This window comes from Blastococcus sp. SYSU D00922, from assembly GCF_054050495.1.
Window position 1 is genome coordinate 228,891 of the sequence record NZ_JBJGZL010000005.1, and the last position, 43,924, is coordinate 272,814.

Annotated in this window: 46 protein-coding genes and 2 pseudogenes (1 of these 48 running past the window's edge); 35 read left to right on the forward strand and 13 right to left on the reverse strand. The window is 74.0% G+C overall.

Going from position 1 to position 43,924, the window contains the following annotated elements; translation table 11 throughout:
* Positions 1 to 252 (reverse strand): annotated as a pseudogene (locus ACI78T_RS10055) (M23 family metallopeptidase) (its annotated part extends 174 nt beyond the left edge of the window); the annotation flags it as partial.
* Positions 253 to 578: 326 nt separating this feature from the next.
* Here ACI78T_RS10055 and rpsB point away from each other — a divergent pair.
* The 5 genes from rpsB to ACI78T_RS10080 all read left to right on the forward strand — a co-directional run bounded on the left by rpsB (position 579) and on the right by ACI78T_RS10080 (position 5,024).
* A complete protein-coding gene (gene rpsB, locus ACI78T_RS10060) occupies positions 579 to 1,499 on the forward strand; it encodes a 30S ribosomal protein S2 (RefSeq protein ID WP_456557949.1) in 921 nt (306 codons plus the stop codon).
* A gap of 78 nt (positions 1,500 to 1,577) precedes the next feature.
* Positions 1,578 to 2,393 carry a translation elongation factor Ts gene (gene tsf / locus ACI78T_RS10065; RefSeq protein WP_456557950.1) on the forward strand — a complete coding sequence of 272 codons (816 nt, stop codon included), beginning with the start codon at positions 1,578 to 1,580 and terminating at the stop codon, positions 2,391 to 2,393.
* A 96-nt stretch (positions 2,394 to 2,489) separates the two neighbouring features.
* A complete protein-coding gene (gene pyrH, locus ACI78T_RS10070; RefSeq protein WP_456557951.1) occupies positions 2,490 to 3,260 on the forward strand; it encodes a UMP kinase in 771 nt (256 codons plus the stop codon).
* Positions 3,261 to 3,323: 63 nt separating this feature from the next.
* Positions 3,324 to 3,881: a ribosome recycling factor gene (gene frr, locus ACI78T_RS10075; protein WP_456557952.1), complete on the forward strand. Its 558-nt coding sequence runs from the start codon at positions 3,324 to 3,326 to the stop codon at positions 3,879 to 3,881.
* 24 nt (positions 3,882 to 3,905) lie between these two features.
* Positions 3,906 to 5,024, forward strand: a complete 1,119-nt coding sequence (locus tag ACI78T_RS10080) for a phosphatidate cytidylyltransferase (protein ID WP_456557953.1) — start codon at positions 3,906 to 3,908, stop codon at positions 5,022 to 5,024.
* A gap of 3 nt (positions 5,025 to 5,027) precedes the next feature.
* On the opposite strand, the gene ACI78T_RS10085 is transcribed toward ACI78T_RS10080, so the two are convergent.
* From ACI78T_RS10085 to ACI78T_RS10100, 4 genes are read right to left on the reverse strand one after another with little or no spacing between them, the layout of a single operon-like run.
* Positions 5,028 to 6,140: a GNAT family N-acetyltransferase gene (locus tag ACI78T_RS10085; protein WP_456557992.1), complete on the reverse strand. Its 1,113-nt coding sequence runs from the start codon at positions 6,138 to 6,140 to the stop codon at positions 5,028 to 5,030.
* Positions 6,137 to 6,901: a polyphosphate kinase 2 family protein gene (locus ACI78T_RS10090; RefSeq protein WP_456557954.1), complete on the reverse strand. Its 765-nt coding sequence runs from the start codon at positions 6,899 to 6,901 to the stop codon at positions 6,137 to 6,139. Before ACI78T_RS10090 ends, ACI78T_RS10085 begins: the two co-directional genes overlap by 4 nt.
* 51 nt (positions 6,902 to 6,952) lie before the next feature.
* Entirely contained in the window at positions 6,953 to 7,603 is a 651-nt protein-coding gene (locus tag ACI78T_RS10095; protein WP_456557955.1) for a response regulator, read from the reverse strand.
* Positions 7,600 to 8,742 carry a sensor histidine kinase gene (locus ACI78T_RS10100; RefSeq protein WP_456557956.1) on the reverse strand — a complete coding sequence of 381 codons (1,143 nt, stop codon included), beginning with the start codon at positions 8,740 to 8,742 and terminating at the stop codon, positions 7,600 to 7,602. The genes ACI78T_RS10095 and ACI78T_RS10100 overlap by 4 nt, the downstream gene beginning before the upstream one ends.
* A 142-nt stretch (positions 8,743 to 8,884) precedes the next feature.
* Here ACI78T_RS10100 and ACI78T_RS10105 point away from each other — a divergent pair, with 142 nt between their 5' ends.
* The gene (locus tag ACI78T_RS10105) at positions 8,885 to 9,292 is read left to right on the forward strand and encodes a hypothetical protein (protein WP_456557957.1); all 408 of its coding nucleotides are present in this window, start codon (positions 8,885 to 8,887) and stop codon (positions 9,290 to 9,292) included.
* Here the strand turns inward: ACI78T_RS10105 and ACI78T_RS10110 are convergent.
* Positions 9,252 to 9,914 (reverse strand): TrmH family RNA methyltransferase, encoded by a 663-nt coding sequence (locus ACI78T_RS10110; protein ID WP_456557958.1) that lies wholly within the window; start codon positions 9,912 to 9,914, stop codon positions 9,252 to 9,254. The two genes, ACI78T_RS10105 and ACI78T_RS10110, sit on opposite strands and share 41 nt — an antisense overlap.
* Before the next feature lie 33 nt (positions 9,915 to 9,947).
* Here ACI78T_RS10110 and rlmN point away from each other — a divergent pair, with 33 nt between their 5' ends.
* Positions 9,948 to 11,123: a 23S rRNA (adenine(2503)-C(2))-methyltransferase RlmN gene (rlmN, locus tag ACI78T_RS10115; RefSeq protein WP_456557959.1), complete on the forward strand. Its 1,176-nt coding sequence runs from the start codon at positions 9,948 to 9,950 to the stop codon at positions 11,121 to 11,123.
* Positions 11,120 to 11,836 (forward strand): VIT1/CCC1 transporter family protein, encoded by a 717-nt coding sequence (locus tag ACI78T_RS10120; RefSeq protein WP_456557960.1) that lies wholly within the window; start codon positions 11,120 to 11,122, stop codon positions 11,834 to 11,836. The genes rlmN and ACI78T_RS10120 overlap by 4 nt, the downstream gene beginning before the upstream one ends.
* Positions 11,837 to 11,842: 6 nt before the next feature.
* Here ACI78T_RS10120 and ACI78T_RS10125 read toward each other — a convergent pair whose 3' ends face one another.
* The 3 genes from ACI78T_RS10125 to ACI78T_RS10135 form a co-directional block, all read right to left on the reverse strand.
* Positions 11,843 to 12,712, reverse strand: a complete 870-nt coding sequence (locus tag ACI78T_RS10125; RefSeq protein ID WP_456557961.1) for an LCP family protein — start codon at positions 12,710 to 12,712, stop codon at positions 11,843 to 11,845.
* Between the two features lie 95 nt (positions 12,713 to 12,807).
* Positions 12,808 to 13,647: a hypothetical protein gene (locus ACI78T_RS10130; RefSeq protein WP_456557962.1), complete on the reverse strand. Its 840-nt coding sequence runs from the start codon at positions 13,645 to 13,647 to the stop codon at positions 12,808 to 12,810.
* A 164-nt stretch (positions 13,648 to 13,811) separates the two neighbouring features.
* Complete coding sequence (locus tag ACI78T_RS10135) at positions 13,812 to 14,099, reverse strand: DUF2631 domain-containing protein (protein ID WP_456557963.1); 288 nt, start codon at positions 14,097 to 14,099, stop codon at positions 13,812 to 13,814.
* 130 nt (positions 14,100 to 14,229) lie between these two features.
* Here ACI78T_RS10135 and dxr point away from each other — a divergent pair, with 130 nt between their 5' ends.
* Together dxr and ACI78T_RS10145 are read left to right on the forward strand one after the other, a co-directional pair.
* Complete coding sequence (dxr, locus tag ACI78T_RS10140; RefSeq protein ID WP_456557964.1) at positions 14,230 to 15,435, forward strand: 1-deoxy-D-xylulose-5-phosphate reductoisomerase; 1,206 nt, start codon at positions 14,230 to 14,232, stop codon at positions 15,433 to 15,435.
* A 46-nt stretch (positions 15,436 to 15,481) separates the two neighbouring features.
* Positions 15,482 to 16,804 carry a M50 family metallopeptidase gene (locus ACI78T_RS10145; RefSeq protein ID WP_456557993.1) on the forward strand — a complete coding sequence of 441 codons (1,323 nt, stop codon included), beginning with the start codon at positions 15,482 to 15,484 and terminating at the stop codon, positions 16,802 to 16,804.
* Here ACI78T_RS10145 and ACI78T_RS10150 read toward each other — a convergent pair.
* Complete coding sequence (locus ACI78T_RS10150; protein WP_456557965.1) at positions 16,723 to 17,664, reverse strand: EamA family transporter; 942 nt, start codon at positions 17,662 to 17,664, stop codon at positions 16,723 to 16,725. The genes ACI78T_RS10145 and ACI78T_RS10150 overlap by 82 nt on opposite strands.
* A 72-nt stretch (positions 17,665 to 17,736) precedes the next feature.
* Here ACI78T_RS10150 and ACI78T_RS10155 point away from each other — a divergent pair, with 72 nt between their 5' ends.
* The 4 genes from ACI78T_RS10155 (at position 17,737) to ACI78T_RS10170 (ending at position 22,712) form a co-directional block, all read left to right on the forward strand.
* Positions 17,737 to 18,699: a LysR family transcriptional regulator gene (locus tag ACI78T_RS10155; RefSeq protein WP_456557966.1), complete on the forward strand. Its 963-nt coding sequence runs from the start codon at positions 17,737 to 17,739 to the stop codon at positions 18,697 to 18,699.
* Between the two features lie 74 nt (positions 18,700 to 18,773).
* On the forward strand, positions 18,774 to 19,934 hold the full coding sequence (gene ispG, locus ACI78T_RS10160) for a flavodoxin-dependent (E)-4-hydroxy-3-methylbut-2-enyl-diphosphate synthase (RefSeq protein WP_456557967.1): 1,161 nt from the start codon (positions 18,774 to 18,776) through the stop codon (positions 19,932 to 19,934).
* Positions 19,935 to 19,939: 5 nt separating this feature from the next.
* On the forward strand, positions 19,940 to 20,791 hold the full coding sequence (locus ACI78T_RS10165; RefSeq protein WP_456557968.1) for a GNAT family N-acetyltransferase: 852 nt from the start codon (positions 19,940 to 19,942) through the stop codon (positions 20,789 to 20,791).
* A 31-nt stretch (positions 20,792 to 20,822) separates the two neighbouring features.
* On the forward strand, positions 20,823 to 22,712 hold the full coding sequence (locus tag ACI78T_RS10170) for a penicillin-binding transpeptidase domain-containing protein (protein ID WP_456557969.1): 1,890 nt from the start codon (positions 20,823 to 20,825) through the stop codon (positions 22,710 to 22,712).
* A 13-nt stretch (positions 22,713 to 22,725) separates the two neighbouring features.
* On the opposite strand, the gene ACI78T_RS10175 is transcribed toward ACI78T_RS10170, so the two are convergent.
* Complete coding sequence (locus ACI78T_RS10175) at positions 22,726 to 23,196, reverse strand: ferritin-like domain-containing protein (RefSeq protein ID WP_456557970.1); 471 nt, start codon at positions 23,194 to 23,196, stop codon at positions 22,726 to 22,728.
* Between the two features lie 12 nt (positions 23,197 to 23,208).
* Positions 23,209 to 23,697 carry a hypothetical protein gene (locus ACI78T_RS10180; RefSeq protein WP_456557971.1) on the reverse strand — a complete coding sequence of 163 codons (489 nt, stop codon included), beginning with the start codon at positions 23,695 to 23,697 and terminating at the stop codon, positions 23,209 to 23,211.
* A gap of 259 nt (positions 23,698 to 23,956) precedes the next feature.
* Between ACI78T_RS10180 and rimP the strand changes: the two genes are divergently transcribed.
* The 13 genes and pseudogenes from rimP to ACI78T_RS10245 all read left to right on the forward strand — a co-directional run bounded on the left by rimP (position 23,957) and on the right by ACI78T_RS10245 (position 34,662).
* Positions 23,957 to 24,601, forward strand: coding sequence for a ribosome maturation factor RimP (rimP, locus tag ACI78T_RS10185; protein WP_456557972.1), 645 nt, complete (start codon positions 23,957 to 23,959; stop codon positions 24,599 to 24,601).
* Positions 24,598 to 25,710, forward strand: a complete 1,113-nt coding sequence (gene nusA / locus ACI78T_RS10190; RefSeq protein WP_456557973.1) for a transcription termination factor NusA — start codon at positions 24,598 to 24,600, stop codon at positions 25,708 to 25,710. The genes rimP and nusA overlap by 4 nt, the downstream gene beginning before the upstream one ends.
* A gap of 41 nt (positions 25,711 to 25,751) precedes the next feature.
* The gene (locus tag ACI78T_RS10195; protein WP_456557994.1) at positions 25,752 to 25,997 is read left to right on the forward strand and encodes a YlxR family protein; all 246 of its coding nucleotides are present in this window, start codon (positions 25,752 to 25,754) and stop codon (positions 25,995 to 25,997) included.
* Positions 25,998 to 26,174: 177 nt separating this feature from the next.
* Positions 26,175 to 26,321: pseudogene (locus ACI78T_RS10200) on the forward strand (translation initiation factor IF-2 N-terminal domain-containing protein); the annotation flags it as partial.
* An 873-nt stretch (positions 26,322 to 27,194) separates the two neighbouring features.
* Positions 27,195 to 29,030, forward strand: a complete 1,836-nt coding sequence (gene infB / locus ACI78T_RS10205) for a translation initiation factor IF-2 (RefSeq protein WP_456557995.1) — start codon at positions 27,195 to 27,197, stop codon at positions 29,028 to 29,030.
* A gap of 24 nt (positions 29,031 to 29,054) precedes the next feature.
* Positions 29,055 to 29,357, forward strand: a complete 303-nt coding sequence (locus ACI78T_RS10210; protein WP_456557974.1) for a DUF503 domain-containing protein — start codon at positions 29,055 to 29,057, stop codon at positions 29,355 to 29,357.
* A gap of 61 nt (positions 29,358 to 29,418) precedes the next feature.
* Complete coding sequence (gene rbfA, locus ACI78T_RS10215) at positions 29,419 to 29,928, forward strand: 30S ribosome-binding factor RbfA (protein WP_456557975.1); 510 nt, start codon at positions 29,419 to 29,421, stop codon at positions 29,926 to 29,928.
* Complete coding sequence (locus ACI78T_RS10220) at positions 29,925 to 30,167, forward strand: hypothetical protein (protein WP_456557976.1); 243 nt, start codon at positions 29,925 to 29,927, stop codon at positions 30,165 to 30,167. The genes rbfA and ACI78T_RS10220 overlap by 4 nt, the downstream gene beginning before the upstream one ends.
* Positions 30,168 to 30,196: 29 nt before the next feature.
* The gene (locus tag ACI78T_RS10225; protein WP_456557977.1) at positions 30,197 to 31,180 is read left to right on the forward strand and encodes a DHH family phosphoesterase; all 984 of its coding nucleotides are present in this window, start codon (positions 30,197 to 30,199) and stop codon (positions 31,178 to 31,180) included.
* Positions 31,177 to 32,478, forward strand: coding sequence for an MATE family efflux transporter (locus tag ACI78T_RS10230; protein WP_456557978.1), 1,302 nt, complete (start codon positions 31,177 to 31,179; stop codon positions 32,476 to 32,478). Before ACI78T_RS10225 ends, ACI78T_RS10230 begins: the two co-directional genes overlap by 4 nt.
* Positions 32,475 to 33,392: a tRNA pseudouridine(55) synthase TruB gene (gene truB, locus ACI78T_RS10235; RefSeq protein ID WP_456557979.1), complete on the forward strand. Its 918-nt coding sequence runs from the start codon at positions 32,475 to 32,477 to the stop codon at positions 33,390 to 33,392. The genes ACI78T_RS10230 and truB overlap by 4 nt, the downstream gene beginning before the upstream one ends.
* Positions 33,393 to 33,405: 13 nt before the next feature.
* Positions 33,406 to 34,245 carry an ATP-dependent sacrificial sulfur transferase LarE gene (gene larE, locus ACI78T_RS10240; RefSeq protein ID WP_456557980.1) on the forward strand — a complete coding sequence of 280 codons (840 nt, stop codon included), beginning with the start codon at positions 33,406 to 33,408 and terminating at the stop codon, positions 34,243 to 34,245.
* 96 nt (positions 34,246 to 34,341) lie between these two features.
* Complete coding sequence (locus tag ACI78T_RS10245) at positions 34,342 to 34,662, forward strand: hypothetical protein (protein ID WP_456557981.1); 321 nt, start codon at positions 34,342 to 34,344, stop codon at positions 34,660 to 34,662.
* On the opposite strand, the gene larB is transcribed toward ACI78T_RS10245, so the two are convergent.
* The gene (gene larB, locus ACI78T_RS10250; protein ID WP_456557996.1) at positions 34,641 to 35,321 is read right to left on the reverse strand and encodes a nickel pincer cofactor biosynthesis protein LarB; all 681 of its coding nucleotides are present in this window, start codon (positions 35,319 to 35,321) and stop codon (positions 34,641 to 34,643) included. The two genes, ACI78T_RS10245 and larB, sit on opposite strands and share 22 nt — an antisense overlap.
* Before the next feature lie 56 nt (positions 35,322 to 35,377).
* On the opposite strand from larB, the gene ACI78T_RS10255 reads away from it, so the two are divergent.
* The 8 genes from ACI78T_RS10255 to dapB all read left to right on the forward strand — a co-directional run bounded on the left by ACI78T_RS10255 (position 35,378) and on the right by dapB (position 43,532).
* Complete coding sequence (locus tag ACI78T_RS10255) at positions 35,378 to 35,716, forward strand: antibiotic biosynthesis monooxygenase family protein (protein WP_456557982.1); 339 nt, start codon at positions 35,378 to 35,380, stop codon at positions 35,714 to 35,716.
* 81 nt (positions 35,717 to 35,797) lie between these two features.
* The gene (locus tag ACI78T_RS10260; protein WP_456557983.1) at positions 35,798 to 36,937 is read left to right on the forward strand and encodes a branched-chain amino acid aminotransferase; all 1,140 of its coding nucleotides are present in this window, start codon (positions 35,798 to 35,800) and stop codon (positions 36,935 to 36,937) included.
* 17 nt (positions 36,938 to 36,954) lie between these two features.
* Positions 36,955 to 37,932 carry a bifunctional riboflavin kinase/FAD synthetase gene (locus ACI78T_RS10265; RefSeq protein WP_456557984.1) on the forward strand — a complete coding sequence of 326 codons (978 nt, stop codon included), beginning with the start codon at positions 36,955 to 36,957 and terminating at the stop codon, positions 37,930 to 37,932.
* Positions 37,933 to 38,083: 151 nt separating this feature from the next.
* The gene (gene rpsO, locus ACI78T_RS10270) at positions 38,084 to 38,353 is read left to right on the forward strand and encodes a 30S ribosomal protein S15 (RefSeq protein ID WP_456557985.1); all 270 of its coding nucleotides are present in this window, start codon (positions 38,084 to 38,086) and stop codon (positions 38,351 to 38,353) included.
* A gap of 274 nt (positions 38,354 to 38,627) precedes the next feature.
* On the forward strand, positions 38,628 to 40,871 hold the full coding sequence (locus ACI78T_RS10275; protein WP_456557986.1) for a polyribonucleotide nucleotidyltransferase: 2,244 nt from the start codon (positions 38,628 to 38,630) through the stop codon (positions 40,869 to 40,871).
* A 140-nt stretch (positions 40,872 to 41,011) separates the two neighbouring features.
* Positions 41,012 to 42,307, forward strand: coding sequence for a M16 family metallopeptidase (locus ACI78T_RS10280; protein WP_456557987.1), 1,296 nt, complete (start codon positions 41,012 to 41,014; stop codon positions 42,305 to 42,307).
* An 8-nt stretch (positions 42,308 to 42,315) separates the two neighbouring features.
* Entirely contained in the window at positions 42,316 to 42,681 is a 366-nt protein-coding gene (locus ACI78T_RS10285) for a VanZ family protein (RefSeq protein ID WP_456557988.1), read from the forward strand.
* 44 nt (positions 42,682 to 42,725) lie between these two features.
* Positions 42,726 to 43,532 carry a 4-hydroxy-tetrahydrodipicolinate reductase gene (dapB, locus tag ACI78T_RS10290; protein ID WP_456557989.1) on the forward strand — a complete coding sequence of 269 codons (807 nt, stop codon included), beginning with the start codon at positions 42,726 to 42,728 and terminating at the stop codon, positions 43,530 to 43,532.
* Positions 43,533 to 43,924 lie beyond the last annotated feature (392 nt).

The following is a 43,924-nucleotide window of genomic DNA, read 5'->3' on the forward strand; positions in this document are numbered from 1 at the left end:
GGGACGGCCCGCCACCATCCCGGCGAACACGACGACCCCGTCACCTGCCACCAGCACCCGGTCGGCCGGCGCCCCCAGCAGGTCGACGCCGCGGTGCCCGGCCGCGTACGGGTGCGGCAGCCGGTCGAAGGGTCGGGTCACCGACAGCGGCCCGTCCAGGGGCGGGCCCCACAGCGTCCCGGCAGGAACCGGGTCGGCCGGCGGTACGGGGGCGGCGGTGGCCGATGCCGGCAGCGCCACGAGAGCGGCCATCAGCAGCAGCAGGAGGCGTGGACGCACGGGACGACCGTCGTCCACGGAGGACAGCGGTGGGCCGGCTGGACGGGGTCTGTGGATGGCCCATCCCGCTGGGGAACTGGTCGCCGATCCTCGCGTATGCTGTCCGGTGCGGCCCGAGCAGTCGGGTCGACTTCGCGCGTCCTCTTCCCGCCGGATCAGGCGGGGCAGTCGCCACCTCGGTCCCGACGGGCAACCGCCGGGGGTGTGGCGCGGCCGGACGCCAGGGCGGTGCACCACCCGGTGCGCAGCGACAACCGAGAAGCGCGGCCCCTGGCCGCGTGCGAACGAGAGAGGCTGCAATGGCAGTCGTCAGCATGAAGCAGCTGCTCGACAGCGGCGTGCACTTCGGTCACCAGACCCGCCGCTGGAACCCGAAGATGAAGCGGTTCATCTTCACCGAGCGCAACGGCATCTACATCATCGACCTGCAGCAGACGCTGGGGTACATCGACAACGCCTACGAGTTCGTCAAGCAGACGGTCGCCCACGGCGGCTCGATCCTGTTCGTCGGCACCAAGCGCCAGGCGCAGGAGGTCGTGGCCGAGCAGGCCACCCGCGTCGGCATGCCCTACGTCAACCAGCGCTGGCTGGGCGGCATGCTCACCAACTTCTCCACCGTGCACAAGCGGCTGCAGCGCCTCAAGGAGCTCGAGGACCTCGAGCAGACCGGCGCCCTGGTCAGCCTCTCCAAGAAGGAGCAGCTGGTCCTCAGCCGCGAGAAGGCCAAGCTCGAGCGCAGCCTCGGCGGTATCCGCGACATGCAGAAGGTGCCCAGCGCCATCTGGATCGTGGACACCAAGAAGGAGCACATCGCCGTCGGCGAGGCGCGCAAGCTGAACATCCCGGTGGTGGCGATCCTCGACACCAACTGCGACCCCGACGAGGTCGACTACAAGATCCCGGGCAACGACGACGCGATCCGCAGCATCACCGTGCTGACCCGGGTCATCGCCGACGCCGTCGCCGAGGGCCTCATGGCCCGCTCCGCCGCGCAGGCCGACGCCGGTCGCGGCGAGGCGGCCGAGCCGGTCATCGGTGGCGACGAGCCCCTGGCCGACTGGGAGCGCGAGCTCCTGACCGGTGGGGACGCCGCCGCGACCCCGCTGCCGGAGACGCCGGCCCAGCCGGCCGAGGTCACCGCGAACGAGGTCGCCCCGGTCGAGGGCGTGCCCGCCACCGGCGACACCAGCACCGGCACCCAGGGCGCGCAGAACGGCTGATCGCACGGCGCCGTCCCCCTGAGCGGGGGACGGCGCCGCGGCGCGCCCGCACCACCCACGGACCACAGAGGAAGAGACATGGCTGACTTCACCGCCGCCGACGTCAAGCGTCTCCGCGACGCCACCGGCGCCGGCATGATGGACTGCAAGAAGGCGCTCACCGAGGCCGACGGCGACTTCGACAAGGCCGTCGAGCTCCTGCGCGTCAAGGGCGCCAAGGACGTCGGCAAGCGCCTCGAGCGCTCCACGACCAACGGCATCGTCGTCAGCAAGGACGGCGCGCTGCTCGAGCTCGACTGCGAGACCGACTTCGTCGCCAAGAACGCGGACTTCATCGCGCTGGCCGAGCGCCTGCTCGAGATCGGCCTGACGAACAAGGCCACCGACGCCGGGTCCCTCCTGAGCAGCGACGTCGACGGCCAGACCGTCGCCGCGCTGGTCGAGGGCGAGTCGGCCCGCATCGGCGAGAAGCTCGTCCTCAGCCGGTTCGCCGCGTTCGAGGGCAGCACCGCCACCTACCTGCACAAGCGGGCCACCGACCTGCCCCCGGCCATCGGTGTCGCGGTGCAGTACTCCGGCGGCAGCGAGGACGCCGCGCGCAGCCTGGCGATGCACATCGCCGCGGCCCGCCCGCGCTACCTCACCCGCGACGAGGTCCCGGCCGAGGCCGTCGAGACCGAGCGCCGCGTGGCCGAGCAGACCGCGAAGGAGGAGGGCAAGCCGGAGCAGGCGATCAGCAAGATCGTCGAGGGCCGCGTCAACGCCTTCTACAAGGACTTCGTCCTGCTCGAGCAGCCGTCGATCACCGAGCCGAAGCGCACGGTCAAGCAGATCGTCGACGAGGCAGGCCTGACCGTGGAGCGGTTCGCCCGCTTCGAGGTCGGCCAGGCCTGACAGGCACGTGAACGGCCCCGCCCCCGTGATCCGGGAGCGGGGCCGTTCGCATGTGCGGCAGGATCAACCAACTGACGTCGAACGAGGGATGACGCGTTGACCGACACCACACCTCCGCTGTCCGCCCCCACCGCCTTCCAGCCCGCCGACGGCAGCGGCTACCAGCGGGTGCTGCTCAAGCTCTCCGGTGAGACCTTCGGTGGCGGCAAGGTCGGCGTCGACGCCGGCATCGTCCGCAACATCGCCGAGCAGCTGGCCGAGGTCGTCGCCAAGGGCACCCAGGTCGCGGTGGTCATGGGCGGCGGCAACTTCTTCCGCGGTGCCGAGCTCAGCCAGGCCGGCATGGACCGCACCAAGGCCGACTACATGGGCATGCTCGGCACGGTCATGAACTGCCTGGCCCTCCAGGACTTCTGCGAGAAGGCCGGTCTCGAGACCCGCGTCCAGTCGGCGATCACGATGGGGCAGGTCGCCGAGCCCTACATCCCGCGCAAGGCGATCCGGCACCTGGAGAAGGGGCGCCTGGTGATCTTCGGTGCCGGTGCCGGCATGCCGTACTTCTCGACCGACACGGTCGCCGCCCAGCGGGCGCTGGAGATCGAGTGCCAGGTGCTGCTCATGGGCAAGAACGGGGTGGACGGCGTCTACGACGACGACCCGCGCACCAACCCCGACGCCGTCATGTACGACGACCTCGACTACGCCACGGTGCTGGCCAAGCAGCTCAAGGTCGCCGACGCCACGGCCATCAGCCTGTGCATGGACAACCAGATGCCGATCGTCGTGTTCAACCTGCTGCGTGACGGCAACATCGCGCGGGCGACCGCAGGTGAGAAGATCGGCACGCTGATCAGCCAGCCCGCCTGAGCCTGTCAGTACGAAGAGGATGACGATGGGCGCCGGCGCCCATCGCCGATGGAGGGAAGACCCGTGATCGACGACACCCTGCTCGACGCCGAGGAGCGGATGGACAAGGCCCTGTCGGTCGCCCGCGAGGACCTCGGTTCGGTGCGCACCGGCCGTGCTGCCCCGTCGATGTTCAACAAGATCATGGTCGACTACTACGGCGCCTACACCCCGGTGCCGCAGATGGCGTCGATCACCGTGCCCGAGGCGCGCATGGCCGTCATCAAGCCCTACGACATGAGCCAGTTGCAGGCGATCGAGCGGGCCATCCGGGACAGCGACCTCGGCGTCAACCCGACGAACGACGGCCAGATCCTCCGCGTGGTCTTCCCGCAGCTGACCGAGGAGCGCCGCCGCGACCTGGTGAAGCAGGCGCGCGCCAAGGGCGAGGACGCCAAGGTCGCCATCCGCAACATCCGCCGCCGGGCGAAGGACGAGCTCGACCGCATCGCCAAGGACGGCGAGGCCGGTGAGGACGAGGTCCGCCGCGCCGAGAAGGAGCTCGACCACCTCACCGAGCAGCACGTGCACGGCATCGACGAGGCGATGAAGAACAAGGAGTCGGAGCTCCTCGAGGTCTGACCGCCGACTGCCTGACTCACCGCAGTGACTCCGTCGTCCGCCGCCGACCGACCCGGGACCTCCGGGCCGGGCACCTCGCCGTTGCCGCGCTTCGGTGGTGGTGCGGAGCCGAGCGCGGACACCCTCGGCGCCTCGTGGCGGCAGGGGAGGGGGTGGCAGGAGCCGGAGGACGGCGACACCGGCCCGGTGCCGATCGTCGGCGACCGGCCCGCCCCGCCGCTGCGCCCCGCCGACCCGGCGCCGGTGACCGACCAGCTGCCCACCGCCGTCGTCCCGCCCTCGGTGGACGAGCCGGCGGCCGAGGAGGTGCTGCCGGTGACCGAGCGTCCTGCCGGCGGGCGCGCCGGCCGTGACCTGCGGGCCGCGATCGGCGTCGGCGTCAGCCTCGTCGCGCTCATCCTCGCGTCGCTGTTCATCTGGCGGCCGGCCTTCCTCGCCGTCCTCGTCGCGGCGATCCTCGTCGCCGTCTGGGAGCTGACGAAGGCACTCGGTGCCGGCCGGTTCCACCCGCCGCTCGTCCCGCTGCTGGTCGGCGCCCTGCTGATGGAGGGGCTGGCCTGGACGAGGGGACCGACCGGGCTCGTCGTGGGCTTCCTGCTCACGTCGCTGGCGGTCGTGCTCTGGCGGCTCGGGCACGGGCCGGCGGGCTACCTGAACGACGCCGCGTCGGGGATCCTCGTCGCGCTGTACGTGCCGTTGCTGGCGGGGTTCGCCGTCCTGCTGCTCGTCCCCGACGACGGGGCCTGGCGGGTCATCGCGTTCATCGCCACGGTGATCGCCAGCGACGTCGGCGGCTACGCGGCCGGCGTCATGTTCGGCAAGCACCCGATGGCGCCGAGCATAAGCCCGAAGAAGTCGTGGGAGGGCTTCGCCGGCTCGGTGGCCGCCTGCATGCTGATCGCGAGCGCGTTCGTCGTCCTGGGCCTCGACGGTCCGTGGTGGGGCGGGCTCGTGTTCGGCGCCGCCCTCGCCGTGTCGGCCACGGTCGGGGACCTGGGGGAGTCGCTGATCAAGCGCGACCTGGGCATCAAGGACATGGGCAACCTGCTGCCCGGCCACGGCGGGATCATGGACCGCCTCGACTCGCTGCTGCCCTCGGCGGCGGTGGCCTACCTGCTCCTGTCGGTCCTCGCCCCGGTCTGAGGCTCACGCCGGCCGGTTGGCGCTCCACGTGGTGCCCACCGGCTGGAACCCGCGCCGGGCGTACCAGTCCCGCGGCCAGTCCCGCGCGTCCGCCTCCAACACCACCAGGTCGCAGCCGGCGTCGACGGCCAGCTGGAGGGTCGTCGCCAGGACGGCGTCCCCGTGGCCACGGCCACGGGAGGCGGGATCGGTCATGACCGATTCGATGGCCGCCGTCGCGCCGTCGATCCGCAGCTGCGCGGCGGCGACGACCCGGCCGTCCTCCCGGACCACCACGTCGCTCACCGCGAGCACCCGGTCGTTGAGCACCTCGCGCCCGATGAGCTGGGCCACCACCCGGTCGAGCTGAGGGCCGAGGCCGGCGAGGTCGCGGCGCCACGACTCGTCCCAGAGCTCGTGCACCTCGCGCTGCGGGACCACCTCGGCTCGCCCGGCCCCGGGGAGGACGGCCGGCCGCCGGGCCATGAGGAGCAGTTCCTCGACCTCCCACCCGCGCCGCCCCAGCTCCGCCGCGACCTCGTCCGCGCCGGGCCACAGCAGGGTCGCCGTCCGGCTGGGCCAGCCGGCGTTGCCGGCCACCTCGGCGGCGGCGTTCTCGATCGCGTCGGCGTTCACCGGCGAGGTGAGGACCAGCCGGTTGTTGTCCCGGGAATGGGCGAAGTCCGGGTCGAGGACCGCGACACCGCCGGGCACGTCACCGATGCCGACGGCGCGCCGCACCGGCAGGGAGGCGTAGAGGGCCAGGGTCCGGCCCGGCACGTCGTCGGGAGCAGGGAGCACCGGCGCGACCGGCGGCCGGTACGGCACGACGGCGACGACGGCGCTGGTCGGCAGCGGCCCGTAGAGGTGCGGGAACAGCCTGCTCCCCGGGTCGGCCGGCACGCCGGGCTCGACCCGCACCTCGTCGGTCAGCCGGGCGGGGTCGACCACCAGCAGCAGCAGGTCGCGGCGGCCCGGGTGGAGCGCCTGGGCCGGCACGTGCACCTGGTCGGGCGCCGAAAGGTGCACGAATCCCATCGCGTCGAGGGAGGGCGGCCGCACGGCTCCCCGGCCCAGCGCCGCGCGCCAGTCGGCGGGCTCGATCAGGTGGACGAACAGCGTGCTGCCTCCGGTCAGGTCAGCGGGGGGTCGGCGTCGATCCCGCGCGCCTCCAGCGCGGTCTCGATCGCGTGGCACACCGTACGGACCACCGCGACACGCGCCCACCGCTTGTCCTCCGCCGCGATGACGTGCCACGGGCCTGCCGGGTGGTCGGTGCGCTCGAGCATGTCCTCGACGGCGGCCTCGTACGCGGGCCGCTTCTCGCGGTTGCGCCAGTCCTCCTCGGTCAGCTTCCACGCGCGGTACGGGTCGTCCTGCCGTGACTCGAACCGGCGGAGCTGCTCCTCGGGGGACAGGTGCATCCAGAACTTGACGATGATGGTGCCCTCCGCCGCCAGCGTCGTCTCGAGGTCGACGATCTCGGCGTAGGCGCGCTGCCAGGCCTCCTCGGGGGCGAAGCCCTCGACCCGCTCGACGAGGACCCGGCCGTACCAGGTGCGGTCGAGGACGGCCATGCCTCCCCAGCCGGGCAGCACGGGCCAGAACCGCCACAGGAAGTGGTGCCGCTTCTCGTCGGAGGAGGGGGCGGCGAATTGCGCGACCCGGACGTGCCGGGAGTCGAGCTCCTCCACGAGGCGCTGGATGGCGCCGCCCTTCCCGGAGGCGTCCCAGCCCTCGAACAGCACCAGCAGCGGAGGTCCGAGCTCTCCGGGGCCGATCTGCCCACCGAGCAGCAGCCTCAGGTGGACCAGGCGCTCCTGGGCGGCCTTCAGCTCGGCCTTGCCCTCCTTCTTGGACATCTTCAGCGAGAGGTCGACGTCGGCGAGACGGCTCATGGCCGACAGCCTGGCGGCGGCGGGCTCCCCGCGCAGCCCCGGGGCCACCGGTCAGCCGGATCCGACCAGGCCGCACTCGTGCGCCAGCACGATCGCCTGCGGCCGGTCGCGGAGGTCCAGCTTCGCCAGGATGTGCCGGACGTGGCTCTTCACCGTCGCCAGGGAGATGAACAGCTCCGCGGCGATCTCGGGGTTGGAGCGCCCGGCGCCCACCAGCGCCAGGACGTCGCGCTCGCGCTCGCTCAGCGTGCCGAGGCGGTCGGCGCCGGGTGCGGGGCCCGGTGGCCGGCGGACGTAGGAGGCGACCAGCCGGGCGACCACCGTCGGCGCCAGCGGCATCTCCCCGGCGGCCGCCGCCTCCACGGCCGCGACCAGCCGCTCGCCCCCGGCGTCCTTGAGCAGGTAGCCGGTGGCGCCCGCCTCCAGGGCGCGGAAGGTCAGCTCCTCGCCCTCGAAGGTGGTCAGCACCAGCACCCGGGTCCGGCTGCCGGACGCGACGATCCGCCGCGTCGCCTCGACGCCGTCCAGCTCCGGCATGCGGATGTCCATCAGGGCGACGTCCGGCTCGGTGTCCAGGACCAGCCGGACGCCCTCCGCCCCGTCCGCCGCCTCGCCCAGGACCTGCATCCCGGCCAGCTCGAGGATGAGCCGGAGGCCGTCGCGGATCAGCTGCTGGTCGTCGACCAGCACCACCGTGGTCATCGCGGTGCCGGGACGTCGACCGGGAGCCGGGCCCGCAACCCGAAGCCGCCGTCGGCGCGGGGCCCGGCGTCCAGCTCGCCGCCGAGGACGCGCACCCGTTCCCGCATGCCCACCAGGCCGAAGCCCGAGCCGGGGGAGCCGGCCGCGGTACCGGCGTCGTTGACCACCTCGACCACCACGGCGGGCCCGTCGCCGTCGACGCAGACCCGGACCGGCGAGCCGGGCGCGTGCCGGGAGGCGTTGGTGAGCGCCTCCTGGACCAGCCGGTAGCCGGCGAGCCCGACGCTGGCGTGCAGCGGCCGGGACGGCGGCCGGAAGGTGAGCTCCACCGGACCGCCGGCCGCCCGGTGCTGCTCGACGAGCGCCGGCACGTCGGCGAGCCCCGGCTGGGGCCGCAGCGCGCCGTCCGCGTCGTCGCGAAGCAGACCGACCGCGCGGCGCATCTCGGTCAGCGCCTCGGCGGCCGACCGCCGGATGGCGGCGATCGGCGCGGCGGCCCGGTCGGGCGCCTTGGCCAGCGCGGCCGCGGCGGCGTCGGCCTGGAGCGCGATGACCGTCACCTCGTGCCCGAGGACGTCGTGCAGCTCCCGGGCGATGCGGGCCCGCTCCTCGGCGACGGCGGTGCGCTCGGCCAGGGCCCGCTCGCGCAGCAGCTGCGAGGTGAGCTCCCGCAGGCGCCGGTTCTGCTCGCGCTGGTGGGCGACCAGCCGCCCCGCGGCCGCGGGGCCGACGACCACGAGCGCCGCGCCGATCGCGGCGGTCGGGTGCTCGGGGCCCAGGAGGGTCAGCACCACTCCGACGACGAGACCGACGGTGCAGACGCCGAGGATCCGCCACGTCCCCGTCGCGTAGGCGCCCACGGAGTAGAAGAGCAGCCCGGCGATGACGTAGCCGAGCAGCAGGAAGCCGTCCGTCGTCGGGATCGTCCAGACCGCCGTCATCGCCAGGGCCGCGGTCGAGGGGAACACCCGCCGCCAGGCCAGCGGCGCGGTCGAGCCCACGGCGACCAGCACCGACACCACCGGGTGGGCGATGGGGGCGATCGCGACCTGCACCAGCGAGAGGGCGCAGAGGACGGCGGCCAGGACGACGTCGGACCGCGGCGGCAGGGCCGGACGGGGTTGCGACGACGGGGCCACGGGGCCGAAGAGTAGGGCGGCCGGGGGCCCGTGACATCAGCCCTGGGGCTGACCGCGGAAGCAGCCCCGGGATCGATGCGGCGGGCGGGCGCCGGTTCCTAGCGTTCCCGGCGCCGTTCCACCCCTCGCCCAGGAGAACCCCATGCCCACCACCACTGCTCCCGCCCCCGTCGCCGCTCCGTCCCGCACCCGGTCCGCCCTGCTCCGGGGCACGCGGATCCTGCTCGGGGCCTTCGGTGCCTTCAAGCTCGGCGGCACCGCGTACTTCCTCTTCTTCGCCACCGCCGAGCAGGGCGGTGACCCCGAGGGACTGGGCGACTGGTCCGTCGGCGTCTGGTCGACCGCCCTCGCGATCGCCTTCCTCGTCGCCGCGGTCCGGCTCGGCCGCGACGCTCGCGTCGTGCCGGCGCTCGGCGCCGTGCTGGCCCTCGACCTGGTGTTCAGCGCGGTGAAGCTGACCGTCTACGACGAGCCGGAGGCGGTCCTCTTCATGGCCGTCGACGTCGTGGTCATCGGCCTGCTGGCACTTCTCCGCCGGCGTGCTGCCTGATCCAGGCGTGCATGGCGATGCCCGCCGCGACGCCCGCGTTGATCGACCGGGTCGAGCCGAACTGGGCGATCGAGAGCACGCCGTCGGCCGCGTCCCGGGCCTCGTCCGAGAGGCCGGTGCCCTCCTGCCCGAACAGCAGCACGCACGCCCGAGGGAGCTCGGCCGTCTCCAGCGGCCGGGCTCCCGGCAGGTTGTCGACGGCGAGCAGTGGCAATCCGGCCGCCCGGGCCCACGCGACGAGCCCGTCCACGTCCGGGTGGTGGCGCACGTGCTGGTACCGGTCGGTGACCATCGCCCCCCGGCGGTTCCAGCGCTGCCGCCCGATGATGTGCACCGCCTCGGCGAGGAAGGCGTTGGCGGTCCGGACCACGGTGCCGATGTTCAGGTCGTGCCGCCAGTTCTCGATGGCGACGTGGAAGGGGTGCCGGCGGCGGTCGAGGTCGGCGACGATCGCCTCGACGGTCCAGTAGCGGTACGCGTCGACGACGTTGCGGCGGTCCCCGTGCGCGAGCAGCTCGGGGTCGTACCGGGGGGCGGACGGCCACGGTCCCTCCCACGGACCGACCCCGACGGTGTCGAGCGGTGCCTCCGGCGGGGTGAGGTCTGTCTCGCGCTCGGCCATCCGGGCCACGCTAGTGGGACCATGGGCGGCGCCATGACTGCCCTTCCGCTCGTCTTCGACGCCCCGCGCCGCGGGATGCCCCCGCGCCACCTCGCCGACCTGTCGCCCGAGGAGGCCCGCGCGGCGGTCACCGAACTCGGCCAGCCGGCGTTCCGGGCCGACCAGCTGGCCCGCCACTTCTTCCGCGGCGTCACCGACCCGGCGCAGATGACCGACCTGCCGGCGGCCTCCCGCGAGGCGCTGACCGAGGCGCTGCTGCCGGGGCTGCTGACCGTCGTCCGCCACCAGACGGCCGACAACGGGCGGACCCGCAAGACGCTGTGGCGGCTGCACGACGGCGCCCTCGTCGAGAGCGTCCTCATGCGCTACCCCGACCGCGCGACGGTCTGCATCTCCAGCCAGGCCGGCTGCGGGATGGCCTGCCCGTTCTGCGCGACCGGCCAGCAGGGCCTGACCCGCAACCTGTCCGCCGCCGAGATCATCGGCCAGGCGGTCGCTGCTGCGGCCGCGATGGCGAACGGGGAGATCGACGGCGGGCCCGGGCGGCTCTCCAACGTCGTCTTCATGGGCATGGGGGAGCCGCTGGCGAACTACGCCCGGGTGCGCAAGACGCTCGACGCGCTGCTCACGCCCGCCCCGCACGGGCTGGGGCTGTCGCAGCGCTCGGTTACCGTCTCCACGGTGGGCCTGGTGCCGGCGATCCGCCGGCTCACCGACGAGGGGCGCAACGTCACCCTCGCGGTAAGCCTGCACGCGCCCGACGACGAGCTCCGCGACACCCTCGTGCCGATCAACACCCGCTGGAAGGTCGCCGAGGTCATCGACGCCGCGGACGCCTACGCGCGCAAGACCGGCCGCCGGTACTCGATCGAGTACGCGCTGATCCGCGACGTGAACGACCAGCCCTTCCGGGCCGACCTGCTCGGCAAGCTGCTGGCCGGGAAGCTCGCGCACGTGAACCTCATCCCGCTCAACCCGACGCCGGGCAGCCCGTGGGACGCCAGCCCCCTGCCGGCGCAGCGCGAGTTCGTCGCCCGGCTGCGCGCCGCCGGGGTGGCGACGACGGTCCGCGACACCCGGGGACAGGACATCGACGGCGCCTGCGGGCAGCTGGCCGCCGCCGACCGGGTCGAGGGCGTGCCCAGCGTGGCCGTGCCGGTGCCGTCGGTCGAGCCGCCGGTGGAGCTGGGCGCCGAGGGCGACGCGTGAACTCGGCGCCGGCCGACGCGGAGGCGCACGAGCACAGCCACGGGGACGTCTCCGGCGGCTGGCTGCGCGCCGCCGTCTTCGGCGCCATGGACGGCCTGGTCACCAACACCGCGCTCGTCGCCGGGGTGGGCGGCGGGGGTGCCGCGCCGCGGGCCATCGTGCTGGCGGGGACGGCGAGCCTCGTGGCCGGCGCCATCTCCATGGCGCTCGGCGAGTACACCTCGGTGAAGACGCAGAACGAGCAGCTCGACCTCGAGGTCGAGAAGGAACGCCGCGAGCTCGAGCGCAACCCCGAGGGGGAGCTCGCCGAGCTGATCGAGATGCTGCGGGTGCGCGGGGTCGACGACCGCCTGGCGCGCAAGGTCGCCGTCCAGCTGTCCCGCGACCCGGAGACGGCCCTGCGGCTGCACGTCGTCGCCGAGCTGGGGCTCAACCCGGAGGACAAGCCCTCGCCGATGACGGCGGCGGTCTCCTCCTTCTTCACGTTCGGCACCGGCGCGCTGCTGCCGCTGGTGCCGTACCTCCTCGGGGCCTCGCTGCTGTGGGTCGCCCTGCTGTGCGGCGGGCTGGGGCTGCTGGCCGCGGGTGCCCTGTCGTCGCGGTTCACCCCGCGGCCGTGGTGGTTCGCCGGCCTCCGGCAGCTGCTGTTCGGCGCGCTCGCGGCGGGCGTGACGTACGCGATCGGCTCGGCGATCGGCGTCGCCGTCGCCTGATCCGGCTCAACGGGAGCAGGACATCCCGGCGGCGGCCAGCACGGCTGTGGTCTCCTCGTCGGCGCGACGGCGCAAGCCCTCCTCGTCGACCACCTCTGCCGGAAGCACCTGGGCATCGGACACGTCAGTCAGCGCCAGGTCCGCCAGGTCGGCGACCGAGGTGCCGGTGTCCGCGGTCAGCGCGCCGCTCGCCGTCCAGGCCAGGTGCTGGGCACGCCACGGACGGGCCACCGACCCGCGTGCGGCCGCCGCGAGCGCGGCCAGTACGGCGCCGGCGGCCGCCGAGCGCCCTTCGGGGTCGGGGCGCTCGGGGATCCACGTCCCGTCGACGAGCCGTTCGGGATGACGCGAGCGCACCAGCGCCAATGCCGTGCGGCCGTCCACCCGCTGCAGTCCGGCCCGCCGGATCTCCAGGGACGCAGCCGGGTCGCGGACCGGTTCCGGGACCTCCACCTCGATGCCGCCGAGCGCATCGACCATCGCGGCGAACCCGGCGAGGTCGACAGCGATCAGGTGGTCGGTCGCGATCCCGAGGGAGCAGAGCGCGTCGACGGTCATCTGCGGCCCTTCGGGCCACGTCACCGCCAGGCGGATCCGGCGGACGCCCAGGTCGGCCTGGAGATCCCGCGGCACCGAGAGCACCGTCGTCCTCCCGTGGTCCTCGTGCACCACGATGATCACGTCGGCACGGCTACCGGGGACGTCCTCGGCCGTGCCGAATTGCGCGCGGGGGGCGCCCTCCGGCAGCGCGACCCGGGAGTCGGTGCCGAGGAGCACCCAGGTGGTGCCCGCTCCGTCGGGGAGGGCGACGTCGACCCGCTGGATCCGGGACTGCAGCACCGCCGCGTCGCTGGTGAGCAGGGCCGCGACCAGCACGGCCGCGACGAGGCAGACGCGTCGTGCACGGCGCAGACGCCACGGACGCCGGCCGGAGGGGATCCGGCCGGCGTCCGTGGACGTGGGGAGCACTGTCAGTTCCGCGCAGCTCCGGAAGCGCGACGACGCGAGGCCACGAGGGCCCCGGCGCCGGCGACGACGAGCGCCGAGCCGGCGATCAGCGGCACCGTGACGTCGGCACCGGTGCTGGCCAGCCGCTTGCCGGCGGCGACGGAGACCGGGTACGACACGACGCTCCCGTCGGCGCGCGTCACCTTCAGCTCGTGCGCACCGGCCGGCGTGCCGGCGGGCACGCTGAAGCGGGCCGTGACCACACCCTGAGCATCGGCCGTGAACGTGCCGATGGTCCGCGGGGTCGAGTGCAGCACCAGCTTGACCACCTCGCCCGGGGCGTAGCCGGTCAGCTTGAGCACTCGCACCTCGCCGGGCGCCGCGGGAGCGTCGGGCGTCAGGGACTGCCCGGGCGCCGCGGTGACGGTGACGACGCCGTTGGTGGCCTTGGTGACGGTGGCCGCGCCCGCACCGACGGTGGCCTGCACCTGGGGGTAGGCGATGTCGCCGTTGTAGGTGCCGCAGTACGCGGACACCGTGTACTTGCCGGAAGGCAGCGTCGCCGGGAGGGTCAGCTGCACCGACCAGTTGCCCTGGGCGTCCGGGGTGATCGACTTGCCATCACCCGCCTGCCCGTAGCTGATGCCGGCGTCGACGCCGGTGACCGGCTGGCCCACGGTGGCGGCCGAGCAGCCCGTGCCCGAGATGGTGAGGCTTCCGCCCGGCGAGACCGTGCCGGGGGCCACGGTGGGGGCGGGCAGCGAGACGTCGGCCGCCGCGGAGGGGGCGAGGACGACACCCGCGGCCGCCACGAGGGCAGCCACCCCGGTGGTCGTGGCGAGGCGGGCGAATGGCGTGGGCATCGGGCGCTCCGGAGCATCGGCGACCCGGAGAGTTCCGGATCTGGTGCGCCCTTTTCTAGCGAGCTCCGCGCCGGGTCGGGCCTAGATGATCTAGAGAGACACGACCATGTTTTGCCCTTGCAGCGGCAAAAGCCTACAAACGGCAACCCGTGACAGGTTCGTCCTTACCGGCTGCGCCAGGCGTTCTTCCGCCGGAAGATGTCCCACACCAGGATCAGCACCATCACCAGGGCGATCCCGACGATCCAGAGGTCCTCCATCCGGCCCTCGTGGTTGCCGAACAGGTAGGTCAGGAGGATGAGGACGGCGACCCAGGCGCCGATCCGGCCCTTCTTGCCCGTCTCGCCGTGCCAGCCCCAGTCCTCGGGGCGCTCGTGCTCGACCGGGTGGTCACCGACGCGGACGACGCCCTCTTCACGACCGGGCTGGTTGACCCGCTGGGTCTCGCTCACGCGCTGCTCCTCGATGGCACTCGTCGACCGGCTCGTCCCGCACGTTCGCGGGCACGGTCATTCTGGCAGGCCCCGGCGCCGGACACCGGGCGAGGTGGCGCGCCGACGGCGCGTTGCGACCTCGGGAAGGATGCAGCCCGTGAGTTCACCCCGTCAGGTCACGCTGCTCGGCTCCACCGGCTCGATCGGCCGGCAGGCGATCGCCGTCGCCCAGCAGAACCCCGACCGGCTGCAGATCACCGGCCTGGCCGCCGGGGGAGGGGACGTCGCCCGGCTCGCCGAGCAGGCGCTGGCCCTCGGCGTCCGGACCGTCGCCGTCGCCCGCGCGACCGCGGCCCAGGACCTGCAGCTCGCCTTCTACGCCGAGGCCTCCCGGCGGGGCTGGGCCAAGGGGGAGTACTCGCTCCCCGAGATCCTGGCCGGTCCGCGAGCGGCCGAGGAGCTGGCCGCCCGCCCCGCGGACGTCGTCCTCAACGGGATCACCGGCTCGATCGGCCTCGGGCCGACCTTGTCGGCGCTGCGGGCCGGCCGCACCGTGGCGCTGGCGAACAAGGAGTCGCTCATCGCCGGCGGCGCGCTCGTCACCGAGGCCGCTGCCCCGGGGCAGCTCGTCCCGGTGGACTCCGAGCACTCGGCGCTGGCCCAGTGCCTGCGGGGCGGGGCGCGGGACGAGGTCGCCCGGCTGGTGCTGACCGCGAGCGGCGGCCCGTTCCGCGGGCGCACGGCGGACCAGCTCGCCGACGTCACGGTCGAGCAGGCCCTGGCCCACCCCACGTGGGACATGGGGCCCGTCGTCACCATCAACTCCGCGACGCTGGTCAACAAGGGCCTGGAGCTGATCGAGGCGCACCTGCTCTTCGGCGTCCCGTACGCCGACATCGACGTCGTGGTGCACCCCCAGTCGATCGTCCACTCGATGGTGACGTTCGCCGACGGCGCGACGATCGCCCAGGCCAGCCCGCCGGACATGCGGCTGCCGATCGCCCTGGCCCTCGCCTGGCCGGACCGCCTGCCCGTCGTCCAGCCGGCGCTGGACTGGGGAGGAGCGAGCTCCTGGGAGTTCTTCCCCCTCGACGAGGCCGCCTTCCCCGCGGTCCGGCTGGCGCGGGCGGCCGGCGAGGCGGGCGGTGTCGTCCCGGCGCTGTACAACGCCTCGAACGAGGAGGCCGTGGCCGCCTTCGTGGCGGGTCGGCTGTCGTTCCGGGGCATCGTCGACCTCGTCGCGCGTACCCTCGACGACGCGCCGGACCTCGGCGTCCCCACCTGCGTCGAGGACGTCCTGGCGGCGGAGAAGTGGGCCCGGGAGCACGCCCGGGCGGTCATCGCCGGAGGCTGAACTGAGCGGGCTGCTGCTGAGCGTCCTGGGGATCGTCGCCTTCGCGATCGGGCTGCTCTTCTCGATCGGCTTCCACGAGGCCGGCCACTTCTACTGGGCGCGGAAGTTCGGCATGCGCGTCCCGCAGTTCATGGTGGGCTTCGGCCCGACGATCTTCTCGCGCACCCGGGGCGAGACGGAGTACGGCATCAAGGCCGTCCCGCTCGGCGGCTACATCCGCATCGTCGGCATGATCCCGCCGGCCGAGGAGGGCGAGAGCAAGCGCGCCACCCGCATGCGCAGCTTCATCGCCGAGGTGCGCGGCCAGGCGCTCAACGACGTCCTGCCGACCGACGGCGACCGGGTCTTCTACAAGAAGCCCTGGTGGCAGCGGGTGATCGTCATGTTCGCCGGGCCGTTCCACAACCTGGTGCTGGCGGTCCTCTTCTTCACGATCGTCCTCACCGCCTTCGGCGTCCCCGAGCCGTCCACGACGATCGAGCGGGTGCCCGGCTGCGTGCTGCCCGCCGGCGCCGACACCGCCGGCGAGGAGAACGCCTGCGAGCTGCCGATCACCGCCGAGGGGCGGACGTGCGAGCTCGGCGACGCCGGGTGCGCGCTGCCCGAGCGCAGCCCTGCCGCCAAGGCCGGGCTCCTCCCGGGCGACACGATCGTGGCCATCGACGGCGAACCGGTGCCCCAGGAGACGGAGGTCGGCTGGGACCAGGTCCAGCGGACCATCCAGCGCAGCCCCGACGAGCCGGTCGTCTTCACCATCGAGCGGGACGGCGAGGAGCAGGAGCTCACCGTCACCCCGATCGAGAACACCGTCTACGCCTCCGCCGAGGGCACCGAGACCGAGGTCGTGGGCTACGTCGGCATCGGGCCCACCCAGCCCTACGTGCAGCAGTCGATCACCGAGGTCCCCGGCTTCCTGGGGAACTACGTCGTCGGCGCGCTCGACCGGCTCGCGGAGATCCCGCAGAAGATCCCGGCGCTGTTCCGCGCGGCGTTCCTCGGCGAGGAGCGCGACCCGCAGGGCCCGATCGGGGTGGTCGGCGTCGGGCGGATCTCCGGGGAGATCTTCGCCCTGGACGAGATCACGACCAGCGAGAAGATCAGCACGTTCTTCTCGCTGCTGGCCGGCGTCAACCTGGTGCTGTTCCTGTTCAACCTGCTGCCGATCTACCCGCTCGACGGCGGCCACGTGGCCGGGGCGCTCTACGAGAAGGCCCGCTCGACGGTCGCCCGGCTGCGCGGGCGGCCCGATCCCGGCCCGTTCGACATCGCCCGGCTGATGCCGGTCGCCTACGCCGTGGCCGGGGTCTTCCTGGCCTTGTCGGCGCTGCTGTTCATCGCCGACATCGTCAACCCGATCACCCTGGGCTGAACCGGCCGGGAGGCGAACAGCACTCCGGCGACGACCAGGACGCCGGCGGCCAGCTCGACGGGGTCGAGCACCTCGCCGAAGGTCAGCCACGACGCGAGGACGCCGACGACCGGCACGAGCATCGAGAACGGCGCCACGACGTTCGACGGGTGCCGGGACAGCAGCACGTTCCAGATGCCGTAGCCGATCAGCGTGGCCACGACGACCACGTAGAGCAGCCCCAGGACCGACGGCAGCGCGTCGACCGTGAGGGCACCGGCGAGCGACCGGCCGATCCGTCCCGGCCCCTCGACGACCAGCGCGACGGCCAGCATGGGCAGCGGCGGCACCACGGCGGTCCAGAGCGTCAGGTGCAGCGGGTTCGGCGCCTTCGCCTGCCGGCTGCACACGTTGCCGATCGCCCAGCCCAGCGCGCCGCACAGGGTCAGGACGACGGGGATCCACGCCGCCGACTGCGCGCGGTGGACGGCGATGACAGCGAGCCCCGCGACGGCCACCGCGACGCCGGCGAACTGGCGGAGCGACAGCTTCTCGTGCAGCCAGATGCCGGCGATGAGGACCGTGAACGGCGCCGAGGCCTGGAGCACGAGCGAGGCCAGGCCGCTGGGCATCCCGGCCGCCATGCCCAGGTACAGGAAGGTGAACTGGAGGATCCCGATGCCGACCCCCACGCCGATCAGCCAGCGCAGCGGCACCCGGGGGCGCGGCACGAACAGGAGGGCGGGCACCGCCACCAGGGCATAGCGCAGCGCCACCATGAACAGCGGCGGGAAGTGCTCGAGCGCCAGGGCGGTCGCGGGGAAGTTCACCCCCCAGCAGACGGCGACGAGGCAGGCGAGCAGGCGGTCGCGGAGAGGCACGTGGACGACCTTCTGCGCCGAGCCGATGAAGGACAAGCGCAATTCAGGGAAGCGACCTTGTAGCGTCGCTTCATGATCCCTGACCGGCCGGAGCTGTGGGACCGCGTCGACGTCGTCCACCTCGCCGTCCTGCGCGAGCTGGCGGAGCACGGTTCGGTCACCGGGGCCGCGCGGGCGGCGGGGATGTCGCCGTCGGCCGTGTCGCAGCAGCTCAAGGTGCTCCAGCGCCGGCTCGGCGTCGTCCTCGTCGAGCGGGTCGGGCGCGGGGTGCGCCTGACCGACGCCGGGCGGGAGCTCGCCGGCATCGCCACGACGGTCTCGACCGCGCTGGCGGCCGCGGCGGCCGAGTGGCAGAGCTACCACGGTGCGGTCCGCGGCACGGTGCGGGTGGCGACGTTCCACTCGGCGGGGGAGCTGCTCGTGCCGGGCCTCCTGGAGCGGATGACCGCTCACCCGGACGTCGCCGTCGAGACCTTCGACGAGGACGTCTCGCAGGACGACTTCGCCGGCCTGACCGCCGCCTACGACATCGTGATCGCCCACCGGTCCGACGACGTCGAGCCGCCCTCGCGCGGCGCCGTGTCGGTCCACCCGCTGCTCCGCGAGCCGCTCGACGTCGCACTGCCGCTGGACCACCCGCTCGCGGGGCGGTCGAGGGTCGCACCGGCGGACGTCATCGACGAGGACTGGATCGCCCCGCCGGCCGACTTCCCGATCGACCGCGTGCTGACCGCCGTCGCGGCGCAGGCACGGTCCCCGGTCCGCGTGGTACGCCGCACGACTCACCTCCCGCTGATGGAGAAGCTGGTCGCCCGCGGGCACGGGATCGCGCTGCTGCCGCGGCACACCACGCGCGAGCGCGCGGAGGGCCGGCTGGCGCTGGTGCCGCTGGCCGACCTCCGCGCGGGGCGCGTCATCGAGGCGCTGGTGCGCCCGGACCGTGCCGCGCGCCGCGCCGTGCGGGTCGTCCTTGACGCGCTGGTGGCCGAGTCGGCCCCCTACGCGGCGCCGGGGGAGCGGGTCGCTCCCGGGTGAGGCCGCGGTCGGGGACAGCGCACGTCACAGGCGCGCCACCAGCATCGATCGCATCGCGGGGGATACTGGCTGTCATGGCGATCCCCGTCGGTCTCGGCATGCCCGCTGCACCTCCTCCCGTGCTCGCACCCCGGCGGAAGACCCGCCAGCTGAACGTGGGCGGCGTCGGCGTCGGCAGCGACTTCCCGGTCAGCGTCCAGTCGATGTGCACCACCAAGACGGCGGACATCAACGCGACGCTGCAGCAGATCGCGGAGCTCACCGCATCCGGCTGCCAGATCGTGCGCGTGGCGGTGCCCGACACCGACGACGCCGAGGCGCTGCCGATCATCGCCAAGAAGTCGCAGATCCCGGTCATCGCCGACATCCACTTCCAGCCGCGGTACGTCTTCGCGGCCATCGACGCCGGCTGCGCCGCCGTGCGCGTGAACCCCGGCAACATCAAGAAGTTCGACGACAAGGTCGGCGAGATCGCCCGCGCCGCCAAGGACGCCGGCATCCCGATCCGCATCGGCGTCAACGCCGGCTCCCTCGACAAGCGGCTGCTCGCCAAGTACGGCAAGGCGACGCCGGAGGCACTCGTCGAGTCGGCGCTCTGGGAGTGCTCGCTGTTCGAGGAGCACGACTTCCGCGACATCAAGATCTCGGTCAAGCACAACGACCCGGTCGTCATGGTCCGCGCCTACGAGCTGCTCGCCGCGCAGTGCGACTACCCCCTGCACCTCGGCGTCACCGAGGCCGGCCCGGCGTTCCAGGGCACGATCAAGTCGGCCGTCGCCTTCGGCGCCCTCCTCAGCCAGGGCATCGGCGACACCATCCGCGTCTCGCTGTCCGCGCCTCCCGCCGAGGAGGTCAAGGTCGGCAACCAGATCCTCGAGTCGCTCAACCTCCGCCAGCGCGGGCTGGAGATCGTCAGCTGCCCGTCGTGCGGGCGCGCGCAGGTCGACGTCTACAAGCTCGCCGACGAGGTGACCGCCGGGCTCGAGGGCATGGAGGTCCCGCTGCGGGTCGCGGTCATGGGCTGCGTCGTGAACGGCCCGGGCGAGGCCCGCGAGGCCGACCTCGGGGTCGCGTCCGGCAACGGCAAGGGCCAGATCTTCGTCAAGGGCCAGGTCGTGAAGACCGTGCCGGAGTCGCAGATCGTGGAGACCCTCATCGAGGAGGCCATGCGCATCGCGGCGGAGCAGACGGCGGACGGGACGCCCTCCGGGCCTCCGGTCGTCAGCGTCAGCTGACCCCGGTGCTCCGCACGTCCGCCGCCCGCGTGCTCGACGAGGGCGACGAGCCGGCCGTCCACCGGCTGCTCGCGACCGATCCCGTGGCGGCGTGCGTCATCGCCGGCCGGGTGGAGTCCGCCGGCACGGCACCGACGTCGCTCGGCGCGCCGCTGTGGGGCTTCGGTGGCGGCGCCGACCTGGAGGCGATCTGCCTCGCCGGGGCCAACCTGATCCCGTTCGCGCTGCCGGGCGCCGAGATCGCCTCGGCGGCCGCCTTCGCCGAACGTGCCCGGCGGGCCGGTCGCCGCTGCTCGACGATCGTCGGCCCCGCCTCGTCGGTCGCGCCCCTGTGGGACCTGCTGGCCCCGCACTGGGGGCCGGCGCGCGACCACCGGCCCCGGCAGCCGCTGCTGGCCATCTCCGGCCCGCCGGCGGTGCCGGCCGAGCCCCGCGTGCGGCCGGTCCGGCCCGCGGAGCTGGAGACGCTGCTCCCGGCCGCCATCGCCATGTTCACCGAGGAGGTCGGCGTCAGCCCGCTGCGGGTCGACGGCGGTGCCGGCTACCGCGCGCGCGTCTCGGAGCTCGTCCGCGCCGGTCAGTCCCTCGCCTGGATCGAGCAGGGCGAGGTGATCTTCAAGGCCGAGATCGGCGCGGTGTCGCGGTCCGCGTGCCAGGTGCAGGGCGTCTGGGTGGCCCCCGCGCACCGCGGCCGCGGCATCGGCACCGCGGGGACGGCGGCGGTCGTGGAGTACGCCCGCACGACGATCGCCCCCGTCGTGAGCCTGTACGTCAACGACTTCAACACCACGGCCCGCGCCGCCTACGCCCGCGTCGGGTTCGACGAGGTCGGGCAGTACGCCAGCGTGCTGTTCTAGAACCGGCGAGTCCGTCTGGAATGGTGGTCCCGTGCCGACTCGGGGACCCGCTCTCGCCACCACGCTCCTGCTGCTGACCGCGCCCGCCCTCGCGGCGTGCTCCGGAAACGCCGAGGACGACGTCCGGGCCGCCGCGACGGCGTTCCTGGACGCCTGGGCGTCCGGCGACGTCGCCGAGGCGGCCGGAGCGACGACCGATCCCGACGCCGCCACCGCGCTGCTGGAGCAGACCGCCACCGATCTCCCGGATGCGACGCTGGGCACCGATCTCGGTCAGGTGACCGTCGAGGACGGCACCGCGACGGTGGGCTGGACGGCCACCTGGGACCTGGCCGCCGCGCCGGAGTGGACCTACGAGTCGACGCTGCGCCTCGAGGAGGGCGACGACGAGTGGCAGGTCGTCGCCGAGCCGACCCTGGTGCACCCCGAGCTGGGGGAGGGGCAGCACCTGGAGCTCACCCGCACCCTCCCGGACCGGGCGCCCATCACCGACGGGACCGGGGCGCCGCTGTTCGCCCCCACCGAGGTCGTCAACGTCGGCGTGGACACCGGGCAGGTCACCGACCTCCCCGCCCTCGCGGCGGCGCTGTCGGCGGCCACCGGGGTCGACGCGCAGACGATCACCAGCGACGTCCAGGCCGCCCCGCAGGGGCAGTTCGTCCCCGTCATCACCCTGCGCCGGCCCGACTTCGAGGCCATCCGCGCCCAGGTCTTCGACCTGCCCGGGGCCGTCTTCCCGACGTCCACCCGCCTCCTCGCGCCCAGCGCCCGCTTCGCCGAGGCCCTGCTGGGCCGGGTGGGCGACGCCACCGCCGAGGTGATCGAGGAGTCGCAGGACGAGGGCGCCCCGCGCTACGCGGCCGGTGACCAGCTGGGCCTCTCCGGCCTCCAGCGCGCCTTCCAGGAGCAGCTCAGCGGCACGCCGGGGTTCACCGTCTCCGTCGTCAGCACGGACGAGGGCACCGCGGACGCGGGGGTGGAGATCGGGTCGGTCGAGCCGGAGCCCGGCACGCCGGTCCAGACGCCGCTGGTCCCCGCGATCCAGAACGCCGCGGACGCCGCGGTGGCGGGTCAGCCGCTGCCCACGCACCTCGTCGTCGTCCGGCCCGGCACGGGCGAGATCCTCGCCGTCAGCTCCAACGAGGTGGCCGACGCCGGGAACGCCCTGCGCGGCCAGTTCCCGCCCGGGTCGAGCATGAAGACGATCACCGCGACGGCGCTGCTGTCGACGGGCGCCGTCACGCCCGGCACCCCGGTCGCCTGCCCGGGCACCACCGTGGTCGAGGGGCGCGAGTTCGAGAACCAGGACCAGTTCGACCTGGGCACCGTGCCCTTCACGGAGGCCTTCGCCGAGTCGTGCAACACCACCTTCATCCAGCAGGCGCTCGAGCTGCCCGACGGAGCGCTGGCCGAGGCCGCGGCGTCCTACGGCGTCGGCACGGAGTGGCAGCTGCCGGTCGGCATCTTCGGCGGCAGCGTGCCCTCGGACAGCACCGGCACGACCAAGGCGGCCAACGCCATCGGCCAGGGTCAGGTCCTGATGAGCCCCGCGCAGCTGGCGCTCGTCGCCGCGGGCGTGGCCAGCGGGACCCCGGCCGCGCCGGTCGAGGTCGTCGGCGGCGAGGCCGCCGGCCCGGCGCCGGCGGGTCCTGGTCAGGCGGTGCTGGACGCGCTCCGGCCGCTGATGCGCCAGGTCGTGCTCAGCGGGACCGCCACGGCGCTGGCGGACCGGGGTGAGGTCTACGGCAAGACCGGGACCGCCGAGTTCGGGGACAAGACCCCGCCGGACTCGCACGGCTGGTTCATGGGCTACCAGCTCCAGGGGCCGCAGGGCGACATCGCGTTCGCCGTGCTCGTGGAGGCCGGTCAGTCCAGCAGCGTCGCCGTCGGCGTCACCGACGCCTTCCTCGGCGGTCTGTGAACGCCGGGCCGGTTCAGCGGGCCGGGAGGCCGGGGAACGCGTTCGTCGTCGGCGTCCGGCCCGCCGCCGCCCGCCAGGCGACCGCCCGGACCTCGGCGGCCGAGAGGGCCCCGACGGCGAGCTCGCGGGTGCTGCGCTCGACCGACTGGTCCAGGACGCGGACCCACGCCGCGGCCACGCCGTCCTCCAGGACGACGGCGAGCGCCGCGGCATCTGTGGCCGACAGCACCGGGAAGGGGAGCGCGTAGGCGCCCTCGGCGTCCACCGGGTCGGCACCCCGTTCCGCGAGGAGGGTGACTACCCGGTCGCGGACGTCGCGGTGCGCGACCTCCGAGGTCGCCGCCGAGGCCTGCGCGCCGGCGTCGAGGGCGGCGCCCACGACGCCGTACCCCCACACCGCCGCGTGCTCGGCGGCCAGCGCCTCGGAGAGCGCGGTGTTCTCGGAGCGCTCGTCCAGGGCGCCGTCGGATCCCTCGTCAGCCATGTCGGGCCTCCGTCATGCCAGTCGTCCGTCCTGCCCGGCGAGCCCGGCGGCGATCGACCCCAGCAGTGCCGCCCGCGCGCCGGACTGGTCGACGCAGGCAGCGGCGTGCGAGGCGGCGGCGGTGGCCACCTGGCCCCGCAGCCAGGCCCGGGTGCCGGGCGCCGGAGGCGCCTCCTGGGCCGGCGCGCCGGAGGACGTGGGGCTGCCGGGCGCCGCCGCCCGCAGGCGCGTCAGCTGCTCGTCGGCCTGGGCGGCGAGATCGGCCACCTCGGCGGCCAGCGCGGGATCGGCCGCGCCCGCGGCGGCGAAGGCGGACACGACCGCCTCCTGCACCGCGATCTGCGCGCCCAGCTCGTCGGCCTGCTCGCTGGTGACCTGCTCGCGCTCGTCGGCGGACGAGGACGTGCAGCCCGTCGCCAGGACGGCCAGCCCGGCCGCGGAGGCGGCGAGCAGGGTGCGCCGGGAGAAGCCCCGGGGGCCGGTGCGGAGCGGAGAGGACATCGCCGCCATTCTCGCAGCCGCTCACGCGCCGTGCCGGTAGTGCGACCAGGCGCGTCCGGCCGTGCGTCACGGGCGGACCGTGCGCCCCTCCGTTCCCACCACGGGTCCCCGGTGCGCGGTCCGGCCGCCGTTCGCGGGGCGGTAACCTGACCACTTCCCCCCAACCCGGGCCCGAGCTGCGCCGAAGGCCGGTCGGCGCCGGATCGGCGGGGTATGGCGTCCCGCACGAGGCGGCCGCTCGAGCCCGGAGGAGGAGACCGTGTCCACCTCTCACGGCACCCAGCGCACCGACCCCGCCACGGCGCGGCTGACCGGCTGGATCGAGCCGGTGGTCGGCGCCGCCGGCTACGACCTCGAGGAGCTCGTCGTGACCCCGGCCGGGCGGCGCAGCGTCGTCCGCGTGGTGGTCGACCGCGACGAGGGGGTGACCCTGGACGACATCGCCGAGGTCAGCCGCGCGGTCTCGGAGGTGCTCGACCGCCACGACGACGGCATGGGCCGGGCGCCCTACGTGCTCGAGGTGACCAGCCCCGGCGTCGACCGGCCGCTGACCGAGGAGCGGCACTGGCGGCGGAACACCGGCCGCCTGGTGACCGTCGCCGTCGGACCGGCCGGCCGCACGCAGGAGGTCACCGGCCGCGTGACGGCGGTCGACGGGACCGGCGTGACCCTGGCCGTCGAGGCGCAGGGCAAGCCCGGTGCGAAGAAGCGGCCGCCCACACCCCGCGAGGTGCCTTGGGCGGAGCTGGGCACCGGCCGGGTGCAGGTCGAGTTCGGGCGGGGCGGGTCGGGAGACGGCCCGGGCGACGACGACCCGGCGGACGACGACCTGGCCGACGACACGGACTTCGACGACGACATCGAGCCCGGCGGCGTGCCGCAGGCGCGAGGAGGAGCACAGTGAACATCGACGTCACCGCGCTCAAGGCGGTCGAGCGGGAGAAGGGCATCCCCGCCGACACGGTGATCGAAGCCATCGAGACGGCGCTGGTGACGGCGTACCGGCACGCCGACGGCGCCGCCAAGCACGTGCGCGTCCACGTCGACCGCAAGAGCGGCGAGGTCGCCGTCCTGGCTCAGGAGCTCGGTCCCGACGGCGAGGTCGTGCGGGAGTGGGACGACACCCCCACCGACTTCGGGCGGATCGCGGCGAGCACCGCCAAGCAGGTCATCGTCCAGCGGCTGCGCGACGCCGAGCACGAGCAGACCTTCGGCGAGTACGCCGGCAAGGAGGGCGACATCGTCAGCGGCATCGTGCAGGCGCACGACCGCCGCAACGTGCAGGGGACGGTGCTCATCGACATCGGCAAGGTCGAGGCGGTCCTGCCGCAGGCCGAGCAGGTGCCCGGCGAGGAGTACGCCCACGGCAGCCGCATCAAGGCCTACGTGGTCTCGGTCGCCCGCACCTTCCGCGGCCCGCAGGTCACCGTCTCCCGCACGCACCCGCACCTGGTGCGCAAGCTGTTCGCGCTCGAGGTGCCCGAGATCGCCGACGGCAGCGTCGAGATCGTCGCCGTCGCCCGTGAGGCGGGGCACCGCTCGAAGATCGCCGTCCGCACCTCGGTGCCCGGGCTGAACGCCAAGGGCGCGTGCATCGGGCCGATGGGCCAGCGGGTGCGCAACGTCATGAGCGAGCTGCACGGCGAGAAGATCGACATCGTCGACTGGTCCGACGACCCGGCGACCTTCGTGGCCTCGGCCCTGAGCCCGGCACGGGTGAACAGCGCCCGGGTGGTCGACCCGCAGGCCAAGGCGGTCCGCGTCATCGTGCCGGACTTCCAGCTGTCGCTGGCGATCGGCAAGGAAGGGCAGAACGCACGGCTGGCCGCCCGCCTGACCGGCTGCCGGATCGACATCCGCAGCGACGCCCAGCCCGACGACGACGCGGCACCCTCGCCCGGGGTGGGTCGGCCCCCGCTGCGGTCCGGGGCGCCCGCGGGAGCGCAGGCCGGCCGGCCCCCGCACCGGGGCTCACCCCGACGGGCGGAACATCCCGGCCCCGCCACGCGCTAGAGTGCAGGGTGGTCGAAACGTCTGAACCGGTCCGCACCTGCGTGGGGTGCCGGCGACGCGCTCCGGCCAGTGATCTGCTGCGTGTCGTCCTCAGCTCCGGGGCCCTGGTCCCGGATCCACGGCGGCGGCTCCCCGGCAGGGGGGCGTCGGTGCACCCCACCCCGGAGTGCCTGCACGCGGCGGAGCGACGCCGGGCCTTCGCCCGGGCGCTGCGCCTCCCCGGAGGCGGTAGCGCACCGGTGGAGGTCGGTCCGCTCCGTGACCACGTCCTCGGAACCTCGTCCTGAGGTTCCCGGCCGCGGGCGGAACGGGCGACAGCAGTTCTCAGTCGGGCCGGCACCAGGCCGGTCCGCACGTCGACAGGACACCGTCGGATGACTCAGCCGTGAAGTTCTCACGATGACCATGCGCCACTAACGACGAGGTCGAGCGGGCAAGCCGCCGGCCTCACCAAGAGGAGACCCGTGCCAGGCAAAGCCCGCGTACACGAACTCGCCAAGGAGTTCGGTGTCGACAGCAAGACCGTGCTCGCCAAGCTCAAGGAGCAGGGCGAGTTCGTGAAGTCCGCGTCCTCCACCGTCGAGGCCCCCGTGGCCCGTCGGCTCCGGGAGGCGCTGGGCGCCAGCACCGGCGGCGGCAACGGCTCGGCGGCCCCCAAGCCCGCCGCTCGCCCGAGCGCCCCGGCCGCGCCCGCCGCTCCGGCGGCTGCCGCCCCGGCGGCCCCTGCCGCTCCGGCTGCCCGTCCGGCCGCGCCCGCTCCGGCGCCGCGTCCGGCCGCTCCGGCGCCGCAGGCTCCCGCCGCGAGCGCCCCGACCCAGCAGCCGGCCGCGCCGCGCCCGGCCGCGCCCCGTCCCGGCCCCGCCGGTGGTTCGGCGCCCGCTGGTGCCGGTCCGCGTCCGGGTCCCCGTCCCGCGCCGCGTCCGGGCAACAACCCGTTCAGCTCCCCGCGTCCGGCCGCCCCGCCGGCGGCCGCTCCGGGTGCCGGCGCCGGTCCCCGTCCGGGTCCGGCCGCGCCCGGCGCCCGTCCGGCGCCCGGCGGTCCGCGCCCCGGTCCGGGTGGGCCCCGTCCCGCTCCCGGTGCCGGTGGCCCGCGTCCCGCGCCCGGCGCCGGCGGTCCCCGTCCGGCCGCCGGTCCCGGCGGTCCGCGTCCCAACCCGGGGATGATGCCGCAGCGCCCGTCGCCCGGCATGATGCCCGGTCGCTCGGCCGGGGCCGGTCGTCCCGGCGGCGGTCCCGGTGGGCCCGGTGGCCGTGGCCGCCCGGGTGCTCCCGGCGGCGGCGGTGGCTTCCGTCCCGGCGGCGGTGGCGGTGCCCCCGGTGCCGGCGCGCCCGCCGGTGGTGGCTTCCGTGGTGGCGGCGGTGGCCGTGGCCGTGGCCGTGGTGGCTCGGGTGCCGGTACCGCCGGCGCCTTCGGCCGTCCCGGTGGTCGCGGTCCGGTCCGTGGCCGCAAGAGCAAGAAGCAGCGGCGTCAGGAATTCGACTCGATGGCCGCGCCGTCGATGGGTGGCGTCCAGCTGCCCCGCGGCAACGGGCAGACCGTCCGGCTGCCCCGTGGCGCGTCGCTGACCGACCTGGCCGAGCGCATCAACGCCCAGCCGGCCGCGCTGGTCACCGCCCTGTTCCACCTGGGCGAGATGGTCACCGCGACGCAGTCGGTCAACGACGAGACGCTGCAGCTGCTCGGTGCCGAGATCGGCTGGAACATCCAGGTCGTCAGCCCCGAGGACGAGGACCGCGAGCTGCTCGAGACCTTCGACCTCACCTTCGGTGACGAAGAGGGCGACGAGGACGACTGGTCCGCCCGTCCGCCGGTGGTGACCGTCATGGGTCACGTCGACCACGGCAAGACGAAGCTGCTGGACGCGATCCGCGACGCCAACGTCGTGGCCCGCGAGGCCGGTGGCATCACCCAGCACATCGGCGCCTACCAGGTCGTCACGGAGCTGGAGGGCGAGGAGCGCCCGATCACCTTCATCGACACCCCGGGTCACGAGTCGTTCACCGCGATGCGTGCCCGAGGCGCGAAGGTCACCGACATCGTCGTCCTGGTCGTCGCGGCCGACGACGGCGTCATGCCGCAGACGGTCGAGGCGCTCAACCACGCCCAGGCCGCCGAGGTGCCGATCGTGGTCGCGGTGAACAAGGTGGACAAGGAGGGGGCCAACCCCGCCAAGATCCGCCAGCAGCTCACCGAGTACGGCCTGGTGGCCGAGGAGTACGGCGGCGACACGATGTTCGTCGACGTCTCGGCGATCACCCGCCAGGGCATCGACGACCTGCTCGCCGCGATCCTGCTCACCGCCGACGCCTCGCTGGACCTGCGCGCCAACACCGAGCAGGACCCGCAGGGTGTCGTCATCGAGGGCAAGCTGGACAAGGGCCGCGGCCCCGTCGCCACGGTGCTCGTCCAGCGCGGCACGCTGCGCCAGGGCGACTCGATCGTGGCCGGCGACGCCTACGGTCGCGTCCGGTCGCTGCTCGACGAGCACGGCAACAAGCTGAAGGAGGCCCTGCCGGCCCGCCCCGTGCAGGTCGTGGGTCTCACCTCGGTGCCGCGTGCCGGCGACACCTTCCTCGTCGTCGAGGAGGACCGCGTCGCCCGGCAGATCGCCGACCGTCGTCAGGCCCGCATCCGCAACGCGCAGAACGCGTCCATGCGGAAGCGGATCAGCCTCGAGGACCTCGACGCGGCGCTCAAGGAGAACCGCCAGCTCAACCTGATCATCAAGGGCGACAACTCGGGCACCGTCGAGGCGCTCGAAGAGGCGCTGATGAAGATCGAGGTGAGCGACGACATCTCGCTGCGGGTCATCCACCGCGGCGTCGGCGGCATCACCAAGAGCGACATCGACCTGGCGCTGGCCGACGACGTCATCGTCCTGGGCTTCAACGTCCGGGCCGAGGGTCAGGCCACCGAGCTCGCCAACCGCGAGGGCGTGGACGTCCGGTACTACACGGTCATCTACCAGGCGATCGACGAGATCGAGGCCGCCCTCAAGGGCATGCTCAAGCCCGAGTACGAGGAGGTCCAGCTCGGCACGGCGGAGGTCCGCGAGGTCTTCCGGGTGCCGCGCATCGGGAACGTCGCCGGTTCGCTGGTCCGGAGCGGGACCATCGTCCGGAACTCGAAGGCCCGCCTCATCCGCGACGGGGCCGTGGTCGCCGACAACCTGACGGTGGAGTCCCTCCGCCGGTTCAAGGACGACGCGACCGAGGTCCGCGAGGGCTACGAGTGCGGTATCGGCCTGGGGTCGTTCAACGACATCAAGGTCGACGACGTGATCGAGACCTTCGAGATGCGTGAGATCCCGCGCACCTGAGGGGCAGCAGTCTGAAGGGAGGCGGTGAGCGTGTTCACCGGCACGCTCACCGCCGACCTCTTGCTGGGCGACGTCCACTCGCTCAAGGGCAAGCGCGCCGTGGTCCGGCCGATCGTGGCCGAGCTCCGGCGGCGGTTCGCCGTGGCCGCGGCCGAGGTCGGTGACCAGGACCTGCACCGTCGCGCGCAGGTCGGCGTCGCCACCGTCGCCGGGGACGCCGGTCAGGTGACCGACGTCCTCGACGCGTGCGAGCGGTTGCTGGCCGAGCGGCCGGAGGTGACGCTGCTGTCGACGCATCGTCAGCTCTTCGCCGACGACGACTTCTGAAGCCGGCGCCCGCCCGCACCATCCACCGGCGTCCCCTGGACGCCCCGTCTGAGGAGGTCCGATGGCCGACCCGGCCCGCGCCCGCAAGCTGGCGGTGCGCATCCGTCAGATCGTCTCCGCCGCGATCGAGACGCAGATCAAGGACCCCCGCCTGGGCATGGTGACCGTCACCGACGCCCGCGTGACCGGTGACCTCCGCGAGGCCACGGTGTTCTACACCGTCTACGGCGACGAGACGCAGGTCGCCGACTCCGCCGCCGCGCTCACCAGCGCCACCGGCGTGCTCCGCTCCACGGTCGGCAAGCAGACCGGCATCAAGTTCGTGCCGACGCTGACCTTCGTCGCGGACATCGTCCCGGACACCGCGCGGGACCTCGAGGAGGCGCTCGAGCGTGCCCGGCACGCCGACGCGGAGCTGGCCCGGGCCCGCGAGGGCGCGCAGTACGCCGGCGAGGCCGACCCGTACAAGCGCCCGGCCGAGGACGACGACGAGGACGACGACACGGTCGCGTCCGGATCTGCCGATGACAGTGACGAGGACATCTCCGTGCAGAGCAGGAGCGCGTCGTGAGCGAGAACGACCCGGACCCCCACGAGCCCGACGAGGGCCAGGGGACGTCCGTGCTGGGCGGCCAGAAGGTCCCCGGCGCCGGTGACCCGACCGACGGCGGCAAGCGCGGCGAGCTGGGGGAGGCCCCGAGCATCGCCGCCGACGAGCCGGAGGACGGGTCCAGCTACCCGGTCGGTGGCGGCTCGGTGCAGGAGGAGAAGAACGCCCCTCCGGTCGCCGACCCCGGACCGGACGCCTGATCCGCGTGTCCGTCTCCTCGTCCCGTGCGGTGGCGTCCCGCCTCCGCACCGCCGCCTCGGTGCTGGCCGAGGCCGCCGACTCCCGCGCCACCGTCGTGTTGTCCGGGCACGTGCAGCCCGACGCCGACGCCCTGGGCAGCACCTTGGCCCTGGCCGAGGGTCTCCGCCGTCGCGGGGCGCGCGTCCTCGTGACCTTCCCCGACCCGTTCACGCTCCCGGCCTCGCTCGGCTGGCTGCCGGGCGCCGAGGGCCTGGTCCCGTCGGCGACCGTGCCGTCCTCGCCGGACGTGTTCGTGAGCCTCGACGCGGCATCGCCGGCGCGTCTCGGCGAGCTGGCGCCCCTGCTGGACTCGGCCGGGACGTCGGTGGTCGTCGACCACCACGCCAGCAACCCCGGCTTCGGGGACGTGCGGCTCGTCGACGGCGGCGCACCCGCCACGGTCACCCTGGTCGCGGGCCTGCTGGACGAGCTGGGGATCACGCTCGACCCGCAGCTGGCCACCCTGCTCTACGCCGGCCTGGCCGCCGACACCGGTTCCTTCCGCTTCGGGAACACGCGCCCGGACACCCACGAGCTCGCGGCCCGGCTGCTGGCGACGGGCATCGACCACTCCGACATCAGCCGCCGCCTCTTCGACACGGCCCCGTTCGGCTGGCTGGGGCTGCTGTCGGTCGTCACCGGCCGCGCCGTGCTGGAGCCCGAGGTCGGTGCCGGTCTGGTGTGGACGTGGTCGAGCACCGCCGAGGCCGGCGAGCACGGGCTGCCCGGTGAGCAGCTCGAGGCGCTCGTCGACGTCGTCCGCTCCACCGAGGAGGCCGACGTGGCCTGCGTCCTCAAGGGGCAGGACGACGGGTCGTGGTCGGTCTCGTTGCGGTCCCGCGGCGCGACGGACGTCGCCCGCGTCGCCATGGCCCTCGGCGGGGGCGGGCACAAGCTGGCCGCCGGGTACAGCTCGCACCTCGACCGCGAGAAGACCGTCGAGGCGCTCCGCCGGGAGCTCACCGCGGAGTGACCCGCAGCCCCTCCGTGCTCTCGTTGGCTGTTCCCGCCCTCGTGGTGCTGGCGGCCGAGCCGCTGTACCTCCTCGTCGACACCGCCGTGGTCGGCAACCTGGGCACCGTCCCGCTCGGCGGGCTGGCCGTCGGCGGCGGACTGCTCGCCTGGGCGGCGGCCCTGCTCAACTTCCTCGCCTACGGCACGACCGCCCGGGCGGCCCGCCGGGCCGGCGCCGGTGACCGGGACGGCGCGGTCGCGGAAGGGGTGCAGGCCACCTGGCTCGCGCTCGCCCTGGGCTTCGGCGTGCTCGTCCTGTTCCAGCTGCTGGCCGGGCCGCTCACCCGGCTCCTGGCCGGCGGTGGTGGAGCCGTCGCGGAGGCGGGGGAGCAGTGGCTCCGGGTCGCCAGCCTCGGGGCGCCGCTCCTGCTCGTGTCGCTCGCCGGCAACGGCTGGCTGCGCGGTGTCCAGGAGCTGCAGCGGCCCGTCCGCTACGTGCTCGCCGGCAGCCTGCTGAGCCTCGTGCTCTGCCCCCTGCTGGTGCACCCGGTCGGCCTGGGCCTGGTCGGCTCGGCCGTCGCGAACGTCGCCGGTCAGGCCCTGACCGCCGGGTTGTTCGTGCGCGCGCTGGTGCGCGAGGGCGCGGCCTGGCGCCCCCGGCCCGCGGCCCTGCGCAACCAGCTCGTCATCGGCCGCGACCTGCTCGTGCGCGCCGCCGTCCTGCAGATCTCGTTCCTCGTCGCCGCCGGCGTGGCCGCCCGCGCGGGGACGGCGTCCCTCGGCGCGCACCAGATCGCCCTGCAGCTGTTCTTCTTCCTCGCCCTGGTGCTCGACGCCTACGCCATCGCGGCGCAGACGCTGGTCGGGCACGCCCTCGGGGCCGAGCGGCCCGCCGAGGCCCGCGCCACAGCGTCCCGAGTGGCCCTCTGGGGACTCGGCACCGGTGTGCTGGTCGCGGCGGTGCTGCTGGCGGCGCGCGACGTCCTCCTCCCGCTCTTCACCGACGACCCCGCCGTGCTCGCGCAGGCCGAGGTGGTGTGGTGGTTCCTCGCGGGCATGCAGCCGCTGGCCGGGGTGGTGTTCGCCCTGGACGGCGTCCTCATGGGCGCCGGGGACGTCGGCTACCTGCGCACGGTGACGATCGGCTCGGCCGTCGTCGGCTTCCTGCCCCTGTCGCTGCTCTCCCTCCCACTCGGCTGGGGGCTGGCCGGGGTGTGGACGGGGCTCTGCCTGTTCATCGGGCTGCGGCTGGTCGGCGTCCTGGTGCGGGTGGCGGGTGACCGCTGGCTGACCGCGCCTGCAACGGTGGGGACGTGAGCCCCAAACGTCCTGACGCCGACGTCCCACCCGGTCTGCTGCTGGTCGACAAGGCAGGCGGCATGACGTCCCACGACGTCGTCGCGCGCGCCCGCCGGGTGCTGTCGGTGCGCAAGGTCGGCCACGCGGGCACCCTCGACCCGATGGCCACCGGCCTGCTCGTGCTCGGCGTCGGCGCCGCGACCCGCCTCCTCGGGTACGTGGGCGGGCACGACAAGACCTACGAGGCGACCATCCGCTTCGGGCAGTCGACGGTCACCGACGACCGCGAGGGCGAGGTCCTGGCGACGGCGTCGACGGCGCACCTGGACGACGCCGCGGTGCGGAGCGCGCTCGCCGCGCAGACCGGGCCGCTGCAGCAGGTGCCCTCGGCGGTCAGCGCGGTCAAGGTGGAGGGCCGGCGCTCCTACGACCGGGTGCGCGCCGGTGAGGCGGTCGAGCTGGCCCCACGTCCGGTCACCGTCCACCGGCTCGACGTGCACGGGATCCGGCGCCCGGAGCCGGACCTGGTCGACGTCGACGTCACGGTCTCCTGCACGGCCGGCACCTACATCCGGGCGATCGCCCGGGACGCCGGCGCCGCGCTGGGCGTCGGCGGCCACCTCACCGCCCTGCGCCGCACCGCGTCCGGGCCGTTCTCCGTCGAGAACGCGGCGCCGGTCGAGGAGGCGGGCGCCGCGCTGGCCGCCGGGGGAGGGGACGGCTTCCTGCCCCTCACGCGGGCGGCGACGCTGGTCTTCCCCTCCCGCGCCGTCACCGTCGAGGAGTCGCGGGCGCTGGGCTACGGCCAGCGGATCCCGGCCACCGGCGCACCCGGCCTGCACGCCGCCGTCGACCCGGACGGCCGGCTGGTCGCCCTGCTCGAGGACGCCGGGAGCACCGCGCGGGTGGCCGTCGGCTTCCCCGCGGCGTGAGAACCTGCCACCCGTGAGCACCCTCGAGGACCGGATCGCGGCGCTGGAGGCCGAGCTGCGTCCGCTGCCCGGCGTGGTCGTCGCCTTCTCCGGTGGCGTCGACTCCGGCGTCGTCCTGGCCGCGGCGGTGCGGGCGCTCGGTGCCGACCGGGTGGTGGCCGCGACCGCCGTCTCCCCGAGCCTCCCGGCGTCCGAGCAGGCGGGGGCGCGGGAGTTCGCCGCGTCGCTGGGCGTGCGCCACGAGCTGCCGCGCACCGACGAGCTCTCCCGCGAGGGTTACCGCGCCAACGCCGGCGACCGGTGCGCCTTCTGCAAGACCGAGCTGGTCGAGGTGCTGAACCCGCTCGCCGCCCGGCTCGGCATCGCTGACGTCGTCACCGGCACCAACGCCGACGACCTGCGCGCCGGGTTCCGGCCGGGCATCCGGGCGGCCGCCGAGCGCGGCGCCTGGGCACCCCTGGCGCGGGCCGGCATGAGCAAGGACGACGTCCGGGCCGCCGCCCGCCTCTGGGGCCTGCCGCTGGCGGACAAGCCCGCGGCCGCGTGCCTGGCCAGCCGGATCGCCTACGGCGTCCCGGTCACCGCCGAGGGCCTGGCCCGGGTGGAGCAGGCGGAGGCCGGCCTGAGGACGGCGATGACCGGCGCCGGGCTGCCGGTCCGCGACCTGCGGGTGCGCGACCTGGGCGGCGACCGGGCGCGGGTCGAGGTCGACGCCGCGCTGGTGGTGGACCTGGTCGGACGCGACGACCTGCTGGCCGCCGTCGCGGGCTTCGGCGAGGTCGAGGTCGACCCGCGCGGCTTCCGCTCCGGGTCGATGAACGAGCTGCTGCCCGACCCGGTCCGCTACCGCTGAGCGGAGGTGCCGAGGCGGCTTGAACAGCCGTCCCGGTGGGTCTCTACTGGACCGGTGCCAGGCACCCACCCGTCTCCAGGCGCGCCGCCCGTCCCGGTGGCCTGCACCTTGACGCCGGTCGACGCGCCGGACCGGCTGGGGCGCTGGCAACGGCTGCACGACCTGGCGGGTCCCAGCGCAGAGCTGCGCCACGGGCGGCTGGAGGTCACCTACCAGCCGGTGGCCGGTGTCGCCGACGAGTTGCGCGAGCTGGCTGCCGCCGAGCAGACGTGCTGCGGCTTCGTGGACTGGAGCGTGACGGAGGTCCGGGGTCGTCCCACCCTGCGGGTCGTCGCGCCCGAGGACCGACCGGACGCCGTGCTCGCGATCGCGGCGATGTTCGGGCTCGCGGGGGCTCAGGCGCCGTCCGGCCGCTGAGCGCTGCGCACGATGCGGGCGGCCGCCACGCCGGCGCCGAACCCGTTGTCGATGTTCACGACCAGCACGCCCGGCGCGCAGGCGGTGAGCATCGTCAGCAGCGCGGCCAGCCCCTCGAAGGCGGCGCCGTAGCCGACCGACGTGGGCACGGCGACGACCAGCCGGTCGGTCAGCCCGGCCACCACGCTCGGCAGGGCGCCGTCCATCCCCGCCACGATGACGACCGCGTCGGCCGCCGCGATGTGTGGCGCGACGGCGAGCACCCGGTGCACGCCGGCCACCCCGACGTCGTCGACCCGGGTGCACCCGACCCCGGACGCCCGCAGCGTCGCCGCGACCTCCGCGGCGACCGGCCCGTCCGACGTCCCGGCGGTGAGGACGACGACGTCCCCGACGGGGGCCGGGACCTCGCCGACGAAGGCGCAGCGGGCCTCGGCGTCGATGACCGCGTCGGGCCACCGCTCGAGGACGGCCGCCGCGGTCGCGTCGTCCACGCGGGTCGCCCAGGCGGGCGCCGCGCCGCCCTCGAGCAGGGCGGCGAGGCAGTCGACGGTCTGGGCCGGCGTCTTGCCGGCCGCGTAGACGACCTCGGGCGTGCCGGTGCGCTCGGCCCGGTCCAGGTCGAGCTTGGCGAAGCCCAGGTCGGCGGTGCGGTGCATGTCCACGCCCTCAGCATGCGGGATTGACCCGACCCCCGGTCGGGAAGGGGAGGGCCATGAGCGTCGTCAAGATCAACGCGATCACCGTGCCCAAGGACAAGCAGGAGCGTTTCGAGGAGCGGTTCCGCGGGCGCGCCGGAGCCGTCGAGACCACCCCGGGCTTCGAGTGGTTCGAGCTGCTGCGCCCCGTCGAGGGCACCGACCAGTACCTCGTGTACACGCGGTGGACGAGCGTGGAGGACTACGAGGCATGGCAGTCGAGCCAGGACTTCGACCGGGCCCACGACGGCGGCGGCGACACCCTGGCGTCGGCCGCCCCGCACTCCGCGCACGTGTGGACCTACGAGGTGCTGGAGTCCGCCGGCCCGAAGGCCAACCAGGACGGCCAGGCCTGACGCCGGCCCCGCGGGGATAGTGTGGCGGGCGTCCCGGCCGCCGCCGGGACGCCCGAACACGCGCACTCGCAGGTGGGAGCCATGACCGACACGCTCGCCGACAGCCGTACCTCCTCGCGGATGTTCACCGAGGGCGTGCCGCTCGTGGTGGAGGACGTGACGCGTCGCCCGGCCGCCGAGCGCGCCGACATGCTGGCCGACCCCGGGTTCGGCCGGTACTTCACCGACAGCATGTTCGTAGCCCGCTACCAGGCCGGGAAGGGCTGGTACGACGCCCGGCTGACGCAGTACGCGCCGCTGCAGCTGGACCCGTCGACCGCCGCGCTGCACTACGCGCAGTCGATCTTCGAGGGGCTCAAGGCCTACGCCCAGCCCGACGGCAGCGTGGCCACCTTCCGCCCCGAGGCCAACGCCGCCCGCTTCGCCCGCGGCGCCAAGCGGCTGGCGATGCCGCCGGTCCCCGAGGACGCCTTCCTCGCCGCCGTCGACGCCCTCGTCGACGCCGACCGCGACTGGGTGCCGACCGGCCCCGACCAGACCCTCTACATCCGGCCCTACCAGCTGGCCAGCGAGCCGTTCCTGGGCGTGCGCCCGGCCTCGGAGTACCTGTTCCTGGTCATCGCCAGCCCGGCCGGCGCCTACTTCCCGCGCGGGGTCCACCCGGTCTCGGTCTACCTGTCCGAGGACTACATCCGGGCCGCCCCGGGGGGCACCGGCGACGTCAAGTGCGCCGGCAACTACGCGGCCAGCCTGCTGGCCCAGGAGCAGGCCATCGCGGCCGGCTGCGACCAGGTGGTCTGGCTCGACGCGGTGGAGAAGCGCTACGTCGAGGAGATGGGCGGGATGAACCTGTTCTTCGTCCTCGGCTCCGGCGCCGACGCCGAGCTGGTCACCCCCGAGCTCACCGGCACGCTGCTGCCCGGCATCACCCGCGACTCGCTCATCGAGGTCGCGCGGGAGAAGGGCCACCGGGTCACCGAGCGCCGGTTCTCGGTCGACGAGTGGCGTCAGGGCGTGGCCGACGGCACCGTCACCGAGACCTTCGCCTGCGGGACCGCCGCGGTGATCACGCCGGTCGGCGAGGTCAAGGCGCGCACCGGCGACTTCGTCGTCGGCGACGGGACGCCGGGGCCGCTGACCATGCAGCTGCGCGAGTCGCTCCTGGACATCCAGCACGGGCGGGTGGCCGACACCCGCGGCTGGCTGCACCGGGTCGCCTGAGCCCGGGCGGCGTTCGCGTGCTGCGCTGGCGAGGGCTGGACGCCATCCCGGGTGACCTCGGCCGGACCGTGGTCACCATCGGGATGTACGACGGCGTCCACCGGGGGCACCAGCAGCTGATCGGCACGGCGGTCGCCCGGGCGCAGGCGATGCGCCGTCCCTGCCTGCTCCTGACCTTCGACCCGCACCCGGCCGAGGTCATCCGGCCCGGCTCGCACCCGGCGATCCTCACGTCGCTGGACCGCAAGGCCGAGCTGGTGGCCGAGCTCGGGGTGGACGCCATGTGCGTGCTGCCGTTCACCGCCGAGTTCATGCGGCTCTCGCCGGAGGGCTTCACCCACACGGTGCTGGTCGAGCACCTGCACTGCGCGCAGGTGGTCATCGGCCAGAACTTCACCTACGGGCACCGGGCGGCCGGGACCGTCGACTCCCTGATCGCGGAGGGACGGCGGTTCGGCTTCTCGGTCGAGGGGGTGCCGCTGGCGAACGTCGGGTCCGAGCCGGGGGAGGAGGAGGTCACCATCTCCTCCACCTACATCCGGGCCTGCGTCGCGGCGGGCGACATGGAGCCCGCCGCCCGCGCGCTCGGGCGGCCGCACCGCGTGGACGGCGTCGTCGTGCGCGGTGACCGCCGGGGCCGCGACCTCGGCTACCCGACGGCGAACGTCGAGACCCCGCCCTTCACCGCGATCCCCGCCGACGGCGTCTACGCCGGGCACCTGGTCACCCGGGACCCCCGCAGCGGCGCGAGCAAGGAGCGCTTCCCCGCCGCGATCTCGGTGGGCACCAACCCGACCTTCCAGGGCAGCCGGCGCACGGTGGAGGCGTTCGTGCTCGACTACGACGGCGACCTCTACGGCGAGCACGTCGGCGTGGAGTTCGTGCGGCGGCTGCGCCCGATGGCCGCGTTCCCGGACGTCTCGGCGCTGGTCGCCGCGATGGACAAGGACGTGGCCGACACCCGCCGGATCCTCGGGCTGCCCGGCGCACCGTGATCGGGCCGCTCATCCGTCCTGGTCAGTGCGCCGACGGGCCGACGTCCGCGCGCTGGTAACCTCGTCGACGTCGTGCATGCGCACGGCTGTGTGAGACCTGCCCCCGTGATTCAGACCGGGGGCCACACGCGACCCGCCCCGGAGGCGAACCATGGCGCTCGACAGCGCAGTGAAGAAGCAGATCATGACCGAGTACGCCACGGTCGAGAACGACACCGGCTCGCCCGAGGTCCAGGTCGCGATGCTGACCAAGCGGATCAGCGACCTCACCGAGCACCTCAAGCAGCACAAGCACGACCACCACAGCCGGCGGGGCCTGCTCCTGCTGGTCGGCCGTCGCCGCCGGCTGCTGAACTACCTCGCGAAGACGGACATCACCCGCTACCGCTCGCTCATCGAGCGGCTGGGTCTGCGCCGCTGAGCACCGAGGGGGCCGTCCGGGACATCCCGGGCGGTCCCCTTCCTCGTTCGGCACCCGCCGCACGGGGAGCAACCGGCCCGCCGCCGGACGCGTCCTGAGAAGGGCCGGTCCTCGGTAGTGGCCCCCGGGACGTATCGGACCCCCGCGAACGGGGAACGGCACCGCCCGAGGGCTTCGATCGAGCACCGGTCGCCCGGACGCAGGACGGCGAGAGGCCGTCAGAGGAGTCGCAGGTCGGCACGAGGCCGCTGCGACGAAGAAGAGAGAAGGACACGTGTCCACCATCACCGCAGAGTTCGACGCCGAGGACGGCGTCACCACCGCCACCGCGGTCATCGACAACGGCAGCTTCGGCAGCCGTTCCATCACCTTCGAGACCGGCCGCCTCGCCAAGCAGGCCGCCGGCTCCGTCGTCGTCTCCATGGGCGACACCATGCTGCTGTCGGCCACCACGGCCGGCCGTCAGCCGAAGGAGCAGTTCGACTTCTTCCCGCTGACCGTCGACGTCGAGGAGCGGATGTACGCCGCCGGGCGCATCCCCGGCTCGTTCTTCCGCCGCGAGGGCCGCCCCTCCGAGGACGCGATCCTCACCTGCCGCCTGATCGACCGCCCGCTGCGCCCGACCTTCGCCAAGGGCCTGCGCAACGAGGTCCAGGTCGTCATCACCGTGCTGGCGCTGGACCCCTCGCACCTCTACGACGTGCTCGCGATCAACGGCGCCTCGGCGTCCACGCAGCTGTCCGGCCTGCCGTTCTCCGGCCCGGTCGGCGGCACCCGCGTCGCGCTCATCAACGGCCAGTGGGTCGGCTTCCCGACCCACGCCGAGCTCGAGGACGCCGTCTTCGACATGGTCGTGGCCGGCCGGGTCCTCCCGGACGGCGACGTCGCGATCATGATGGTCGAGGCCGAGGCCACCGAGAAGACGATCCAGCTGGTCGCCGGTGGCGCCCCTGCCCCGACCGAGGAGGTCGTGGCCCAGGGCCTCGAGGCCGCCAAGCCGTTCATCAAGGCGCTGTGCGACGCGCAGGCCGCGCTGGCCGAGAAGGCCGCCAAGCCGGTCGCCGAGTTCCCCCGCTTCCTCGACTACCAGGACGACGTCTACGCCGCCGTCGAGGCGCAGGCCGCCACCCGGCTCGCCGAGGTCCAGGCCATCGCCGGCAAGCAGGAGCGCGAGGCCGCGACCGACGCCCTCAAGGACGAGGTCAAGGCCGCCCTGGCCGGGCAGTTCGAGGGCCGCGAGAAGGAGATCTCCGGAGCCTTCCGCGCCGTCACCAAGAAGGTCGTCCGCCAGCGCATCCTGCGCGAGAAGGTCCGCATCGACGGCCGCGGCCTGACCGACATCCGGCCCCTCTCGGCCGAGGTCGAGGTCGTGCCGCGCGTGCACGGCTCGGCGCTGTTCGAGCGCGGCGAGACCCAGATCCTGGGCATCACGACGCTGAACATGCTGCGCATGGAGCAGCAGCTCGACACGCTGTCGCCCGAGACGCGCAAGCGCTACATGCACAACTACAACTTCCCGCCGTACTCCACCGGTGAGACCGGCCGCGTGGGCTCGCCCAAGCGGCGCGAGATCGGCCACGGCGCGCTCGCCGAGCGCGCCCTGCTGCCGGTGCTGCCCGACCGCGAGGAGTTCCCCTACGCGATCCGGCAGGTCTCCGAGGCGCTGGGCTCGAACGGCTCGACGTCCATGGGCTCGGTCTGCGCCTCGACGCTGGCCCTGCTCAACGCCGGTGTGCCCCTGAAGGCGCCGGTCGCCGGCATCGCCATGGGCCTGGTCTCCGACGAGGTCGACGGCAAGACCGAGTACGTCGCGCTGACCGACATCCTCGGTGCCGAGGACGCCTTCGGTGACATGGACTTCAAGGTCGCCGGCACCAAGGACTTCGTCACGGCCCTCCAGCTCGACACGAAGCTCGACGGCATCCCGTCCGACGTCCTGGCCCAGGCGCTGACCCAGGCCCGCGCGGCCCGGCTGCACATCCTGGACGTCATGGGCGAGGCCATCGACGGCCCGGACGAGATGAGCCCGTACGCCCCCCGCGTGACCACGGTGAAGATCCCCGTCGACAAGATCGGCGCGGTCATCGGCCCCAAGGGCCAGATGATCAACGCCATCCAGGACGAGACCGGCGCCGACATCACCATCGAGGACGACGGCACGATCTACGTCGGCGCGTCCGACGGCCCCTCGGCGCAGGCCGCGGTGGACCGGATCAACGCCATCGCCAACCCGACGCTGCCCAAGGTCGGCGAGCGCTTCCTCGGCACGGTCGTCAAGACCACGCCGTTCGGTGCCTTCGTCTCCCTGCTGCCCGGCCGCGACGGCCTGGTGCACATCAGCAAGCTCGGTGGCGGCAAGCGCATCGGCAAGGTCGAGGACGTCGCGAACGTCGGCGACAAGATGCAGGTGGAGATCACCGACATCGACGCCCGCGGCAAGATCAGCCTCGTGCCGGTCGCTGCCGAGGGTGACGGCGCCGCGGTTCCGGCCGAGGCCGCCGCTCCCGCGGGTGAGTGAGCACGCCTGACGTGAACGGGGCCGGGGGGGGGGGGGGGGGGGGGGGGGGCCGGGGCGGGGGGGGGGGGGGGCGGGGGGGGGGGGGGGCGGGGGGGGGGGGGGGGGGGCCCCCCCCCCCCCCCCCCCCGGTTCCCGTCGGGGTGACCGAGCTGCTCGACCTCGACGAGGTCGGCGGCCGGGTGGAGCGGACCGAGCTGCCGGGTGGCCTGCGCGTCCTGACCGAGACGATGCCGGGCGTCCTCTCGGCCACGCTCGGCATCTGGGTCGGTGTCGGCTCGCGGGACGAGAGCCCGGCCGTGGCCGGGTCCTCGCACTTCCTCGAGCACCTGCTCTTCAAGGGGACGGCGACCCGCGGCGCGCTCGAGATCGCGACGGCCATGGACGCCGTCGGCGGTGAGATGAACGCGTTCACCGCCAAGGAGCACACCTGCTACTACGCCAACGTGCTCGCCAGCGACCTCCCGCTGGCCGCCACGCTGCTGTCGGACCTGGTGACCGAGGCGCGCAACACGGCCGCGGACCTGGAGTCCGAGCGCACGGTGGTGCTCGAGGAGATCGCCATGCGTGACGACGAGCCCTCCGACGCCGTGCACGACCTGTTCGCCGAGACGCTCTTCGGCGACACCCCGCTGGGCCGCTCGGTGCTCGGCACCGTCGAGTCCATCGAGGGGCTCACCCGGGACGACGTCGACGGCTGGTACCGCGGCCGCTACACGGTGCCCTCCATCGTCGTGACGGCGGCCGGCCGGGTGGAGCACCAGCAGGTCCTCGACCTGGTCACCGCGGCGTTCGGCGACAGGCTGGGCGGCGACACCCGCCCCGCGCCGCTGCGGACGGGGGACGGCGCGGTGCACAAGCCCGCCCGGTCCGCCGGCCTCATCGCTCGTCGCACGGAGCAGACCCACCTGCTGCTGGGGACGCCGGCCATGGGGCGCCTGGACGACCGCCGGTACGCCGCGGCCGTGCTCGACGCGGCGGTGGGCGGCGGCATGAGCTCGCGGCTGTTCCAGGAGATCCGGGAGAAGCGCGGGCTGGTCTACAGCGTGGGGTCGGCGCTCTCCCACTACGCGGGCGCCGGTGCGTTCTCGGTGTACGCCGGGTGCTCGAAGAAGCGCGTGCCCGAGGTGCTGCGCCTGATCCGGGCCGAGCTCGAGCGGGTGGCGGCCGAGGGCATCACCGCCGAGGAGGTGGTCCGCAGCCGCGGCCAGCTCAAGGGCGGCATGGTGCTCGGTCTCGAGGACACCGGCTCGCGGATGAGCCGGCTCGGCAAGAGCGAGCTCTCCTACGGCGAGTACCTGCCGGTGCGCGAGGTGCTGGCCCGGCTCGACGCCGTCGACGAGGCGCAGGTGCGCGAGGTCGCCGCCGAGCTGTTCGGCCAGGACACCTGCCTGGCCGTGGTGGGTCCCTACCGCGAGTCCGACCTCGACCGGCTCTGAGCCCGCCGATGCGCGACGCCCTGCAGGTCCACGGTGCGCTGTCCCGCGGCGTCTTCGCCGTCGTCGTCCTCGTGTCGCTGGCGGTCCTCTTCGCGCCGGCGTCGGACGTGCCGAGCGCGCCGCCGGGCGTCGACAAGGTGGTCCACGTCGCGCTGTTCGCCGCGCTCGCGATCTCGGGGCGGTGGGCCGGCTGCGCGGCTGCCCCGCTGGGATGGCTGCTGCTCGGCTACGCCGTCGTCAGCGAGCTGATCCAGGGGTTCACACCTCTCGCGCGCAGCGCCTCGCTGATCGACGGGGTCGCCGACCTGGCCGGCATCCTGCTCGGCCTCGCCCTCTGGGCGGTGCTCGGCCGGCGCCGGTCTCCCACGCCCTGACCCGGCGGCTTGCGTCCGGGGCGTCCGGCGGGAAGCCTGACGGCGTGACCACGAGCACTTCGACCCCTGACCAGCAGGCCTCGCCGTCGGGCGCCGCCGAGGCGCCGCTCATCAACGTGGGGGTGCTGGGCGCCCGGGGCCGCATGGGAACCGAGGTGGTCAAGGCGGTGAACGCCGCCGACGACCTCGAGCTCGTGGCCATGATCGACGACGGCGACTGGCTGTTCGACATCGCGAACGCCGGCGCGCAGGTGGTCGTCGACTTCACCCGCCCGGACGTCGTCATGGACAACATCCGGTTCTGCATCGACAACAACATCCACTGCGTCGTCGGGACGACGGGCTTCGACGAGGCCAAGCTCGCCACGATCGCCGAGTGGCTGGAGCCCAAGCCCGAGGTCGGCGTGGTGATCGCCCCCAACTTCGGCATCGGCGCCGTGCTGCTCATGAAGTTCGCGCAGGAGGCGGCGCGGTTCTTCCCGTCGGTCGAGGTGGTGGAGCTGCACCACCCCAACAAGGTTGATGCCCCGTCCGGCACCGCCGTGCGGACGGCCCGGCTCGTGGCAGCCGCCCGGCGTGCAGCCGGCCTGCCCGCCTCGCCGGACGCCACCACGGACTCGCTGCCCGGTGCCCGCGGTGCCGACGTGGAGGGCGTCGCCGTCCACGCCGTCCGGCTCACCGGGCTCGTCGCGCACCAGGAGGTCCTCATGGGCGCGGCGGGCGAGACCCTGACCCTGCGGCACGACTCGTTCGACCGGGCGTCCTTCATGCCGGGGGTGCTCCTGGCGGTCCGGGAGATCGGCCGCCGGCCGGGTCTGACCGTGGGGATCGAGAGCTTCCTGGGCCTCTGAGCGGGGGCTCGGGACCCCCGCTCGACACCCCCCGTGCACGGCCCCCAGAGGTCGTGTATGGTTCTCCATGCGCCGCGCGGACCGGGAGGTCCGCCGGACCAGCCCCCCGGAGCGGGGCCGCTGGAAACCGGCGTAGTGTTGGACATCCAAGCCAGCAGGGATACCCGAGAGGGTGGACTTGTTGCGCGTCCGCTCTTTGAGAACTCAACAGCGTGCCGAAAGTCAGTGCCAAGTAGTACCCCGTGCCCGGGCCACTTGTTGGTCGGGGCTGGGATTCCTTTGGTTGATTGATATCGCGAGTGTCAGCTCGCGGTTCTCAGCCGGTATCGAATTCATCTACGGAGAGTTTGATCCTGGCTCAGGACGAACGCTGGCGGCGTGCTTAACACATG

Excerpts from the sequence above, each read along its gene's own strand:
- tsf (WP_456557950.1), top strand. The coding sequence starts at position 1,578 with ATGGCTGACTTCACCGCCGCCGACGTCAAGCGTCTCCGCGACGCCACC.
- larB (WP_456557996.1), bottom strand. The coding sequence starts at position 35,321 with ATGCACCGCACCGCCGACCTGGGCTTCGCCAAGCTCGACCTGGACCGG.
- ACI78T_RS10090 (WP_456557954.1), bottom strand. The coding sequence starts at position 6,901 with ATGAGCCGTCTCGCCGACGTCGACCTCTCGCTGAAGATGTCCAAGAAG.
- ACI78T_RS10260 (WP_456557983.1), top strand. The coding sequence starts at position 35,798 with ATGACCGACACGCTCGCCGACAGCCGTACCTCCTCGCGGATGTTCACC.
- ACI78T_RS10180 (WP_456557971.1), bottom strand. The coding sequence starts at position 23,697 with ATGTCCTCTCCGCTCCGCACCGGCCCCCGGGGCTTCTCCCGGCGCACC.
- ACI78T_RS10285 (WP_456557988.1), top strand. The coding sequence starts at position 42,316 with ATGCGCGACGCCCTGCAGGTCCACGGTGCGCTGTCCCGCGGCGTCTTC.
- ACI78T_RS10095 (WP_456557955.1), bottom strand. The coding sequence starts at position 7,603 with ATGACCACGGTGGTGCTGGTCGACGACCAGCAGCTGATCCGCGACGGC.
- ACI78T_RS10155 (WP_456557966.1), top strand. The coding sequence starts at position 17,737 with ATGATCCCTGACCGGCCGGAGCTGTGGGACCGCGTCGACGTCGTCCAC.
- ACI78T_RS10105 (WP_456557957.1), top strand. The coding sequence starts at position 8,885 with ATGCCCACCACCACTGCTCCCGCCCCCGTCGCCGCTCCGTCCCGCACC.
- ACI78T_RS10255 (WP_456557982.1), top strand. The coding sequence starts at position 35,378 with ATGAGCGTCGTCAAGATCAACGCGATCACCGTGCCCAAGGACAAGCAG.
- ACI78T_RS10130 (WP_456557962.1), bottom strand. The coding sequence starts at position 13,647 with ATGCCCACGCCATTCGCCCGCCTCGCCACGACCACCGGGGTGGCTGCC.
- rpsB (WP_456557949.1), top strand. The coding sequence starts at position 579 with ATGGCAGTCGTCAGCATGAAGCAGCTGCTCGACAGCGGCGTGCACTTC.
- ACI78T_RS10110 (WP_456557958.1), bottom strand. The coding sequence starts at position 9,914 with ATGGCCGAGCGCGAGACAGACCTCACCCCGCCGGAGGCACCGCTCGAC.
- infB (WP_456557995.1), top strand. The coding sequence starts at position 27,195 with ATGGCCGCGCCGTCGATGGGTGGCGTCCAGCTGCCCCGCGGCAACGGG.
- rpsO (WP_456557985.1), top strand. The coding sequence starts at position 38,084 with ATGGCGCTCGACAGCGCAGTGAAGAAGCAGATCATGACCGAGTACGCC.
- ACI78T_RS10175 (WP_456557970.1), bottom strand. The coding sequence starts at position 23,196 with ATGGCTGACGAGGGATCCGACGGCGCCCTGGACGAGCGCTCCGAGAAC.
- dxr (WP_456557964.1), top strand. The coding sequence starts at position 14,230 with ATGCAGCCCGTGAGTTCACCCCGTCAGGTCACGCTGCTCGGCTCCACC.
- rbfA (WP_456557975.1), top strand. The coding sequence starts at position 29,419 with ATGGCCGACCCGGCCCGCGCCCGCAAGCTGGCGGTGCGCATCCGTCAG.
- rlmN (WP_456557959.1), top strand. The coding sequence starts at position 9,948 with ATGACTGCCCTTCCGCTCGTCTTCGACGCCCCGCGCCGCGGGATGCCC.
- ispG (WP_456557967.1), top strand. The coding sequence starts at position 18,774 with ATGGCGATCCCCGTCGGTCTCGGCATGCCCGCTGCACCTCCTCCCGTG.